57 protein-coding genes (2 of these 57 running past the window's edge) are annotated in these 56,446 nt (G+C 60.0%); 29 read left to right on the top strand and 28 right to left on the bottom strand.

The window, feature by feature from the left end:
• Positions 1-1,010, top strand: partial view of an aspartate kinase gene (locus LC094_RS17965; RefSeq protein WP_226554177.1) — the 3' portion only. It extends 226 nt beyond the left edge of the window; the window shows 1,010 of its 1,236 coding nt (coding positions 227-1,236); the start codon falls outside the window, past its left edge; it ends in the stop codon at positions 1,008-1,010.
• Positions 1,011-1,083: 73 nt separating this feature from the next.
• Positions 1,084-1,449: a DUF4260 domain-containing protein gene (locus tag LC094_RS17960; protein WP_226554176.1), complete on the top strand. Its 366-nt coding sequence runs from the start codon at positions 1,084-1,086 to the stop codon at positions 1,447-1,449.
• An 8-nt stretch (positions 1,450-1,457) separates the two neighbouring features.
• Here the strand turns inward: LC094_RS17960 and bla are convergent, their stop codons facing one another.
• Both bla and LC094_RS17950 read right to left on the bottom strand, forming a co-directional pair.
• Positions 1,458-2,321, bottom strand: a complete 864-nt coding sequence (bla, locus tag LC094_RS17955; protein ID WP_226554175.1) for a class A beta-lactamase — start codon at positions 2,319-2,321, stop codon at positions 1,458-1,460.
• 37 nt (positions 2,322-2,358) lie between these two features.
• Positions 2,359-3,066, bottom strand: a complete 708-nt coding sequence (locus tag LC094_RS17950) for a C40 family peptidase (RefSeq protein ID WP_226554174.1) — start codon at positions 3,064-3,066, stop codon at positions 2,359-2,361.
• A gap of 407 nt (positions 3,067-3,473) precedes the next feature.
• Between LC094_RS17950 and ptsP the strand changes: the two genes are divergently transcribed.
• Positions 3,474-5,726 (top strand): phosphoenolpyruvate--protein phosphotransferase, encoded by a 2,253-nt coding sequence (ptsP, locus tag LC094_RS17945; protein ID WP_226554226.1) that lies wholly within the window; start codon positions 3,474-3,476, stop codon positions 5,724-5,726.
• 28 nt (positions 5,727-5,754) lie between these two features.
• Here ptsP and LC094_RS17940 read toward each other — a convergent pair whose 3' ends face one another.
• Entirely contained in the window at positions 5,755-6,522 is a 768-nt protein-coding gene (locus LC094_RS17940; protein WP_226554173.1) for an EcsC family protein, read from the bottom strand.
• 16 nt (positions 6,523-6,538) lie between these two features.
• On the bottom strand, positions 6,539-7,030 hold the full coding sequence (locus LC094_RS17935; RefSeq protein WP_226554172.1) for a GNAT family N-acetyltransferase: 492 nt from the start codon (positions 7,028-7,030) through the stop codon (positions 6,539-6,541).
• 117 nt (positions 7,031-7,147) lie between these two features.
• On the opposite strand from LC094_RS17935, the gene LC094_RS17930 reads away from it, so the two are divergent.
• A complete protein-coding gene (locus tag LC094_RS17930) occupies positions 7,148-7,732 on the top strand; it encodes a flavin reductase family protein (protein ID WP_226554171.1) in 585 nt (194 codons plus the stop codon).
• A gap of 31 nt (positions 7,733-7,763) precedes the next feature.
• Here LC094_RS17930 and LC094_RS17925 read toward each other — a convergent pair whose 3' ends face one another.
• The 4 genes from LC094_RS17925 to LC094_RS17910 all read right to left on the bottom strand — a co-directional run bounded on the left by LC094_RS17925 (position 7,764) and on the right by LC094_RS17910 (position 11,910).
• Positions 7,764-8,384 carry a YdeI/OmpD-associated family protein gene (locus LC094_RS17925; protein WP_226554170.1) on the bottom strand — a complete coding sequence of 207 codons (621 nt, stop codon included), beginning with the start codon at positions 8,382-8,384 and terminating at the stop codon, positions 7,764-7,766.
• A gap of 47 nt (positions 8,385-8,431) precedes the next feature.
• Positions 8,432-10,042, bottom strand: a complete 1,611-nt coding sequence (locus LC094_RS17920) for a SulP family inorganic anion transporter (RefSeq protein WP_226554169.1) — start codon at positions 10,040-10,042, stop codon at positions 8,432-8,434.
• Between the two features lie 123 nt (positions 10,043-10,165).
• Complete coding sequence (locus LC094_RS17915) at positions 10,166-10,795, bottom strand: aminotransferase class IV family protein (RefSeq protein ID WP_226554168.1); 630 nt, start codon at positions 10,793-10,795, stop codon at positions 10,166-10,168.
• Complete coding sequence (locus tag LC094_RS17910; protein ID WP_226554167.1) at positions 10,792-11,910, bottom strand: aminodeoxychorismate synthase component I; 1,119 nt, start codon at positions 11,908-11,910, stop codon at positions 10,792-10,794. Before LC094_RS17910 ends, LC094_RS17915 begins: the two co-directional genes overlap by 4 nt.
• A 184-nt stretch (positions 11,911-12,094) precedes the next feature.
• On the opposite strand from LC094_RS17910, the gene LC094_RS17905 reads away from it, so the two are divergent.
• The 3 genes from LC094_RS17905 to LC094_RS17895 are packed head-to-tail and all read left to right on the top strand — an operon-like array spanning position 12,095 to position 13,914.
• Positions 12,095-12,979 (top strand): S-methyl-5'-thioadenosine phosphorylase, encoded by an 885-nt coding sequence (locus LC094_RS17905; RefSeq protein ID WP_226554166.1) that lies wholly within the window; start codon positions 12,095-12,097, stop codon positions 12,977-12,979.
• Between the two features lie 3 nt (positions 12,980-12,982).
• Positions 12,983-13,387 (top strand): hypothetical protein, encoded by a 405-nt coding sequence (locus tag LC094_RS17900; protein WP_226554165.1) that lies wholly within the window; start codon positions 12,983-12,985, stop codon positions 13,385-13,387.
• Positions 13,384-13,914: an adenine phosphoribosyltransferase gene (locus LC094_RS17895; protein ID WP_226554164.1), complete on the top strand. Its 531-nt coding sequence runs from the start codon at positions 13,384-13,386 to the stop codon at positions 13,912-13,914. The genes LC094_RS17900 and LC094_RS17895 overlap by 4 nt, the downstream gene beginning before the upstream one ends.
• Positions 13,915-14,209: 295 nt before the next feature.
• On the opposite strand, the gene LC094_RS17890 is transcribed toward LC094_RS17895, so the two are convergent.
• From LC094_RS17890 to coxB, 13 genes are all read right to left on the bottom strand, one after another.
• Positions 14,210-15,631, bottom strand: coding sequence for an FAD-binding oxidoreductase (locus tag LC094_RS17890; RefSeq protein ID WP_226554163.1), 1,422 nt, complete (start codon positions 15,629-15,631; stop codon positions 14,210-14,212).
• 44 nt (positions 15,632-15,675) lie between these two features.
• Positions 15,676-16,506, bottom strand: coding sequence for an MBL fold metallo-hydrolase (locus tag LC094_RS17885; protein ID WP_226554162.1), 831 nt, complete (start codon positions 16,504-16,506; stop codon positions 15,676-15,678).
• Positions 16,507-16,609: 103 nt separating this feature from the next.
• Complete coding sequence (locus LC094_RS17880) at positions 16,610-16,828, bottom strand: helix-turn-helix transcriptional regulator (protein WP_226554161.1); 219 nt, start codon at positions 16,826-16,828, stop codon at positions 16,610-16,612.
• The gene (locus tag LC094_RS17875; protein ID WP_226554160.1) at positions 16,825-17,217 is read right to left on the bottom strand and encodes a hypothetical protein; all 393 of its coding nucleotides are present in this window, start codon (positions 17,215-17,217) and stop codon (positions 16,825-16,827) included. Before LC094_RS17875 ends, LC094_RS17880 begins: the two co-directional genes overlap by 4 nt.
• Before the next feature lie 85 nt (positions 17,218-17,302).
• A complete protein-coding gene (locus LC094_RS17870) occupies positions 17,303-17,893 on the bottom strand; it encodes a GNAT family N-acetyltransferase (protein WP_226554159.1) in 591 nt (196 codons plus the stop codon).
• The gene (locus LC094_RS17865; RefSeq protein WP_226554158.1) at positions 17,893-19,152 is read right to left on the bottom strand and encodes a M16 family metallopeptidase; all 1,260 of its coding nucleotides are present in this window, start codon (positions 19,150-19,152) and stop codon (positions 17,893-17,895) included. The genes LC094_RS17870 and LC094_RS17865 overlap by 1 nt, the downstream gene beginning before the upstream one ends.
• Positions 19,149-20,531: a threonine synthase gene (gene thrC, locus LC094_RS17860; protein ID WP_226554157.1), complete on the bottom strand. Its 1,383-nt coding sequence runs from the start codon at positions 20,529-20,531 to the stop codon at positions 19,149-19,151. The genes LC094_RS17865 and thrC overlap by 4 nt, the downstream gene beginning before the upstream one ends.
• Before the next feature lie 12 nt (positions 20,532-20,543).
• Entirely contained in the window at positions 20,544-21,212 is a 669-nt protein-coding gene (locus LC094_RS17855) for an SURF1 family protein (RefSeq protein WP_226554156.1), read from the bottom strand.
• A 75-nt stretch (positions 21,213-21,287) separates the two neighbouring features.
• Positions 21,288-22,091 carry a cytochrome c oxidase subunit 3 gene (locus tag LC094_RS17850; protein ID WP_226554155.1) on the bottom strand — a complete coding sequence of 268 codons (804 nt, stop codon included), beginning with the start codon at positions 22,089-22,091 and terminating at the stop codon, positions 21,288-21,290.
• Between the two features lie 36 nt (positions 22,092-22,127).
• The gene (locus LC094_RS17845; RefSeq protein WP_226554154.1) at positions 22,128-22,709 is read right to left on the bottom strand and encodes a cytochrome c oxidase assembly protein; all 582 of its coding nucleotides are present in this window, start codon (positions 22,707-22,709) and stop codon (positions 22,128-22,130) included.
• Positions 22,709-22,870: a hypothetical protein gene (locus tag LC094_RS17840; protein ID WP_226554153.1), complete on the bottom strand. Its 162-nt coding sequence runs from the start codon at positions 22,868-22,870 to the stop codon at positions 22,709-22,711. The genes LC094_RS17845 and LC094_RS17840 overlap by 1 nt, the downstream gene beginning before the upstream one ends.
• A 1-nt stretch (position 22,871) precedes the next feature.
• Complete coding sequence (cyoE, locus tag LC094_RS17835) at positions 22,872-23,810, bottom strand: heme o synthase (RefSeq protein ID WP_226554152.1); 939 nt, start codon at positions 23,808-23,810, stop codon at positions 22,872-22,874.
• A 110-nt stretch (positions 23,811-23,920) separates the two neighbouring features.
• The gene (gene coxB, locus LC094_RS17830; protein WP_226554151.1) at positions 23,921-24,865 is read right to left on the bottom strand and encodes a cytochrome c oxidase subunit II; all 945 of its coding nucleotides are present in this window, start codon (positions 24,863-24,865) and stop codon (positions 23,921-23,923) included.
• A gap of 176 nt (positions 24,866-25,041) precedes the next feature.
• Between coxB and tldD the strand changes: the two genes are divergently transcribed.
• Together tldD and dprA are read left to right on the top strand one after the other, a co-directional pair.
• A complete protein-coding gene (gene tldD / locus LC094_RS17825; RefSeq protein WP_226554150.1) occupies positions 25,042-26,463 on the top strand; it encodes a metalloprotease TldD in 1,422 nt (473 codons plus the stop codon).
• Positions 26,464-26,677: 214 nt separating this feature from the next.
• Positions 26,678-27,856 (top strand): DNA-processing protein DprA, encoded by a 1,179-nt coding sequence (gene dprA / locus LC094_RS17820; protein WP_449727671.1) that lies wholly within the window; start codon positions 26,678-26,680, stop codon positions 27,854-27,856.
• Between the two features lie 24 nt (positions 27,857-27,880).
• Here the strand turns inward: dprA and LC094_RS17815 are convergent, their stop codons facing one another.
• On the bottom strand, positions 27,881-28,336 hold the full coding sequence (locus LC094_RS17815; RefSeq protein ID WP_226554148.1) for a hypothetical protein: 456 nt from the start codon (positions 28,334-28,336) through the stop codon (positions 27,881-27,883).
• 164 nt (positions 28,337-28,500) lie between these two features.
• Between LC094_RS17815 and topA the strand changes: the two genes are divergently transcribed.
• Entirely contained in the window at positions 28,501-31,140 is a 2,640-nt protein-coding gene (topA, locus tag LC094_RS17810; RefSeq protein ID WP_226554147.1) for a type I DNA topoisomerase, read from the top strand.
• A gap of 45 nt (positions 31,141-31,185) precedes the next feature.
• Here topA and LC094_RS17805 read toward each other — a convergent pair whose 3' ends face one another.
• Positions 31,186-32,085, bottom strand: coding sequence for an MBL fold metallo-hydrolase (locus tag LC094_RS17805; protein ID WP_226554146.1), 900 nt, complete (start codon positions 32,083-32,085; stop codon positions 31,186-31,188).
• Positions 32,086-32,326: 241 nt separating this feature from the next.
• Between LC094_RS17805 and LC094_RS17800 the strand changes: the two genes are divergently transcribed.
• The 6 genes from LC094_RS17800 to LC094_RS17775 all read left to right on the top strand — a co-directional run bounded on the left by LC094_RS17800 (position 32,327) and on the right by LC094_RS17775 (position 37,829).
• The gene (locus LC094_RS17800) at positions 32,327-33,031 is read left to right on the top strand and encodes a CoA transferase subunit A (RefSeq protein WP_226554145.1); all 705 of its coding nucleotides are present in this window, start codon (positions 32,327-32,329) and stop codon (positions 33,029-33,031) included.
• Positions 33,032-33,043: 12 nt separating this feature from the next.
• On the top strand, positions 33,044-34,096 hold the full coding sequence (locus LC094_RS17795) for a GSCFA domain-containing protein (RefSeq protein WP_226554144.1): 1,053 nt from the start codon (positions 33,044-33,046) through the stop codon (positions 34,094-34,096).
• The gene (locus tag LC094_RS17790) at positions 34,093-34,908 is read left to right on the top strand and encodes a hypothetical protein (protein ID WP_226554143.1); all 816 of its coding nucleotides are present in this window, start codon (positions 34,093-34,095) and stop codon (positions 34,906-34,908) included. Before LC094_RS17795 ends, LC094_RS17790 begins: the two co-directional genes overlap by 4 nt.
• Before the next feature lie 31 nt (positions 34,909-34,939).
• Entirely contained in the window at positions 34,940-35,569 is a 630-nt protein-coding gene (locus tag LC094_RS17785) for a 3-oxoacid CoA-transferase subunit B (RefSeq protein WP_226554142.1), read from the top strand.
• A 198-nt stretch (positions 35,570-35,767) separates the two neighbouring features.
• Positions 35,768-37,081 carry an FAD-binding protein gene (locus LC094_RS17780; protein WP_226554141.1) on the top strand — a complete coding sequence of 438 codons (1,314 nt, stop codon included), beginning with the start codon at positions 35,768-35,770 and terminating at the stop codon, positions 37,079-37,081.
• 1 nt (position 37,082) lies between these two features.
• Positions 37,083-37,829, top strand: a complete 747-nt coding sequence (locus LC094_RS17775) for an SDR family oxidoreductase (protein WP_226554140.1) — start codon at positions 37,083-37,085, stop codon at positions 37,827-37,829.
• 48 nt (positions 37,830-37,877) lie between these two features.
• Here LC094_RS17775 and LC094_RS17770 read toward each other — a convergent pair whose 3' ends face one another.
• On the bottom strand, positions 37,878-38,717 hold the full coding sequence (locus tag LC094_RS17770) for a lytic transglycosylase domain-containing protein (protein ID WP_226554139.1): 840 nt from the start codon (positions 38,715-38,717) through the stop codon (positions 37,878-37,880).
• A gap of 437 nt (positions 38,718-39,154) precedes the next feature.
• Between LC094_RS17770 and LC094_RS17765 the strand changes: the two genes are divergently transcribed.
• From LC094_RS17765 to LC094_RS17710, 12 genes are all read left to right on the top strand, one after another.
• A complete protein-coding gene (locus tag LC094_RS17765; protein WP_226554138.1) occupies positions 39,155-39,346 on the top strand; it encodes a Flp family type IVb pilin in 192 nt (63 codons plus the stop codon).
• 31 nt (positions 39,347-39,377) lie between these two features.
• Positions 39,378-39,569: a Flp family type IVb pilin gene (locus LC094_RS17760; protein WP_226554137.1), complete on the top strand. Its 192-nt coding sequence runs from the start codon at positions 39,378-39,380 to the stop codon at positions 39,567-39,569.
• A gap of 298 nt (positions 39,570-39,867) precedes the next feature.
• Positions 39,868-40,710, top strand: coding sequence for a Flp pilus assembly protein CpaB (cpaB, locus tag LC094_RS17755; protein ID WP_226554136.1), 843 nt, complete (start codon positions 39,868-39,870; stop codon positions 40,708-40,710).
• A 284-nt stretch (positions 40,711-40,994) separates the two neighbouring features.
• Entirely contained in the window at positions 40,995-42,404 is a 1,410-nt protein-coding gene (locus LC094_RS17750) for a type II and III secretion system protein family protein (protein ID WP_226554135.1), read from the top strand.
• A gap of 4 nt (positions 42,405-42,408) precedes the next feature.
• Positions 42,409-43,074: an OmpA family protein gene (locus LC094_RS17745; protein ID WP_226554134.1), complete on the top strand. Its 666-nt coding sequence runs from the start codon at positions 42,409-42,411 to the stop codon at positions 43,072-43,074.
• A gap of 276 nt (positions 43,075-43,350) precedes the next feature.
• Positions 43,351-44,604: an AAA family ATPase gene (locus LC094_RS17740; protein WP_226554133.1), complete on the top strand. Its 1,254-nt coding sequence runs from the start codon at positions 43,351-43,353 to the stop codon at positions 44,602-44,604.
• Positions 44,605-44,651: 47 nt separating this feature from the next.
• Positions 44,652-46,106 (top strand): CpaF family protein, encoded by a 1,455-nt coding sequence (locus LC094_RS17735; RefSeq protein WP_226554132.1) that lies wholly within the window; start codon positions 44,652-44,654, stop codon positions 46,104-46,106.
• Positions 46,107-46,121: 15 nt separating this feature from the next.
• A complete protein-coding gene (locus LC094_RS17730; RefSeq protein ID WP_226554131.1) occupies positions 46,122-47,093 on the top strand; it encodes a type II secretion system F family protein in 972 nt (323 codons plus the stop codon).
• 19 nt (positions 47,094-47,112) lie between these two features.
• Entirely contained in the window at positions 47,113-48,099 is a 987-nt protein-coding gene (locus LC094_RS17725) for a type II secretion system F family protein (protein ID WP_226554130.1), read from the top strand.
• A gap of 46 nt (positions 48,100-48,145) precedes the next feature.
• Positions 48,146-48,736 carry a tetratricopeptide repeat protein gene (locus LC094_RS17720; RefSeq protein WP_226554129.1) on the top strand — a complete coding sequence of 197 codons (591 nt, stop codon included), beginning with the start codon at positions 48,146-48,148 and terminating at the stop codon, positions 48,734-48,736.
• A 148-nt stretch (positions 48,737-48,884) separates the two neighbouring features.
• Positions 48,885-49,760 carry a tetratricopeptide repeat protein gene (locus LC094_RS17715; RefSeq protein WP_226554128.1) on the top strand — a complete coding sequence of 292 codons (876 nt, stop codon included), beginning with the start codon at positions 48,885-48,887 and terminating at the stop codon, positions 49,758-49,760.
• Positions 49,761-49,768: 8 nt separating this feature from the next.
• The gene (locus tag LC094_RS17710) at positions 49,769-50,269 is read left to right on the top strand and encodes an A24 family peptidase (protein ID WP_226554127.1); all 501 of its coding nucleotides are present in this window, start codon (positions 49,769-49,771) and stop codon (positions 50,267-50,269) included.
• Between the two features lie 132 nt (positions 50,270-50,401).
• Here LC094_RS17710 and LC094_RS17705 read toward each other — a convergent pair whose 3' ends face one another.
• The gene (locus tag LC094_RS17705; RefSeq protein ID WP_226554126.1) at positions 50,402-52,036 is read right to left on the bottom strand and encodes a hypothetical protein; all 1,635 of its coding nucleotides are present in this window, start codon (positions 52,034-52,036) and stop codon (positions 50,402-50,404) included.
• A gap of 275 nt (positions 52,037-52,311) precedes the next feature.
• Here LC094_RS17705 and LC094_RS17700 point away from each other — a divergent pair, with 275 nt between their 5' ends.
• The gene (locus tag LC094_RS17700; RefSeq protein WP_226554125.1) at positions 52,312-53,625 is read left to right on the top strand and encodes a P-loop NTPase family protein; all 1,314 of its coding nucleotides are present in this window, start codon (positions 52,312-52,314) and stop codon (positions 53,623-53,625) included.
• An 80-nt stretch (positions 53,626-53,705) separates the two neighbouring features.
• On the opposite strand, the gene LC094_RS17695 is transcribed toward LC094_RS17700, so the two are convergent.
• The 3 genes from LC094_RS17695 to tilS form a co-directional block, all read right to left on the bottom strand.
• Entirely contained in the window at positions 53,706-54,008 is a 303-nt protein-coding gene (locus LC094_RS17695) for a chorismate mutase (RefSeq protein ID WP_226554124.1), read from the bottom strand.
• A 126-nt stretch (positions 54,009-54,134) separates the two neighbouring features.
• Positions 54,135-56,090: an ATP-dependent zinc metalloprotease FtsH gene (gene ftsH, locus LC094_RS17690; RefSeq protein WP_226554123.1), complete on the bottom strand. Its 1,956-nt coding sequence runs from the start codon at positions 56,088-56,090 to the stop codon at positions 54,135-54,137.
• Between the two features lie 56 nt (positions 56,091-56,146).
• Positions 56,147-56,446, bottom strand: the 3' portion of a protein-coding gene (gene tilS, locus LC094_RS17685; protein ID WP_226554122.1) for a tRNA lysidine(34) synthetase TilS. The gene runs 960 nt beyond the window's last position; the window shows 300 of its 1,260 coding nt (coding positions 961-1,260); its start codon lies beyond the right edge, outside the window; the stop codon is at positions 56,147-56,149.

The following is a 56,446-nucleotide window of genomic DNA, read 5'->3' as shown; positions in this document are numbered from 1 at the left end:
TGACCGCAGGCCTCATGGCTCTGACGCTTCAGGAAATGGACGTGCCCGCACGCAGCTGGCAGGGCTGGCAAGTGCCGCTCAAGACCAACTCCGCGCATGGCGCCGCCCGGATCGAAGAGATCCCGCCGGAGAACATCCTCGCCAAATTTGGCGAAGGCATGAAAGTCGCGGTCGTGGCGGGTTTCCAAGGCATTTCGCCCGAGGGCCGCATCACCACGCTGGGCCGGGGTGGTTCTGACACCACCGCCGTCGCCTTTGCCGCCGCCTTTGAGGCCGAGCGTTGCGACATCTACACCGATGTGGACGGGGTCTACACCACCGACCCGCGGATCGAGAGCAAAGCCCAGAAGCTCGACAAGATCGCTTTCGAAGAAATGTTAGAACTGGCGTCTTTGGGTGCGAAAGTGCTTCAGACCCGGTCGGTCGAACTGGCGATGCGTTACGGCGTGCGCCTGCGCGTCCTGTCGTCTTTCGAGGAATATGACCCCAATGCCGGCACGTTGATCTGTGCCGAGGAGGATATCGTGGAAAACAAACCAGTCTCGGGCATTGCCGCCTCCCGCGAAGAAGCCAAAATGACCCTCGTGTCGGTCGCTGACCGCCCCGGCATCGCCGCCGCCATTTTCGGCCCGCTGGCCGAGGCGGGCGTGAATGTCGACATGATCATTCAGAACATCTCCGAAGAGGGTCGCACCGACATGACCTTCTCCTGCCCCGTCGATCAGGTGAACCGCGCCAAAGCGGCTCTGGACGCGGCGAAGGACCGTGGTGCCTTCAACTTTGGCGAGCTGATCTCCGACACGGATGTGGCGAAAATTTCGCTCGTCGGCATCGGCATGCGCTCGCAATCGGGTGTCGCCGCCAAGATGTTCAAAGTGCTCTCCGACGAAGGCATCAACATCAAGGTCATCGCCACCTCCGAGATCAAAATCTCCGTTCTGGTCGACCGCAAATACACAGAGCTGGCCGTTCAGGCCCTGCACGATGCGTTCGAGTTGAACGCCGCCTGAGCCAAGGCTTCACTGCAAGACATAGACCCCCGCGCTCTGCGGGGGTTTTCTTTTGTGCAAAGGAGGACGTCGAATGATCCTTTGGCAACGCCTTGAGGGCGCATTGATTTTTGCGATCTGCCTCACCCTGCTCTGGACCATGGGCGCGTCCCTGCCCCTATGGGCCATGGTGCTTGTGTTTTTCGCCCCCGACCTGTCGTTTGCAGGCTATGCCTTCGGCCCGCGCGCCGGCGCCATCGCCTACAATCTCACGCATCTCTATGCCTCCGGCGCAGCTATCGCGCTTTTCGGCTGGCTTGGCGAGGCACCTGTCTCCACGGCGCTTGGGCTCGTATGGATCGCCCATGCCGGCTTTGATCGCGCCCTTGGGTACGGTTTGAAATCCGCGCAGGGCTTTGAGTTCACCCACCTCGGACGGATCGGAAAGACCAAAGCCTGAATCCTCCCTCAGAGCACCTTGGCCAAAGCGACCTCCGCGATGCCGCGCATGGCATCAACCGCCGCGCGGGCCTGACCTTTTTCGGTGTCGATGTAGACACTCATGACAAAGGGCGTGCCCTCCGGGGACCAAAGCGCGGCGATGTCATTGGCGGCTCCATTGGGCGTTGTCCCCGGTTTATTGGCGACCACCCAGTCGCTTGGGACCGCCGCCCTGATCCGGTTTTTCGCATTTTGTTCGTTGCGCATCCAATCGACCAGATGTGCGCGGGATCCATCCGACAGAATACCTCTCGGCATCGTCATCCGCCGCACATTCTGCGTCATGGCCAGAGGCGTCGTCGTGTCCCGCTCATCGCCCGGAATACTGGAGTTCAGCGCCATTTCGATCCGGTCCAACCGGCTTGTCGGATCGCCCATATCGCGGAAAAACTGCGTCACGGCAGCAGGCCCACCCACACGCGCCAGCAACAGGTTTGCCGCCGTATTGTCGCTATATTCCACCGCCGCCTGACACAGGCTGCGGATGTCGAGCTTGCCTGCGTCAGCGTGACGTTTGGTCACCGGCGAGGTCGGCAAAAGCTCTGACGCGCGAAACGTCAACTGTTCGTCCAGATCGAGCGCCCCACGATCCGCCTCACGCAGGCACAATGCGGCCAACGAGGCTTTGAATGTCGAACACATGGCAAAGCGTTCTGCGCCGCGACGTTGATACATCTGCCCCGTCGCGAGGTTCTGAACACAGACCCCGATCCGCGCCGTCAGAGCCCGCTCCTGCGCCTGCATATATGTGTCTGCAACGTCCTGAGCGCGCGCCATTTCAGCCCCAAAAGGCAAGATCGCCGCACCAAGCATGAAGTCTCTGCGTTTCATCTAAACTCTCCCTAGATCTTTTGGCTGAACAAAAAAGTTATTCAGGCAAGGGGTAAAGGCGTTCGAGGCCAGAGGCCCCCTGAATGCCCGCCGTGGTCACAATGGCCGTCCCCTTCAGCACATCCCAACAGGCATCGCGGCTGACGACATAGGTGCAATAGGGATGCTCCTGCCAACCGGTCAGGAAAGCGGCCTCAAGCTCCGGATGGCCCTGCGCCAACTCCGCGAGCCTCACAGGCGCCCCCAACGCGACACCTGCCCCCAAAGCCGCCAGATAGACCAGTTCCGCACCGTAATATGTCTCCCCGCCCATAAGGCGGAACCGATCCGCCCCCTGACCATAGGCCACGAGAAGCGCATTGTAGGAGATGGGGCTATCGCCTTGCCCCCAGTCGGCCATGTCTTGCAGGCGATAGACCGCATAGTCCGACGCACTGAGCCCCCTGACGAAGTTCGCAAGCATCGCTTCGGTCACGCCCTCTTCCGCATCGACATAGACGACATGCGGCCCACCGCTCCCGGCGCGCACAATCGCCACCGAACCGAACTCCGTCTGCGTGGCCTCAGCGATCAAATCATCCATAGGGTCCAGCCCGGAGCGAAAAATCAAATCCCCGGCGCGCCAGTCCCAAGCCGCCTCTTCGGCAAAGGCAGGCACGGCCAGCCCGCTGCATGAGACACAGAGCGAAATCTGCGTGTAGCGGTGCAATTTGCGCCTGAAAGATCGTGACCATGACTGTGTCATGGCTTTTGCCCGCCCCACCTTATTTCCCATTTCACCCACCTGCCTGTTGCGCTCTCACGACGTCTTGCCCGCAGGCTACGCAGATGCCGGGCCCTTAGCCAGAGCCCGCAAAGCGGCTCGGCGACTTTCGGCGCAACTCATCAGCAAGATGAAAGCATACCCGAATATTTTGTGATCACAGACGCCTGACGGAGTCGCAAAAACACCGACCAAGACGCACACGCAGCACGAATTTTCTGCACCTGCATCCACAAGTTGCGGATTTTTCTGCACTTTTTCCACGCATTTTCCACGCAAATTTTGGCCGAGCCGCCGTCGCGCGGTTGATTTTTCTGGGCAAAAGCCACATCTGTGCTCTAAAGAATTTGACGCCCATCATGAAGGCGCAAAACAAGACCGACGGGGACATGGTGCATAATCTGGAAAGCGAAAGCCGGAAGCTTTTGGGCCGGCTCAGGGACACGCTGGCCGAGGACAGTGCCGGTCAGGCACGTCTCGACCGCATCACCCATCTGATCGCCGACAGCATGCAGACCGAGGTCTGTTCGATCTATCTTTTCCGCGACGCCGACACGCTGGAGCTTTGCGCCACCGAAGGTCTCAAACCCGAAGCCGTGCACAAGACCCGGATGCGCATCGGCGAGGGCCTCGTGGGCCGGGTTGCGCGCACCCGCCTCATGGTCAACGCCGCCGACGCGCCCTCTGAGCGTGGCTTTCGCTATATGCCCGAAACCGGCGAGGAATTGTTCTCCAGCTTTCTGGGCCTGCCGATCCAGCGCCTCGGTGAAATCCTCGGCGTTCTGGTCGTGCAATCGAAAGAGGCCCGCGCCTTTACCGAGGACGAGGTCTATGCCCTCGAAGTGGTCGCCATGGTGTTGGCCGAAATGACAGAACTGGGCGCTTTCATCGGTGATGAAGGCGGCATGGCCGCGCTTCACCAGCATCCGGTGATGTTCCGCGGCGCGACGGGCCAGGAAGGTGTCGCCGAGGGCAATGTCTACCTGCACGAGCCGCGCGTCGTCGTCACCAACCCGGTGGCCGATGACCCTGATGTGGAAAAGGACCGCCTGCGCAAGGCGGTGGACGAGTTGCGCATTTCCGTCGACAGCATGTTGGCCGCCGTCGAACCCGGCGAGAAAGATCAGCGCGAGGTGCTTGAGGCCTACCGGATGTTCGCCAATTCCCGCGGCTGGATGCGCCGGATGGAAGAGGACATCGACCGGGGCCTCTCCGCCGAGGCCGCCGTCGAAAAGGAACAGGGCGCGGCCCGCACGCGACTGGCACAAGTGCCCGACCCCTATATGCGCGAGCGCCTGCACGATCTCGACGATCTGTCGAACCGGCTGCTGCGCATTCTGACCGGCCAAGGCAATGAGACCGGCGCCGAGATGCCCGAGAACCCGATCCTCGTCGCCCGCAACATCGGCCCCGGCGAGTTGCTGGATTATGGCAAGGACCTCAAAGGCATCGTTTTGGAACAAGGCTCCGTCGGCTCGCATGCCGCCGTGGTGGCCCGCGCCTGGGCGATTCCTCTGGTCATTCACGCCGAGGGCATCACGACAGAGGCGCTGAACGGCAACGCCATTCTGGTCGATGGCGATCAGGGCGTGGTGCATTTGCGGCCAGAAGATACGGTCGCCGCCGCCTTCCGCGACAAGATCGCGATGCAAGCCGAGGCGCAGCAACGCTACGCCGGTCTGGTGGGCCTGCCCGCCGAGACGCTCTGTGGTCGGCACATCAACATGCATATGAACGCCGGTCTGATGGCGGATCTGCCGTCGCTGGCCTCCTCAGGCGCCGAGGGCGTGGGCCTGTTCCGCACCGAATTGCAGTTCCTGATCCGCAACAAGGTGCCGCGCCGGGGCGAGCTGGCCTCGCTCTACGCCCGCGTCATGGATGCGGCACGCGGCAAACGTGTGGTGTTCCGCACCCTCGACATCGGCTCCGACAAGGTGCTGCCCTATATGAAGCCGCAGGACGAGCCGAACCCCGCGATGGGGTGGCGCGCGATCCGTGTGGGGCTTGATAAACGCGGCGTCATGCGGATGCAGCTTCAGGCGCTCATCCGTGCCGCTTCGGGCCGACCTTTGACGATCATGTTCCCCTTTGTGGCGCAGTTCGACGAATACCGTCAGGCGCGGGCGATTCTGGAGGATGTGCTCGAGTCCGAGCAAAAGCTGGGCTACGTGCCGCCGTCGTCGGTCGAGATTGGCGCAATGTTGGAGACCCCCTCTCTGGCCTTCGCGCCCGATCTGTTTTTCCAACAGACCGATTTCATTTCCATCGGCGGCAACGACCTCAAACAGTTCTTTTTCGCCGCTGACCGCGAAAACGAGCGGGTGCGCCGGCGCTATGACACGCTGAATTATTCCTTCCTGAGCTTCATCCGTCAGATCGTTGAACGCTGCGATAAATTCGACACGCCGGTGTCCTTTTGTGGCGAGGATGCCGGGCGGCCTTTGGAGGCGGTCGCTCTGGCCGCGATGGGTGTGCGCACGCTGTCGATGCGCCCGGCTTCGATCGGCCCGGTGAAGGCGATGTTGCGCCGGCTCGACCTCGACGAGGTGGCGCGTGTGATTGATCAGTCCGCCGATGCCGGGGCGCAATCCGTGCGGGACGATCTGAGTGCCTATCTGGTCAAACAGGGGTTTATGCTCTGATCCAAAGACGGCGCGCGACAGGACCGCCTCAGCGCGCCATTTCCGCCCGCAGCAAGTCTTTCAACTCTTCGAAGGACAGATCGCTGTCCTCGGCCATGCGGAGCATGCCGAAACTCACATGCGCCATGTCCTGATAATAGGCGGTATAGGCGTAATTCGTCGCAGCCCCCACTACGGCGCCCAGCACCGGCACGGTCTGTGCCGCCAGTTTTTGCCCCAAAACCACCGAGAGACGCGGCGCGACCTTGGCAATAATCCCGTTCAGCGTGGCCCCCGTCAGCGTGGTGCGCGCGGCGATAAACCCGAGATCGGCCCCATCGTCCTCTTCCAAAGGCCCGGCGGCGGCAAAAACTTGAATACAGGCCTTGCGCACATCGTCGCGGGAGGGATCAAAGCCGTGATCTTCGGCAACGCCTTGGATCGCGTGGAGCAGCACGGTCGTGGTGACCGGCAATTCCGCCAGAGCGGTCGGCAGCCCGCCAATGCCACCCACAGCCCCCAGCCCCGAGGTCACCGCGCGCGACATCCAAGTGCCGCCTTTGACCGAGCGCCGCCCACGCGCAGCCCCCTCAAACGCCAGTTCCAGCGCAGAGAGCGTCGCGCCCTCAAGTTGATTTCTGATTTTGTCAGGCAATTTGCCGAACAGCCCGTCCGCCGTGCCGCCAACAATATTGAGCAATTGCATGCCGGGATGGTTCGCACGTTTCAGACGCCGCGCCAGCGCGCGGATCGCCTCCGGCGTCGGAGCTTGCAACACGGCATGTGCGCCATCGGTGAGGGTCGGCAATTTTTCCATGCCTTAACAGATGGGGTCAGTCGTCCTTGTGGACAAGCCCCTCGACCCCGTCCCAAGCACCGGGACGCAGAGCCACACCCAAAACCCGCTCCGGGTTCGTGGGCGGCGGCATTTCGACATGGTCGAGCTTTTCAAAGCCAAAACGAGAATAATAGGGCGCGTCGCCGACCAACATCACCCGCTGCCAGCCGAGCCGCACGGCCTCGGCCATCGACTCGTTCATCAGCAAGCCGCCAAGGCCCTCGCCCTGACGGGTGTGGTGCACCGCGATGGGCCCCAACAAGAGCGCACGATGCTCGCCCGCGCCGATGCGAATGGGCCAATAGCGGATCGCGGCGGCCAGAACGCCATGCTCATCGCGGGCCAAAAGACAGAGATCCGTGACCTTTTCGACCCCATCGCGCAGACGATAGGAGGACAAAAGCTCCCGCCCTGGCGCAAAACAAGTGTCATAGAGGGCTTCCACCTCCCAAAGATCGGCCGGTGTCTCTGTCTCGATCTGATACACGCTTATCCCTTTCTCAGCGCACAGATTTTGCGCGCGGATTTGGCTCGGATTTCTGCTATCACAGCCCTAAATGGTGAGCAACGCGAAGAAAACGCGAGACAGAGGACATAGCCCAAGATGTATTACCGCCCCAGCGATGGTCACAACCTGCCGCATAACCCGTTCAACGCCATCGTGTCGCCGCGCCCCATCGGCTGGATTTCGACACGCGCCTCATCCGGACATGAAAACCTCGCGCCCTACTCGTTTTTCAACGCGGTCGCCTATGTGCCGCCGCAGGTGATGTTTGCCTCGATCGGCTCGAAAGACACGCTGCGCAATCTGCGTGAGACCGGCGAGTTTTGCGTCAACCTGGTGGGCGCCGACCAGATCGCGGTGATGAATGCCTCCTCTGCCGCGCTTGAGTTCGAGGAAGACGAGTTCACCCAATCCGGCGCGCTGCGTGCGCCCTGTCGCGAGATTGCCTGTTCGCGGGTCGAGGATGCGCCGGCCTCCTTGGAATGCAAGATGACCCAGATCGTTCAGCTCGCAGGCAAGGACAATCACGTGGTCTTTGGCGAAGTCGTCGGCATCCACATCCGCCCCGACCTGATCGTGGACGGGCGGTTCGATGTGGTGAAAGCCCGCATGCTGTCGCGTCTGGGGTATCGCGATTACGCCGAGGTCACGGAAGTGTTTGAACTGACGCGTCCGAATGACTGACGCCATTTAAGTCTTTCGTCGCGTGCGGTGTTCAGCGCTCGGTCGCGCCCTTCCCCATGAGGATTTTGGGACGAAATTTCTCGATTCTGGCAACCCGGGTTGCTGGCTGTTTCGCGCCATTTAGATTGAGCGCGTAGCTGCGCTGGCGGCCCGGCGTGAGCGCGTAGAAGGCCGTTGACAGCTCGGGATCATCGGCCAGGGCCTCAATCAACTCAGGCGGCAACTCTATGTCGCGTGTCTCGACCTTCGGCTTAATCCCCTGCTGTGCATACTCCATCGCCTCAGCGAGATAGCTGCGCAGCTGCGGCTCCAAGCTCAAAACCTCTTCTGCGCTTTGAAAACTGATGATGTCGGGATGCTGTGAATTTTTGCCCGTCTTTTGCAAAAGACCTTTGGGGTCTTTGAGCAAAGTGGCGTTGAAAAAGGTCAGCCTCACATCCCCGCGAAACGCGCCTAGAATGACGATATTTCGTCCCGCATGCATATAGCACGGATGCCCCCATTTGGCGGTCTCAGACAGACCCGCCTCATCGCAGATACGCCGAAGTTGGGACAGTGCACCAGCCCACGCCTGAACAGAGCAGTCTGATGTCTCGAACCGCGCGCAGCGCCCACAGCCTTTGGTGAAGAATTCGTCGGGGTCGGTGATCATGGGATAACCTAGCACGAAAAAGGGGCCATGTGGCCCCTTTTGAATTCTTAATGCCCAGCGCCCAGAACTCCGGTGCGCACGACATAATCGGTAGCGATTTGGTAATCCGGATCATCGTCGCTATCGACCATCAGGTGACCGGCGTTGGACAGAAGCCGGTGACAATCGCGGCTCAGGTGTCGCAGTTGGATTTCCTTGCCCAGCGCTTCGTATTTCGCAGCGAGGCTTTCGATGGCGTTGAGCGCAGATTGGTCGGCAACGCGGCTGTCGGCGAAATCGACGATCACCATGGAGGGGTCGTTGGCCGGATCGAAGAGCTCGGAAAAGCCCTCGGCGGAGCCAAAGAACAGCGGGCCCTGGATTTGGTAGACCTTCGCACCCTCGGGGGACTCGTAAGTTTTGGCATGAATACGCGAGGCGTTTTGCCAGGCATAGGCCAGTGCGGAAACGATCACCCCCACGACCACGGCGACCGCGAGGTCTTCGAGCACGGTAACGACGGTCACGAGCACGATGACGAAAGCATCAACCCGCGGCACTTTCAGCATCACGTTGAAGGAGTTCCACGCGAAGGTGCCGATCACCACCATGAACATCACGCCGACAAGTGCGGCCAGCGGGATTTGTTCGATGAGCGGTGAGGCCACCACGATGAACAGGAGCAAAAACAACGCCGCCGTGATGCCCGCCAGACGGGTGCGCCCGCCGGATTTCACGTTGATCATCGACTGGCCGATCATAGCGCAGCCGCCCATGGAGCCGAAGAAGCCGGAGATCACATTGCCTGCGCCCTGCGCCAGACATTCTTGCGAGACACCACCGCGCTCACCCTTGATCTCACCCACGAGGTTGAGCGTCAGAAGGCTCTCAATGAGGCCCACAGCCGCGCCAATGAGCGCGTAGGGCAGGATGATTTTCATCGTGGCGAGAAAGCTCTCCATGTTCTCGAACATCGGCACGGACGGGATGTGGAAGGTCGGCAAACCGCCCTTGATCTGCGCCATATCACCCACGCGCGGCACATCGATGCCAAAGGCAATCACCACCACGGCGGTGATCAGAATGCCCGCCAGCGGCGCCGGGATGATATTGGTCACCTTTGGCAGGAAATGCACCACGGCCATGGTCAGACCGACCAGAGCCAGCATGATGATGAGCGGCATGCCGGTCATGTAGCTGTCAGAACCGGGCACCTTGAACTGGGTGAGCTGGGCGAGAAAGATCACGATGGCCAGCCCGTTCACGAACCCCAACATCACCGGATGCGGCACGAGGCGGATGAACTTGCCGAGGCGGAAAATCCCCGCAAGGATTTGCAAGATGCCCATGAGGACGACGGTGGCGAAGAGATATTCAACACCATGTTCGATCACGAGGGCCACAAAGACCACGGCGATGGCGCCGGTCGCGCCAGAGATCATCCCCGGACGCCCACCGAAGACGGCGGTCACCAACCCCATGATGAACGCGGCGTAAAGCCCCACGAGCGGGTGAACATGGGCGACGAAAGCAAAAGCCACAGCTTCGGGCACCAGCGCCAAGGCCACGGTGAGGCCCGAAAGCACATCGGTTTTCGCCTGCGCAGGCGTCAGTTTGGTCGATGTGGTTCCGGAAATAGACAGGTTCTTCGCGAAAGACGCGAGTGCGGATTGGATCACGGGAGGCTCCCAGATGTCAGGAAATGCGTTTGGCTCCTCTTAGCGCGATTGTCGCAGATGCGCAAAGTCAGGAGCCGTGCCTCTCACCACAAAGAGTGGCTTGACCGCAACAGATTTGGCGTCTCACCCGACCAATTGCGCAGGAATGAGGCCCCGAAGAGAATTTCCGACCCAGAGACGCTCCGCCGCGCGCAGGTCTGCCTCGGTCAACACCGCCTCTTTCACACGGCCCTCGGCCAGCAGCTCTTCGCGCAGCACTCCCGGCAGGAGGCCAGAGGACACGGCGGGGGTCAGCATGTCGCCGTCCCGCTCCAGAAACACATTGGTGATCGTGCCTTCGCAAATCTCGCCCCGCGTGTTCAGGAACAAAAGCTCGTCGAGACCCTCGGGCAAGGCGGCGCGGGCTTGGTCGTAGAGGCTGCGCTCGGTCGTTTTCACCACAAGCCACGGGTCCGCAGGATCAAGGCGGGTCTCATGCAGATGCACGAGAAACAGAGGTTTGGACGGCGCGAGCGGCGCGTCTTGCAGCTCAAGCCCCCCCTCCCGATCCAGCGTCATACGCATCCGACGCGGGGTATCGGCGTCAAACTCCGCCATCAAGCGCTCGGCCTGCACCGGATCGAACGCCACATCCAACTGCGCCGCCGTGCGCGCCATCCGCGCGAGGTGTCGCGGCCCCCGCGTCATGCCTTGCTCCGGCAAATAACCGAAGGTCTCGATGATGCGGAACGGATCGCTCATGACATCACTCATGACAAAGCCTCCAAATCGGCAAAGCGAGATTTCAGCAGCGCCTCGTCATATTCCGACTGCGCCTCGCTGTCATAGACCACACCGCCGCCAACATGCAGCCGCGCGCGGCCTTGCGCCATCTCCAGCGTGCGGATCGCCACGTTGAAGGACGACCGCCCATCCGGCGCGGCCCAGCCGATAGACCCGCAATAATGCCCGCGTGGCCCGGCCTCCAGTTCGTGAATGATCTGCATCGCGCGAATCTTCGGTGCGCCGGTGACAGAGCCGCATGGAAACAGCGCGCAGAAACGATCATAGAGGCCAATCTCGGGCAACAACCGTGCGGTCACGGTCGAGGTCATCTGATGCACGGTGGCGTAGCTTTCGATCTCGAACAGTTTGGGCACTTTGACCGATCCCACCTCGGAGACCCGCGACAGGTCATTGCGCAGGAGATCGACGATCATCAGATTCTCGGCCTGATTTTTCTCAGACGCGGCCAACCACTCTTTCGACGCAATATCTTCCTCCGGCGTTGCGCCACGCGGCACGGTGCCTTTCATCGGGCGCACGGTGATGCCGCCCGCCCCGTCGGTCTCGTAGAACAGCTCCGGCGAGCGCGACAAGACTGCCGTGCCATCCGGCCGCTCGATCAGGGCGCCGTGGCCCACAGGCTGGCGGGCCTTGAGCCGATCATACAGCGCGCGCGGCGGAAGATCGGAGGTGAGCGTCAGCGGGAAGGTCAGGTTCGCCTGATAAATGTCCCCCGCACGGATGTAATGCGCCACGGCGGCAAAGGCCTCCGCATAGCGCGGCGCATCCCAAATGGGCTGTTTTTCGGTCTGGCCATCGTTTGAGAAAGGCCGTGCGCTCAAAGCTTCGGGCGCTTCGTAAATCCCGACCTCCAACAACGGCACATCACGCGTCTCGGGCAACAAAGGCAAAAGCCGCGGTTCGAAGCAATAGCCCAGCTCATAGGAAAACGCGCCCGCGATCCAATACCCCTCGGCAAGAGCCGTCTCAAGCCGGGCAAAGGCCTCCGCGACCTCGCCCGGGGTACGGGCAAAGACCGTCTCTTTCGGCTTTTGGAACAGGCTGCCGCTCTGCAACGGCCCGGTGTCAAATTCGATCCGCATCTCATCCCCGGCGTGTTCGGACGCGCAGCGTTCTACGGTGCGAGAGCCCGCCTTGGCAAGTCTGCTCAGGCCGCCTGTCGCACATCTCCTGAGCCACCCTCCTCAGTTCTTTTCCGAATTGCCTCTTGCGCGCCGCATTGCAGCGCCGCAAGGTTGGCCCGAACAGGCGAGCAAGGAGGCGGATATGACAGGACAACAGCGTGTGATCGGCGTGATGGGCGGCTCCGGCGTCTATGAGATCGACGGGCTGAAAGATGCCGCATGGCAGAGGGTTGAAACGCCTTGGGGCGACCCGTCTGATGCACTCCTGTCCGGCACATTGGACGGCGTCAACATGGTTTTCCTGCCCCGCCACGGACGTGGCCATGTGCACTCGCCTTCGACCGTCAACTACCGCGCCAATATCGACGCGATGAAACAGATGGGGGTCACGGACCTGTTTTCCGTCTCCGCCGTGGGATCGTTCCGCGAAGAGATGGCGCCGGGCGATTTCGTCATCATTGATCAGTTCATCGACCGGACATTTGCACGGGAAAAGAGCTTTTTCGGCACCGGCTGCGTCGCACATGTCTCGGTCGCGCATCCCGTCTGTGAGCGGCTGTCGGGAATTGCCTATGAGGCCGCGCGTACGACCGGCGTGACGGTGCATAAAGGCGGCACCTATCTCGCCATGGAAGGCCCGCAATTTTCCTCTATGGCCGAAAGCAAAATGTACCGCGAGAGCTGGGGCTGTGATGTGATCGGCATGACCAATATGCCGGAGGCGAAACTCGCGCGCGAGGCAGAGATTTGCTACGCCTCCATCGCCATGGTCACCGATTACGACAGCTGGCACCCGGATCACGGCGCGGTGCAGATCACCGATATTCTCGCCACGCTGAAGGCCAACACCGCACATGCGAAATCCCTCGTTGCGGCGCTTCCGGGGCTTTTGGGGGGCGTCTATGCCCCCTGCGAACATGGCTGCGACCGGGCGCTGGACTACGCAATCATGACCGCGCCAGACAAACGCGACCCTTTGATGATTGAAAAACTTTCGACCGTCGCGGGGCGGGTTTTGGGAGGGTAAAAGATGCCAGATTTTGTCGCTATGTCACCGACAGATGAACCATTTTCAGCATATCCGGATGAAGCCCTAAGCATACGCATACCTCACCTTAAGAAAGGCCACCAAATTCCAACTCTGGGAGACTACATCACAGTATTGCATGAAAACGAAGGCCTTACGGGTGAGGGTATCGTTGCGCATTCCGCCGAAATGGAAAATTATATTGATATAACCTTCTCCGCATGGGAACAGTATGAAGCACCTCTAATGCAGAGAAGTGTTTTGCCTGATACGAAGGGAATGCCCCGGCCATTACCGAATGATATTTACCATTTTCTCGGTGCCCGACGCACACGTAAAACACATCAGATATCACATGAATATATGTCTGACTTAAGAAATGCTCAGAGTCGGATTAGAAGACCATGAAAACCGTTAAGGATTACATCCGCACCATCGTCGATTTCCCGCATGAAGGCATTCTGTTTCGCGATGTCACCACGCTCTTTGCCGACCCGCGCGGCATGCGGCTTGCGATTGACCAGCTGCTCGATCCCTATGTGGGCCTGCAAATCGACAAGGTGGTGGGGCTTGAGGCACGCGGGTTTATCCTTGGCGGCGCCATCGCGCATCAGCTCTCGATCGGCTTCGTGCCGATTCGCAAAAAGGGAAAACTGCCGGGCGCTGTGATCTCCGAAGAGTATAAACTCGAGTATGGCGAGGCCGTGGTCGAGGTGCATGACGATGCGATCCAGCCCGGCGAGAAAATCCTCGTGGTCGACGATCTTTTGGCCACTGGCGGCACGGCAGAGGCCGGGATCAAGCTGGTCGAGCGGCTGGGGGGCGAGATCGTGGGCTGTGCGTTTATTATCGACCTGCCGGAACTGGGCGGGCACAAGCGGCTGGCCAATCTGGGCTATGACATTCATACCCTTTGTGAATTCGAGGGGTTATGACACATATTTTTGCAAGACCCCCGGAAACTATCCGGTGCGGCGTGAACGCTTTGGTAACGACTCGCACGTAAATCTGTGCATGTCTCGCGGAGCCGAGACGCTGTTTGCACCACATGTGAGCAATCACATTTCGCGCCCTGATCGCCCCCCGGTCAGGGCGCTTTTCGTTTCCCAACCGCGTCATGAGAGTCTTTCGACAGAGGAAAAGCCGCGCAGCTTGCGAGAGATCACGCCCCTTTCCTCCGCGTTAACCTGAATGAGATTAACCTTAACGCAATTATTTTTTCAGCGCGTCTCAGCCCAGTTGATGCCGCAAAACCGCGCCCGGGTTCATGATGCCCTTGGGATCGAGCGCCGCCTTGATTGCCCGCATCGCGGAGAGTTTTCCCGGATCGCCGTAGTGCTCCAAATCCTCGGCCTTGAGCCGCCCGACGCCGTGTTCCGCGGAAAACGACCCGTCATACTCCGCGACAAGATCATGCACGACACGTTTGACCTCAAACCGGATGTTTTCATACTCGGAACGGTCGCGTCCCTTTGCCGGAAAGACATTATAATGCAGGTTGCCGTCGCCCAGATGGCCAAAGGCATTCACCCGCACATCGCCCAGTTGCGACAGTCGCGCGATGCCCTCAGGAATGAAGTCGGCGATGCGCGACAGCGGGATGGAAATGTCATGCGACGAGATCGACCCGATGCGTTTGTTGCCCTCGGGGATGGTCTCTCGCAGCGTCCAGAAGTCCTGCCGCTGCGCCTCGCTTTGGGCGATGACGCCATCACTGACTAGCCCCGCCTCGAAGCCGCGCTCAAACAGAGTGGCGAGCATGGCCTCCGGGTCCGAGGCGCCCGACACGCCGAGGTCAATCAGCACGCACCATTCGGGATGATCCGCGAAGGGCTGGCGAATATCGGGGACGGTCTCAGATAGGAAATCCAATCCCATGCCAGAGATCAGTTCGAAGGCCGAAATGCCCTCCCCCGCGATGCCCTGCGCCATGTTCAAAAGCTCAAGGGCTGCGGCCGGGGACGGCACGATGAGGATCGCGGCGGCGTTATGTTCCGGCTGTGGGAAGAGGCGCAGGCTGGCCGCCGTGATCACGCCCAAAGTGCCTTCTGCCCCGATCAACAGGTTGCGGATGTCATAGCCTGTGTTGTCCTTGCGCAGGCGTTTGAGGCCGTGAAAAATCTGGCCGTCTGGCAAGACCGCCTCGATCCCCAGACACAGCTCACGCGCATTGCCATAGCGCAAGACATTGAGCCCGCCCGCATTGGTCGACAGGTTGCCGCCGATGCGACAGGTGCCTTCGGCCCCCAGAGAAAGAGGAAACAGACGCCCGGCCTCAGAGGCTGCGGATTGGATGTCGGCGAGGATCGCGCCGGCTTCCGCGACGATGACGTTTTCCTGCGGGTAGACCCCTCGGATTTTGGTCATTTTTCCCAGAGACAGGATCACCGGCGCGGGGCCGTCATGAGCGATTTGGCCCAGCACCAATCCGGTGCCGCCGCCCAGAGGCACAATGCCGACGGAGGCCTCATAGCAGGCCCGCACGATGGTCGAGACCTCTTCGACCGTCGCGGGGCAGGCGATCACCGCCGCCTGACCATGATAGCGCCCGCGCGGGTCTTCCAACTCGCCGTCACGGCGCGCCCGCAGGGTGCCGGGCGGCAAGGCGGCCTCAAGAGAGGCAAGAAAGTCGGGCGTCGCAGGCTGGGTCATGTGAGGCTCCTTTGCCTCAGATGTAGCCCCTGCCCCCCCAGGTCTCAATCGGAAAGAAACTGAGGCTCCAACACCATGATCGTCGGCTGCCCCGGCAAACGGTCGAGCGAGACCAAAAGCTCGGAGCCGTGGGTTTCGACCACCGCAAAGTCGTCGCCCATCCCCGAGAGGAAATCATTCAAACCATAGCGCGAAAAATAATGCATCGGAATAACGATGGAGGAGCGAAACCGCTCGACAATGCGCATCATCACCTCGCGCGGCACAGTGTAGCCGCCGTCGACCGGCGCCATGACCACGTCGAGACGCCCAATGGCGGCATATTGTTCTTCGGTGGGTTCGTGATGCAAATGGCCCAGATGGCCGATGCAGAGACCGCCCGCCTCGAAGATGAAGATCGAATTGCCATTGGGCTCACGGCTATCCCCGAGACGAATGTCGGTCGGCACATTGCGGATGCGCATGGCACCGAGATCGACGTCGTGTTCAGCCCCTTCGCCATAGGCGCCCCAGCCCTCGAGAATATGCGCGACATCGCCGTGGACGTTATTGGTGTAATGGCTGGAATGGGCTTGGTTCATCGTCACCACATCGGGCGCCCAGAGCGTGTTGCCGATATAGCCGTTGTAATCTGTGACCACCGACACGTCTCCCGCCTCGATGGCAAACATCGCATGGTCGATGAAATGGAGGCGCACGGTGTCCTGTGGCACTGGCGCGCCGACAGAGACCTGCCACAGCCGCTCGGGAGCCGTGTCGCTGGCGAGAGAGCGACAATGGCTTGGGATGCGCTCGGCCTCTTGGGCCTGAGCCATGGTCGAGGTGATAGAAAAGGCGAGGCTGAGAAAAAGAGGCTGGCAAAATGTCTTTCGCATGCGTGTCTCCCGATCAAAATCAGGAACAGGCTAGGCCCGAATCCCCCCGCGCCCCTCATCACAGAACCGTGTGGATGGTCACGGCAAAGCGATCTGACCCTTGTCAGCCGTCCTCAGGCAATTGGAACAAATCCTCCACCGACACGCCGAGTCCTTTTGCCAGCCGCAAGGCCAAGACTGTCGAGGGCACAAAGACACCGTTCTCCACCGTGTTGATGGTCTTGCGGCTCACCTCGACCTGCGAGGCCAGCTCCATCTGCGTCAGCCCGACCCTCAGGCGATGCTCTTTCAGATGCACGATGAGCTGCGCGGGCGCCTTCATTTTCGAAGACCTGCGACCGCCATCCACGCCGAGGGCGCGCAGATGAGCAGGATGCCAAGCACCAAAAGCGCCCCTTTCAGACTTGTCTCAAAGTATTGTGTCAAAAAGAAAAAGAGCCAGAATCCGATGACAGCGCACCAATAGCCGAACTGATAGGCGCCGCGATGCGTTGCCACAGCCATTTCATCCCAGGCGGGTCGAATGCTGCGCGGTGAGATCACGGACACGATAAATTGCGAGAGGCCACCGAGAATGGCCAGCCCACCGAGCCAGAGGACAAGCTCTGACGAGATGGTGTTTGTAAAACCATAGAGGGCAAGCAGCCCAAGGCCAAAGGCGGTGACCAAGAGGTTTGCGGCGAGGCGCGTGGTGGCGAGCGGGTTCATCATCAGTTCTCCTGTAACCTTTGGGTTACATAAGAAGACTCAAAAGTAACCTCAAGGTGACATGGAGAAAATTTTGTGCAAAGGACGATCAGGCCTGCCCGATGGTGGTCGGCCCGCGCCGATCCGGGTGCAACGCGGAATAAAGCACATGGTTGCGCCAGCGGCCGTTGATCTGAAGATAGGCCTGCGCCACGCCTTCGTATTTGAACCCGGCCTTTTCCAAAGCCCCGCGCGAGGCCACGTTTTCCGGCAGGCACGCGGCCTCTATCCGGCTCAGGCGCATGCGGGCAAAGGCGTGATGGGTCACGGCAGCGATGGCCTCTTTCATATAGCCTTGGCGGGCATGACGCGCGCCGATCCAATAGCCGATGGTCCCCGCCTGCGCAGGGCCCCGACGGATATTGTCGAGCGTCAAGGCGCCCAAAAGCGCATCGTCTTCGCGGCGAAACAAGAAGACCGGCAGGCCACTGTCATTGCGAAAGCTGCGCTCCGCCCAGATCACACGATTGGTAAAAGCCTTGCGCGTCAGATGATCCGACGACCAAGTCGGTTCCCAAGGCTGCAAAAACTCCATGCTTTCCTGACGCAGAGACGCCCATGCGCGATAGTCCGAATGCTGAGGCAGACGAAGCGTCATGCGCTCCGTCTCGATCCGCACCTTCGGTCGTCGCGACAGCATCAGGCGGCGAACCTTTCGCGCAATTTATCCAGCTCAGGCGCGGCTTTGACCGGGCCGTAAAGCGCCATCGACGCCTTGCCCATGCCGGTTTTCACCAGAAACTCCCGCACATTCTCAAGCGTCACCGCGTCAATCCGCTCGACCGTCTCATGAAGCTCCGGAATGCGGCCCCAGATGCCCAGCATCCGCGCGTTGCGCTCGGACCGAGACGACGGGCTTTCCAGCCCCATCAACAGCCCCGCCTTGATCTGCGCGCGTGCACGGTCGACCTCGACCAACGTCATTTCAGACGCCGCACGTTTCATCTCGTCAATCGTGACCTCGGCCAATTCCGCGACCTGATCGCCGGAGGTGCCCGCGTAGATCGTGGTCAGCCCGGTGTCGGAATAGGCGCCGGATTGGGCATAGATCGTATAGCAAAGCCCGCGTCGTTCACGCAGTTCTTGGAAGAGCCGCGAAGACATGCCGCCGCCCAGAGCGGTGGTCGCGGTCTGGGCGATGTAGATGTCTTCGTCGCGATAGGCAGGGCCTTCGAACGCCAGCGTGAAATGTGCCTGTTCGAGTTTCTTGACCTTGCGAAATTCGCCGCCTTCAAACCGCGCCGGATCCGCATAATCGCGGCCATGCGGTTTGAGCCCGCCAAAAATCTCTTCGGCCTCGGCGACGATGCGGTCGTGGTCGATGTTGCCTGCGGCAGAGAGGATCATGCGCTCGGGGCTATAGTGCTCGTCGACAAAGCCCGCGAGATCGTCGCGGCTAAAATTGCGCACCCGTTCGGCGGGCCCCAAAATCGTCCGGCCAAGGGCCTGTTTCGGGTAGGTCGCCTCTTGCAGCCAATCGAAAATCACATCGTCGGGCGTATCCAGAGCCTGACCAATTTCCGATAGGATCACGCCGCGTTCCACCTCCAGCTCATGCGGATCGAAGATCGGGTTCAACACGATGTCGCCAATTACATCCAAGGCCAAAGACACATCGTCTTTCAGCACCCGCGCATAATAGGCCGTGGTTTCCCGCGTCGTATAGGCGTTCAGGTAACCACCAACGTTCTCAAGGACTTCCGCGATTTCGAGAGGCGTGCGGCGTTTCGTGCCTTTGAACGCCATATGTTCGAGGAAATGCGCGATGCCGTTCTGCTCGATCCGCTCATGGCGTCCGCCCGCCAGCACCCAAACCCCAATCGACGCGCTTTGCATCGAGGGTTGAAGTTCGGTGACGATCCGAAAACCGTTGGACAGAGTGTGGATACGTGGGCTCAAGCAAGGCGCTCCTTGATCAGGGTTTTAAGACCATCTAGGTCGTTCGGCACCACCGTAAACCGCTCGTCGCGCTCAAACAGATCGGCCATATGTTCGGGCAGCGCCGGGTGGATGCCACAAGCCGCCTCGACAGCCGCCGGGAATTTCGCAGGATGCGCGGTCGAGAGCGAGATCATCGGCACCTCGGACAGATGCTCTTCGGCGACTTTCACCGCCACCGCCGTATGCGGGCAAATCACCTCGCCGGTGCGTTTGTGCATGTCGGTGATGGTGGCGGAGGTTTCCGCCTCGGACGCCCGACCCGACGCAAAGGTATCGCGCAGGCGATCCATCGCGCCTTGGGAGATTTTGAATTCGCCGGATTTAAATTCTTCCATGAGCTGCGCAATCGCAGCGCCTTCGCGGTCGTAGACATCGAAGAGCGCGCGCTCAAAGTTGGAACTCACCTGAATGTCCATCGACGGAGAGATCGACGGCACCACGCCTTCTTTGGTGCAGGCGCCGGTTTCCATCGTGCGGTGCAGAATGTCGTTCTGGTTCGTCGCGATCACCAGCTTGTCGATCGGCAGGCCCATGCGTTTCGCGATATAGCCCGCGAAAATGTCGCCAAAGTTGCCGGTCGGCACGGTGAAAGAGACCTTACGATGCGGCGCGCCCAGAGAGACGGCGGAGGTGAAGTAATATACGACCTGCGCCAGCACCCGCGCCCAGTTGATCGAATTCACAGCCGCCAGTTTGACGTGATCGCGAAACTCGATGTCGGCAAACATGTCCTTGAGCGCAGCTTGGCAATCGTCGAAATCGCCCTCGACGGCCAGCGCATGGACGTTGCTCTCAGAGGGCGTGGTCATCTGGCGACGCTGCACATCCGACACCCGGCCATGCGGGAAGAGGATGAAGACGTCGACGTTCGACAGCCCTTTGAAGGCCTCGATGGCGGCGGAGCCGGTATCGCCCGAGGTCGCGCCCACGATAGTCACATGTTCGCCACGCCGCGCCAGCGCCGCTTGGAACAGCTGGCCAATGAGCTGCATGGCAAAATCTTTGAACGCCAGCGTCGGCCCGTGGAACAGTTCGAGCAGGAAGTGGTTCGGGCCGAGTTGCACCAGAGGCGCGCGGGCGTCGTGGTTGAAGCCCTGATAGGCCTTTGCGATGATCTCTTTGAACTCGGCATCCGTAAAAGTCTCGCCGATGAAGGGCTTCATCACCGTGAACGCCGCCTCTTCGTAAGACATCCCCGCAAGCCCGGCGATCTCCGCCTCGCTCAGCGTCGGGATGCTCTCCGGCACATAAAGCCCACCATCGGAGGCAAGCCCCGTCAGCATGGCGTCTTCAAAGGTCAGGGTCGGCGCTTGGCCGCGGGTCGAGATATAACGCATGTCATCTGCTCTTTAGTCCGTTCGCGCCCTGATACGCCACAGAAGGAAAAGAGTCATCCCTAACCAGACAAGGCAGAGCGAAAACCATGTGATTGCATACTCGAGATGATCGTTCGGGATGCCCTCGATGCCCACTGGCATCGGCTCTATACCCTCCCCGGTACTATCGCGCGCCACGATCAACACGGGCTCTGTGCCGAGTGCCTCCGCCATCGCTGGAATATCACGCCCGAACCAGATGTTACGCCCCACATCGGGTGCAGGCGTCGAGCTGTTCATATCATCCGGCCAATGCAGGTTGCCGACCACCGTGACCTCGCCTTTGGGGCGCTGGACATCTTTCTCCATGTCCCGCACAAACCCACGATCGAGCAACACTCGCCGCCCGTCGTCCAACGTCATAGGTGCAATAATCAGGTATCCCGCGCCGATCTGTTTGCGCGAGACCAGCACATGAAGCTCACCGTCACCGATCTCCCCCGTCGCCACCACAGGCAGATATTTCATCGAGGGATCAATCGCTTTCGGCAAAGGCACCGGATCGGCGCCAATCTCCGCGCGGATCTCGGCCAGAACGCCCTCTTTCCACACAAGCCGCGAGAGTTGCCATGTGCCCAACCAGATCAGAATCGCGCAGCCCAAGACCCCGATCACGATGGGAAAAATCATCCGCTTGAACATAAAGCCTCCAAAGAAAAAGGGCGCGTCAACCGCGCCCTTCTATCGAGTTTCCTTAGTGCTGGAAATACTCAGGCCTTACTGGCCCCAGATATAGACCACCACAAACAGGAAGAGCCAGACGACGTCCACGAAGTGCCAGTACCACGCAGCCGCCTCAAACCCGATGTGATCGTCCGGGGTGAAGTCACCCTTCATCGAGCGCACAAGGCAGATCAGCAGAAAGATCGTGCCGATGATGACATGGAACCCGTGGAAACCCGTCGCCATGAAGAAAGAGCCGTAGAAGAAATCGCCACCGAAGGTCCAACCTTCATGCATGACAAGCTCATAATACTCATAGGCCTGAAACAGCGTGAACACCGCGCCAAAGCCCACACCGATGGCTAGACCGGCCACGAGGTCCTTGCGGATGTTGCCATGCACCAGCGCATGGTGCGCCCAGGTCACAGCGGCGCCGGAGCACAGAAGGATCAGCGTGTTGATCAGCGGCAGGTGAAACGCGTCGACCGGGATGATCTCCGGTTTGACATATTCAGTGCCCGCATAGGTGTACATCGGGTACAGCGTGTTCTTGAAAAACGCCCAGAACCAGGCTGCAAAGAACATGACTTCGGACATGATGAACATGATGAAGCCATAGCGCAGGCCGATCCGCACCACCGGCGTGTGATCGCCCGCCTTGTTTTCCTTGATCGTGTCCGACCACCAGCTCCACATCACGTAAAGCACGCCGACGAAACCGATCAGGAAGATGAACGGGTTGTCGTTGGCCATCCACATCACGGCGCCGAACAGCATGATAAAGGCGCCGACAGCCGCCATCAGCGGCCAGGGCGATGGCGGAAGGATGTGGTAATCGTGGTTCTTTTCATGCGCCATAGTGTGCGTCCCTCTCCCTTGGTGACCCGTTCGGGCTTAGTTCAAACTCGTGTCCGAAGATGTGCCCGCCTCCAATGCGGCATAGTCTTCGGGCAGGTCTGTTTCATGGAATGTATACGACAGCGTGATGCGGTGGATAAATTTCGCATCCCTGTCGGTGGTGATCTCAGGATCGACATAGAAGGTCACGGGCATCAACACGCGCTCCCCCGGTTTCAGCACCTGTTCGGTGAAACAGAAACAGTCGATCTTGGTGAAAAAGCCGCCGGCCTCGAAGGGCGCGACATTGTAGGACGCCGTGCCTGCAACCACGCGGTCGGTCGGATTGTAGGCCTCGTAAAACGCCAGCCCGGTTTCGCCGATCCGAACCTCCATCGTGTTTTCCACGGGTTTGAACTCCCATGGCATCGACTGATCGGTGTTGGCGTCAAAGCGGATCTTGATGGTCTCGTCCAGAATGGTGTCCGAGGCCCCCGCGGCCACGTTCGTGGTGCCGCCAAAGCCCGTGACCGCGCAGAACCAGCTGTAAAACGGCACCGAGGCCCAAGCCAGACCGCCCATGAGGACAACGACCCCCACAAGTTGGAACACAGTCTTTTTCGGGCTACGTCCGGCCATCAGTATCCAGCCTCCTGTGCCGCGATCGACGGGTCGAGAACGGTCACTTTGACCACGGTCAGACCGAGCAAAAGCACCACAAAGGCCCCCAGCGCCAGCCCAAGCCCCACATTGCGGGAGCGGCGGCGCGTGTGCATGTCGTGAAGTTTGGTGATCGCCATCTTAGAACGGGCCTCCAATACCAAAGGCAAAGAGCGCCTTATCGGCCATCAGAGCCATGAAATGCAGGAAAGTGTAGGCCAGCGACAGTTTGAAAAACGCGCGCTCGGCCTTGTAGTTATCCGCCTCGGCCTCTTCCTCATTGCGACGCCAAAGCACAACGGCCCCGCGCAGGAAGGCGGCGTTCATCACCACGGCGACGATCAGATAGCTCCAGCCCGCCAGAGGTGTGGCGAACATCGCGGCGGCAAAACCGGCCAAAAGGATGGTGTAGACGAGGATGTGATTGCGGGTCGCGCGTTTGCCGTGGGTCACGGTCAGCATCGGCACTTTCGCCTTGTCGTAATCGGCGTTCATGAACAGGGCGAGCGACCAGAAATGCGGCGGCGTCCACATGAAGATCAGCATGAACATCAGGACAGACGACAGGGTGATGTCGCCCGTGACAGCGGCCCAGCCGATCATCGGAGGCAGCGCGCCAGAGGCCCCGCCGATCACGATGTTCTGCGGCGTCGCGCGTTTGAGCCACATGGTGTAGACCACCGCATAGAAAAAGATCGTGAAGGCCAACAGAGCGGCGGCCACCCAGTTGGTCGCCAGATAGAGCATCACGACGGAAAAGGCCGAAAGCGTCAGACCAAAACCAAGCGCCTCACCACGGGTGACTTTCCCCGCCGGGATCGGGCGCGACTTGGTGCGCTTCATCACCATATCGATGTCGCTGTCATACCACATGTTCAGCGCGCCGGAGGCACCGCCGCCGATGGCGATGCAGAGAATGGCGAAGAAGCCGAGGAAGGGATGGATGCCACCCGGCGCCACGATCAGACCCGCAAAAGCGGTAAAGACGACCAGCGACATGACGCGCGGCTTCAACAAGGCGAAATAATCGCCAAAGCCCGCTTCATGGTTGTCATCCAATACGATCGTCGCGTCAGTCATCGCGTCACTTCCAGTTGTGCGTATGCCCCCAAGCGGACATTTCGTCTCTTCATGGGGGCGTGCGTGGGCAAAGAAAGGCGGGGCGGTTGATCCGCCCTCACCCGAAAAAGTCAGTCGGCAGAGGCCAGTCGGATGTTGCTCGGAGCGGCCTCATTGGCGGCGTAGAGCTCTTTGGCCTGAAGGAGCCAGGCGTCATACTCGTCCTGCTCCACCACCTGAACGGTGATCGGCATATAGGCGTGATCCTTGCCGCAAAGTTCCGAACATTGACCGAAGAAGGTGCCGGTTTTCTCCGCTTTGAACCAAAGCTCGGCCACACGGCCCGGAACGGCATCCTGTTTCACGCCAAAGGCCGGGATTGTCCAGCTGTGGATCACATCCGCGCCGGTCACACCCATCACAATCGTCTTACCAACCGGCACGACAACCTTGGTGTCGGTGGCCAGAAGGAACTGATCCTCAGTGTAGCCCGCTTTGACCAGTTTTGCACGCATCGCGTCGTTCAGCACATAGCTGCGACCGCCCGCGGCGATATCCTCATCGGTCATATTGGCCGGGTGGCCCAGAAGGTAGCTGTCAAAGGAAAAACCTTCGTCAACATATTCATAGCCCCAGAACCACTGATAGCCCGTCACCTTGATGTAGATGTCGCCATCCGGGATTTCCTGTTGCTTGAACAGCACCGGAAGCGAGAACGCCCCGATGACCACAAGGATCAGAATCGGCACGATGGTCCAGGCCACTTCGATCGGCGTGTTGTGGGTGAAGGTCGCGGGCGTCTTGTTGGCCTTGCGGTTGTAGCGCACGATCACCCAGAGGATGAGTGCCGCCACGAAGGCCACGATCACCGTGATGATCACCAAAAGCATGTGATCGAGACCTTGAAGGTCGCGGGCAAGCTCGGTCGCCGGGGCTTGAAAGCCCATTTTGCCGGGCTCAGGCGCGCCCAAAAGCTCGCCGTCCTGAGCCCAGGCGCCCGTCGCGGCGCTCAAGGCCCCGGACATAGTTGCAAAAAGAGTGGCCGCCCGAGCGGACCCGAAAGATTTTATGCGCATAGTCTCTTCCCTAGGTTGCAATCAGGGTTGGCTCCCCGACGGCTGCCCCGGTCTTCCGGGTGCATTTTCATTTGAGTCTGCCCTATCAAAAACCATATTAGGCGTGATGGGACAAGAATTCCCCATCTGTTTGAGCCACTTTTTTGATCTAGATCAAGTCCAAAGGGAGAAAATCTGTGAATTCGAGACGTTTTGACCCATTTACAAATGCGATCGAATTGGAAAGCTCCCTCGCGATCCTGCGCGACGCTGTCGCGGGCGCCGATGACGGCGAACTTTTCCTCGAGCGCCGCACCTCTGAGGGTCTGGTTTTGGACGACGGACGGATTCGCACCGCCTCCTATGACGCCTCCGAAGGATTCGGCCTGCGCGCCGTGCGTGGCGAGACGGCGGGTTACGCCCATTCGACCGAGATTTCCGAACAGGCCATCCGCCGCGCCGCCGAGACCGCCCGTCTCGCCGTGGGCGCGGGCGGCGGCACGCTGGCCGAGGCGCCGCGGGCCACGAATGTGCATCTTTATACCGACGAAAACCCGCTCGAAGGCGCGGCCTTTGACGTCAAGATCGACACATTGAAAGAGATCGACGACTACCTGCGGGCACTCGATTCGCGCGTGGTGCAGGTCACTGCCTCGCTCGCGGCCTCTCACCAAGAAGTCTATATCCTGCGCCCCGAAGGCGGGCTGACCTCCGACATCCGCCCGATGGCGCGGCTGTCGATTGCAGTCATCGTCGAACAGAACGGTCGTCGCGAAAGTGGCTCTGCGGGGGGTGGCGGGCGCTTTGGCCTCACGGGTCTCATCGCACCCGATCACTGGCAAGGCGTGGCGCGCGAGGCTCTGCGCATCGCCGTGGTGAACCTCGACGCCGTCCCTGCCCCTGCGGGCGTGATGGAGGTTGCTCTTGGACCGGGCTGGCCGGGCGTGTTGCTGCACGAAGCTGTCGGCCACGGGCTTGAGGGCGATTTCAACCGCAAGAAAACCTCCGCCTTCGCTGGCCTCATGGGCCAACAGGTCGCCGCCAAGGGCGTCACGGTGTTGGACGACGGCACCATCCCGGATCGGCGTGGGTCAATCTCGGTGGATGACGAGGGCACGCCGTCTGAGAAAACCACCCTCATCGAAGACGGCATCCTCGTCGGCTACATGCAGGACCGCCAGAACGCGCGACTTATGGGCGTGCCCCCCACCGGCAACGGGCGGCGCGAAAGCTATGCCCACGCGCCGATGCCGCGCATGACCAACACTTATATGTTGGGCGGCGATGCGGCGCCGGACGAGATCCTCGCCGATATGAAGAACGGCATCTATGCCGTGGGCTTTTCCGGCGGGCAGGTCGACATCACCAACGGCAAATTCGTCTTCAACTGCACCGAGGCTTACCGTGTCGAGAACGGTCGCATCGGCGCGCCAGTGAAGGGTGCGACCCTGATTGGCGACGGCGCCACCGCCATGAAACAGATTCGCGCGGTCGGCAATGACATGGCGCTCGATCCGGGCGTCGGCAATTGCGGCAAACAAGGACAATGGGTGCCGGTGGGTGTGGGTCAGCCGACCTTGCTGATCGGCGGGCTGACGGTTGGGGGCTCCGCAGCCTGAGCGCTGCAGAGTGCGATTCTGTCCAAGCCCCTCGCGCCCAAGCCTACGTTAACCTTTATGAACAAAGCGGCCCGATATGCGTCATTTCGGGCCGCTTTTGCGAAAACCGACGCACGTCCGGTAAATATTCCGGCAAAAAATCGTCTCGCACTTGGCTAAAATCCAATCTTTCCGATTTGTGGTAACACCTCATTAACCATTTTGCGCGATGGTGATGGGGCAAGAGACGGAGAGAGTTGGTTCATTGGAGTTCATCCCTTCCCACCACCCCCTCACCCCACCCCACACCGTGGAAGATAGGGCCAATTGGCTCCGGCTCTTGCGCTCCAGACGCGTTGGCGTCAGCACCTTTTACCGGCTTTTGAGTGAACATGGCGATGCGCAGACGGCCTTGGACGCCCTGCCCGCGATTGCGCGTCAGGCCGGTGTTTCCGACTATCAGATTTGCCCTCAGGGCGTGATCGACGCCGAGTTGCGCGCGGGCCGTAAACATGGCGCGCGGCTGATCCTGCGCTCCGATCCCGACTACCCGCCGCTTTTGGCCCTCATCGACGACGCCCCGCCCGCGATCTGGGTCAAGGGCGATCTGTCGCTGTTCGAACGCCCCACATTGGCCGTGGTCGGCGCTCGCAATGCGTCATCTTTGGGACATCGCTTTACCCGGACTTTGGCGCGAGAACTGGGCGAGGAAGGCTTTGCCATCGCCTCTGGCCTTGCACGCGGCATCGATGCCACCGCGCATGAGGCCGCTTTGGACACAGGCACCCTCGCCGTTCTCGCGGGCGGTCTCGATGAGATTTACCCGACGGAGAACACGGCGCTCTATCACAGCATCGCAGAGAGCGGTCTGTTGATCTCCGAGCAACCGTTCGGGATGAAGCCCTTCGCCCGGCATTTCCCGATGCGCAACCGCATAGTCTCCGGCCTGTCGCGCGCCACCATCGTGATTGAAGCCGCCGCGCGCTCGGGTTCATTGTTGACCGCTGGCAACGCGCTCGATCAGGGGCGCGAAGTCATGGCGGTGCCGGGACATCCCTTTGATGCGCGTTCTGCGGGCTGCAATATCCTGCTGCGTGACGGGGCGACGCTCATTCGCGGCGCGCGCGATGTCATGGACACGCTGGCCGCCGCCTCGCCTCTGGCGCAGACCGCGATGGAAACGCCACAGGACGCGATCCCCGTGCCCGAAGCCCCCGCCGAGATGCGCAGCCTCGCCGATCACGCCGCCCTTCATACCGAGATCCTCGCCCGTCTCGCAGGCGCGCCCCTGCCCGAGGACGACCTGATCCGCGATCTCGGCGTCACCGCAGACCGCGCCAGCGCGGAAATCCTCAGCCTCGAATTGGATGGTCGCATCGCCCGCAAACCCGGTGGGATGCTGGCGCTTGGATAGGGGATGAGGTCAGTTCAGCGGGCATCAGTTCAGCGGGCAATAGTCAAACAAAAGCTCCGGAAATACGGTACAATAGGGTTCGCTCGCGAACCAGACATCCGTCGCGCCAATGCTATGATCCACCACGGCCCATTGATCGCCCTCGCGGATCAGAAAAGCGATCACGTCAAGGCCTCCGACCTCTTCGAAATAGGACGCATCATCTCCCCAATAGCGCACCATGGGCACCTCGCGGATGTCGATCGTGCCACCGCCGGGACGCTGCGGCGCGAGGCTGGCAAAGGCCCGCTTCCCCGTGGAGCGCAATTCATAGACGACAAACTCCACCGGCGCGCCCAGCCGCCATTCGATCACAGGACGAACCGCATTCATGATCTGCGTGCGTTCAAGACTGCCACGCGCGGGTTCATGCCAGTCCTGAGCGACCACAGGAGGGGTCACGGCAAAGGACAAAACGACAGAGAAAAAGAGGGCACGCATGGAAAACTCCGCAACTTGGAACACTGGGGCAATTCATCGCAACTCTTTCGAAAACCCATGCTCATTGGAACAATAATCTGTGCAGTCCATTGACATTTCTCATAGCCTGCCCCCATTTTCCGCCGCCATAGGCCCCAGTCACCCGAGAATCTTAAGGACCCTCTATGCCAGTTGTTGTTGTCGAATCCCCCGCCAAGGCCAAAACGATCAACAAGTACCTCGGCAAGGATTACACGGTGCTGGCCTCCTACGGGCACGTGCGCGATCTGCCGCCCAAAGATGGCTCTGTCGACACCGACAACGATTTCGACATGACCTGGGAGATCGGCGCCGACAGCCGCAAACACGTCAAGGCCATCGCGGATGCATTGAAAGACGATGACGAACTGATCCTCGCGACCGACCCTGATCGCGAAGGCGAAGCCATCTCGTGGCACTTGCAAGAGGCGCTGACCAAACGCCGGGCGATCAAGAAATCGACCGCCGTGTCGCGCGTGACCTTCAATGCCATCACCAAGCCCGCCATTTTGGAAGCGATGAAAAGCCCGCGCCAAGTGGACGTGCCGCTGGTCGACGCCTATCTGGCGCGCCGGGCGCTGGATTATCTCGTGGGTTTCAACCTTTCGCCGGTTCTGTGGCGCAAACTGCCGGGCGCGCGCTCGGCGGGCCGTGTGCAATCTGTGTGCCTGCGCCTGATCGTCGAACGCGAGATGGAGATCGAGGCCTTTAATCCGCAGGAATACTGGTCGGTGAAGGCGATGCTCGAGACGCCGCGCGGCCAGAATTTCGAAGCGCGCCTGACGCAGCTTTCCGGAAAAAAACTCGATAAATTCGATTTGAAAGACCGGATGAGCGCCGAAATGGCCGTTCAGGCCGTGTCCTCGCGTGCGCTCAAAGTTGCCTCCGTGGAGGCCAAACCCGGCTCCCGCAACCCATCGGCGCCCTTCATGACCTCGACGCTTCAGCAAGAGGCCAGCCGCAAGTTCGGCATGGGCGCGCGTCAGACCATGAACGCGGCGCAGCGGCTCTACGAGGCCGGTCTGATCACCTATATGCGGACCGACGGCATCGACATGGCGCCCGAGGCCGTGGCCCAAGCACGCGACGCGATCAAGGATCGCTATGGCGACAAATATGTCCCCTCCTCGCCGCGCATTTACAAAAACAAAGCGAAGAACGCGCAGGAAGCCCACGAATGTATCCGCCCGACGGATATGTTCGCCGCCCCCGACAAGGTGAACCTGACGGATAGCGACCAGCGCAAACTCTACGACCTGATCTGGAAGCGCACGATTGCGTGCCAGATGGAAGGCGCGAAACTCGAACGCACCACAGTCGACATCATGTCGGACGACCAGGAGGTCGTGCTGCGCGCCACCGGTCAGGTCGTGGTCTTCGACGGCTTCATGGCGGTTTACACCGAGGGCCGCGACGATGTGGATGAGGACGACGAAGGCCGCCTGCCGCAGATCATGCAGGGCGAGGCTCTGAAAAAAGTCGCAGGCGCGCTGAAAGCCGAAGCCGCGGAGAAAGAGGCCGTGTTGGGCGCGGAAGACGCCGTTCTGGGGCTTCAACACCACACCAACCCGCCGCCGCGCTACACCGAGGCAACCTTGGTGAAACGGATGGAAGAGCTCGGCATCGGGCGTCCGTCCACCTACGCCTCAGTGCTCTCGACCATCGTGGACCGCGAATATGTCCGCAAGGAACAGAACCGCCTGATCCCCGAGGACAAGGGCCGGATCGTCACGATCTTCCTGATGAATTTCTTCCGCAAATATGTGGGCTATGAGTTCACCGCCAATTTGGAGGAAGAACTCGACGAAATTTCGGCAGGCGATCTCGATTACAAAGAGGTTCTGGCGAAATTCTGGCGCGATTTCCATGCGGCCATCGCTGAGACCTCTGACCTGCGCATCTCCGAAGTGCTTGATAAACTTGACGAAGCTTTGGCTCCGCAGCTTTATCCGCCGCGCGAAGACGGCTCTGACCCGCGCGTCTGCCCGAAATGCGGGCAAGGCTCTCTGCACCTTAAAACCTCGCGCACCGGCGGTTTTGTCGGCTGTTCGAACTACCCCGAGTGCACCTACACGCGCCCGATTGCGGGCGAAGGCGCCGAGGGTGACGAGCGGCTTTTGGGCGAGGATGCCGGCGATGAGATCTGGCTCAAGGCCGGGCGTTTCGGACCCTATGTGCAGCGCGGAGAACCAACGCCGGAGAACAAGAAACCGCCGCGGGCCTCCCTGCCGAAAGGCTGGTCGAAGGACGACATGGACCTTGAAAAAGCGCTCACGCTTCTGTCCCTGCCCCGCGAGATCGGCGAGCACCCGGATGGCGGCATGATCAAGGCCAATTTTGGCCGCTTCGGACCGTACCTCATGCACCAGTTGCCAGATGAGGCGAAGCCGGTTTACGCCAATCTCAAGGACCCGAACGACGTATTCGAATGCGGTATGAACCGCGCGGTCGAGCTGATCACCGACAAGCGCAACAACCCGGGTCGCGGACGTTCTGCGGCGGCAAAACCGCTCAAAGAGCTGGGTGATCACCCCGATGGAGGTCCGGTGCAGGTGATGGAAGGCCGCTATGGTCCCTATGTGAAATGGGAAAAGGTCAACGCGACGCTGCCGAAAGACGTCAAGCCCGAAGACCTGACCATGGATCAGGCGGTCGAGCTGATTGCAGAAAAGGCGGCGAAGAGCGGCAAGAAAGCCCCCGCCAAGAAAAAGGCGGCCCCGAAGAAAGCGGCGGCCAAAAAACCGGCCGCAAAGAAAGCTCCGGCGAAGAAGAAAGCCGCTGAATAATACGCTGAAGAATACAAGGGCGCTCCGAGAGGCGCCCTTTTCATGTTAGAGCTTAGGCGCGAACCGGTTGACCGGAATGGAAAACACCGCGCGGCCCTTGTCATCCGGATCCGGCAAACGCCCACCCCGGATGTTGACCTGAAGCGCGTAAAGCATTCGTCCCGGCAGAGGCAGGGTCGCATCCCGCGCGTCCCGGGTTTCGATGAACGCCTCTTTCGAAATCCCGTCTTTGACATGAATGTTCGACGCCTTGTGTTCGGCCACCGTGGCCATACAGGCCTCCTCCCGCCCGCCTTTTCTATAGTCATGCCCGACAAAAATACGCGTCTCTCCCGGCAGGGCGAGAATGGTCTGCAAACTGTCCCACAGCTCCGCAGACGAGCCGCCCGGGAAGTCGGCGCGCGCGGTGCCGCTGTCGGGCACCATGAAAGTGTCATGGGCAAAAACCGCATCGCTGATCACGTAGGACACCGAGGCCAGCGTGTGACCTGTGGAGAGGATAACCTGCGCCGTCAAAGCGCCGATGCCGAATGTGTCTCCCGGCTCGAACAGGCGCTGCCAATACTCGGGGCGGTTTTTGAGGCTGTCATCGGCGTAAAGGTCGGCCCAAATGTTTTGCACCTCCAGAACCTTCTTGCCGATCGCCTGCGGCGCCTTAAATCGTTCGGCAAGATAGGGCGCGGCGGAGAAATGATCGGCATGGGGGTGGGTGTCGAGCACCCAGACGACATTGAGCCCCTGCTCTGTCACATAGCTTGCGATCTCATCGGCGCTCGTGGTCCAAGTGGCGCCGGAGGCCGGGTCGAAATCCAGCACCGGATCGATGATCGCCGCCGCTTTCGTGACCGGGTCGATGACGACATATTGCCAGGAGCCGCTGGCCTCTTCGTAGAAGGCGGCGACATCCGGGCTTCCGGGGCGGTTTGACGCGGGGAAAAACTGCATAGGGTGTCCTTTGTGCATTATTCATATTCTCAATAATGAATATGATGTACCCCACTGGACAATCAAGTCCGATAAAAACAATAAATTATTATAGCTCACCCCAGCTTTTCTTATCCCTGATGTCCGCATTGCGAACAAAATTTGCAAATAACGAACGTATTATTTTGCAACGCAGCAATCAATTGACTTGCCCCCCCGTAACCCGGTTAATCAGGCAAACGCCATTCACGGGAGGACGAAGATGAGTAAGGTGTACGGGTCGGCCAAAGAGGCCCTCGACGGGATTTTGAAAGACGGCATGCTGATCGCCGCGGGCGGGTTTGGCCTTTGTGGTATCCCTGAGCTGTTGATCGACGCCATTGTCGAGAGCGGGGTCAAGGACCTGACGGTGGCCTCAAACAACGCAGGCGTCGATGGCTTTGGCCTCGGCAAGCTGTTGGAAACCCGCCAGATCAAGAAAATGATGTCCTCCTACGTGGGCGAGAACGCGGAATTCATGCGCCAGTATCTCTCCGGCGAGCTGGAGCTGGAATTCAACCCGCAGGGCACACTGGCCGAACGCATGCGCGCAGGCGGTGCTGGCATTCCGGGGTTCTACACCAAGACGGGCGTCGGCACGGTCATCGCCGAGGGCAAAGACCACAAAGAGTTCAACGGTGAAACCTACATCATGGAAGAGGGCATTTTTGCCGATATTTCCATCGTAAAAGCCTGGAAAGCGGATGAGACCGGCAATGCGATCTTCCGCAAGACCGCGCGCAATTTCAATCCGCCAGCGGCGATGTGCGGCAAGATCTGCATCATGGAAGTCGAAGAGATTGTGCCCACCGGCTCGCTCGACCCGGACCACATCCACATGCCCGGCGTCTATGTGCACCGCCTGATTCAGGGCGAGCATGAAAAGCGCATCGAACAGCGCACCACGCGGCCCCGTCCGGCGGCGTAACGCGACACGATCTTGGGCAGCCCCTATGACACCCTCCCGGCCTCCGCCTTTTGGCGGAGCGGCGTCGCCGAAGCAGAGCCTTCGGCGATCAAGGGGCTGTACCTGCCGAAATTTCCGATCACCCGCGAGACCAAAATCATGACCGCGGGCAGTTGCTTTGCCCAGCATGTCCACCGCGCTCTGGTGGCCCGCAATTGGGCAGTGATCGACACGGAAACCCCCGTGGCCCCGATTGCCCGCGAGGTGCTCAATCGCTTTGGCTACGGGCTTTACTCCGCGCGCTACGGCAATATCTACACCGCGCGTCAGATGCTTCAGCTTTTGCGCGAGGCCTTGGGCGAATTCACCCCGGCCGAGCCGATCTGGACGCGCGAAGGCCGCTATGTCGATGCCCAGCGCCCCAATGTCGAACCCGAGGGGCTCGAGCGTCCCGAGCATGTGCGACAGGCCCGTCGGGTGCATCTGCGCCGGGTTCTTCGGGCCGTGAAAGAGGCGGAGGTTTTCGTCTTCACCCTCGGGCTGACCGAGGTCTGGCGTCATCGCGACAGCGGCACGGTCTACCCGACCGCGCCCGGCACGCTCGCCGGGGACTATGACCCGGAGCACTACGAATTCCACAACTTCACCCTGCCCGAGCTGCGCAAGGATCTCGAACAGCTTCGGACCCTGCTCGTGCTGCTCCGCCCCGGGATCAGGATGGTTTTGACCGTCTCGCCCGTGCCCTTGACCGCCACGGCCTCGGGCAAACATGTGATGGTGTCGACGGGCTATTCCAAAGCCGTGCTGCGTGCCGCCGCCGGAGAACTTGCAGACAGCTATGGCGATGTCGATTACTTCCCCTCCTATGAGCTGATCACGAACCCCGCGGCCCAAGGCCGGTTTTACAAGGACAACCTGCGCTCCGTCACCGACGAAGGCGTGGCCGCCGCCATGAGCATGTTCTTTCAGGCTCATGACCCGAAGGGCGCGGCCTATGTGGCCGCCAACACCGCCGCGCAAGGCGACGAGGACGAAGACGATGACCTGGTCTGCGAAGAGGCCCTGATCGAGGCGGCGCGCTCATGACGGACAAAAGGGGCGAGCAAAAGGTTCTCATCGTCGGCTCCTCGCATACCGGCGCATTCTACACCGCGCGCGAGCGGATCAAGACGGGCTTCCCCGGTCTTGAGGTCAGCTATTTCGGCATGCCGGGGCGGATTTTCAGCGAAGCCCTGTTCGAGAATGGCATTTTGCGTGCGGCAGATGCCAAGGCCCGCAAACTCGCCTGGATGGACCGTCCTGAGATTGATTTTGCGCCCTTTTCCCTGATCATTCAGGTCGGCGAACGTTTCACGCTCAATCATGTGATGCGGCTCATGGCGTTTCACGATGTGCTCGAAGAAGCGGAGCGCAGCGGGCGGGCGCCGATCTCCAGTGCAGCGCTCACGGCCTTTCTGACCAGCATGGTGCAATCGCGCGTCGATCACATCGTGGACCGTTTCGGGGCCGACGACCGCTACTGCATCCTGCCCGCGCCCTACCCTCTGGCGCGTTCGACCACGCCGGGTCCGAAACATGAATACGGCCTCACCGCGCTCTCACAACGTGGCTTCGCCGATCAGTGGATGACGCGCTATGAGGCGATCATCACGACGCGGATGCAGGCGGCGGGTCTCGATGTTTTTCTACAACCGCATGAGACGCGCGCCGGGCAATTCATGACGCAAGACCGCTATGCCCGCCCCGGCACCGACATCACCGCGCCCGAAGGGCAGGTGGATCATCGGCATATGAATTCAGACTACGGATGGCAGGTGTTCTGCGCCCTCGCAGAGCATCGTCTTGGACTGACACCGGAGGGCGACGCCCTCTCGACCCAACAGAAAATGACAGGATGACCGAACAGACGTTCGGCAAAGGAGGATAGTAATGGCTTGGGACCGCAATCAAATGGCCGCACGCGCGGCGCAGGAGTTGGAAGACGGCACCTATGTGAACCTCGGGATCGGCATCCCGACCTTGGTGCCGAACTTTATCCCGGAAGGCGTTTCCGTGACGCTTCAGTCGGAGAACGGCATGCTCGGCATGGGGCCGTTTCCCTATGAAGGCGACGAGGACCCGGACCTGATCAACGCGGGCAAGCAAACGATCACGGAGCTTCCGAACACGGCCTATTTCGACAGTTCTTTCAGCTTCGGCATGATCCGCGGCGGCAAGATCGCCATGGCGATCCTCGGCGCGATGGAGGTCGATGAGAAGGGCGATCTGGCGAACTGGATGATCCCCGGCAAGCTGGTGAAAGGCATGGGCGGCGCGATGGATTTGGTCGCGGGCGTGGGCCGTGTGGTGGTGGTGATGGATCACACCAACAAACATGGTGAAAGCAAGCTTTTGAAGGCCTGCACCCTGCCTTTGACCGGTCAGGGCGTGGTGGATCGGGTGATCACCAATCTGGGCGTGCTGGATGTGGTCGAGGGCGGCCTCAAGATCGTCGAGCTGGCCGATGGGGTCACCGAAGACGAGCTTCGCGCGGCGACCGAGGCGACGATTGTGGGCTGAGCGCCTACCTGAGTATTTTCACTGCACTGAAGACGGAACGCGGCTCAGAGATGGGTCGCGTTTTTCTCTGCCTTGATTGTTCAAAAAACAGAAACAGCATCATATTGTCGCCCCAATTGTTTTTTAAACCTCCGAGCAATCACAAGGCCTTTCTCTTAGAAAAGGTCAGAGCAGACACCGTCATCCACAGGATTTCCGATGACTTGGAACACAGTTACTTACGCCGGCTGGGGTCGGGCGCGCAGCGCCACGGGCCAGATCGCCCGCCCGGAACGCCAATCTTCTTTGCTGCGTGACATCGCGGGCTTCGCCGCGCCCGCCTTTGGGATGCGGCGCTCTTATGGCGATGTCGCATTGAATGACGGCGGCCGCGCCTATGACATGACCCGACTGGACCGCGTGGTGTCCTTCGACGCCGAGACCGGCATCGTCGAGGTCGAGGCCGGGATGCCGATCGGGGACTTGGGCCGCGCTTTTGCCGCCCAGGGATGGATTCCCCCGGTGATGCCCGGCACGGGCTTTGCCACGGTCGGCGGCTGTATCGCCAATGACGTGCATGGCAAAAACCACCATGTGAAAGGCTCCTTTGGCCAGCATGTGACCGAGATCACTCTGCTGCAAGGTGCCGAGGTGAAAACCATCACGCCCAAAAGCGGCGCGATCTGGAAAGCCACCGTTGGCGGCCTTGGCCAGACCGGGGTGATCGCCAAGGCCAAGCTTCAACTCATGCCCTGCAAAGGCGACATGATGGTGCTGACCGAGCGACGGATCGACAACCTCGATGCATTCCTCGCCGCCTTCGACGAGAGCAAAACGGATTACACCGTCGGCTGGATCGACGCGACGGCGACCGGTGCACATCTGGGCCGTGGGATTCTGGAAGAGGGCGAGATCACCTCCGGCATCAACACCAGTAAGGAGGGCGCCAAGGCGGTGCCCTTCAACGCCCCCGGCTGGGCGCTGTCGGCGCCAGTGGTGCGGGTGTTCAACGAGCTCTATTTCCGCCGCGTGCCCGCGAAGGGCCGCACCTCGGTCAAACCGATCACAGAGCCGTTCTTTCCGCTCGATGCGATCCACGACTGGAACCGGCTCTACGGCAAACGCGGGTTTAACCAATTCCAATGCGTGGTGCCGCCCGAGCGCGTCGATGTGCTGCGTCTGATGCTGGAAAAAATCGGCGCGTCGCATCTCGCCTCGCCTCTGGCGGTACTCAAAAAGATGGGGCCGGGTCGTGGCGGCTATATGTCTTTCCCGATGGAGGGCTACACGCTGGCCGTCGATTTCCCGAACAAGAACGGCTCAGAAGATCTGATCAAAGAGCTGACCGATATGGCGCAGGACGCGGGCGGGCGGATTTATTTCGCCAAGGACGGCGTGGCCGACGCCGCGCAGGTGGCGGGCATGTATCCCGAACAGGACAAATGGCAGAGCGCGGTGGAAAAAGCCGATCCGGAGGGCGCGATGATGACCGATCTGGTACGACGCCTGAATCTGCGCGCAAAGGAGAGTTGAGATGACACAGACAGCACAGACCTGGATCATCCTCGGCGCGACCTCTTCGATGGCGCGTGCCATGGCGCGGCGGCTGGCGAAAGAGGGCGCTATGCTGATCCTTTGCGGTCGCGACATGGAGGACCTCACGGCCTCCGCCGAAGATTGCAAAGCACGTGGAGCATGTGAGGCCGTCGCCATGCGCTTCGATGCGCGCGACAGCACAACCTTCGCCACCATCATCGACCACGCGGCCCTGAACGAGGGCGCGATCAACTGCGCCGTCTTCGTTGGCTCCATGCCGGAGCAATCCGCAATTGACGCCGATCCGAGCCTGATCGGAGGCGTCGTGCAGGACAGCCATGTCGGCCCGGCGACCTTCCTGTCGATGTTGGCCCCGCATATGGAAGATCGCGGCCAAGGCACCGTCGTAGGCGTCGGATCGGTCGCCGGGGATCGTGGCCGGATTGGAAACTATGTCTACGGTTCAGCCAAAGCGGGATTCGCGACTTACCTGTCGGGTCTGCGCAATCGCCTGACGCGCGCAGGCGGTCATGTGGTGACCGTGAAACCGGGCTTTGTCGATACGGCGATGACCTGGGGCATCGAAGGCATGTTCCTCGTCGCCTCCCCCGATGCGGTGGCGAAAGACATCCTGCGCGCGGTGGCGAAGAAAAAGAACGTGATCTACACGCCGTTTTTCTGGCGCTACATCATGTTGATCATCCGGCACATCCCGGAATTCATCTTCAAGAAAATGTCGATCTAAACGCCTGTTGAGATCAGGGGCCCCACAGGAGCCCCTTTGGGCCCCTTTTCAGTTGGACGCCCGCACCGCGTTGGTGGCAAAGACGCAGCCGTCTGAATAAAGCTCCGGCTGGGTCACACAGAGGCGCTTTGTCACCTGCCAAGCGGCCAACACCTTGGGCACATAGGCACGCGTTTCCGCATAGGGCGGCGGACCGCCCGCGGATTTCACCGCGTTTTCCCCCGCATTATACCCCGCAAGCGCCAGCGCCACATCGCCGTTGAACTCTTTCAACAGCCAATCGAGATAAGCGATGCCGCCCTTGATGTTCTGATCGGGGTCCGTGGCGTCGACGCCAAAACGCTCTGCCGTCGCCGGAATGAGCTGCATGAGACCCTGCGCCCCTGCCCCGCTGAGCGCCGCCTCATCGCCCGAGGATTCGACCGCGATCACCGCAAGCGCCAAGGCCGGGCTGACCTGCGTTCCGATGGAGTTCAGCAAGAGCGACGGACCGTAGCGATTGGCCAGATCGGTGACATGCTGAAACGACGGGGTAGGAATCATCTTTTTCGTATCGAGATCGAGCGCCGCCAAAGCCGCCCCGAACCGCGACGCCTCGGCCCCCGCCAGATCATGCGGCACGGCGGTCCAATACCAGTCCATCAGATCTTGCGGCGCGGGCACCTCGGCGGCTTGGGCCACAGGCGGGGCTTTGAGGGTTTTGGGGCCGGGACGGATTTGCACATTGATCAGATTGCCTGCGCCCCCTGTCGGCACGCCAAGACGCTTGGTGCGCACCTCAGGCCAGGGCGGCGGCACCTGTGCCTCTGCGGTGGCGGAGGGCGTGGCCTCCTGGCCCTGATCCTGCGCAAAAACAGGCGCGACAGAGGCCATGGCGAGTAAACTCACAGAGAAAACAATCGGAGACAGCGCCCCGGATCGAAACTTTTGAATCATACGCAACTGCTCTCATGACAGGCCTGTTGGTCGGCCTTTTCAGTGTAATTGCATCCAGTTTCGCAAAAATCACCACGTTTTGCGAGTGATTTAGAGAGATTCAGAATAAATCAAAGGCCCGCATTAACCGTTTTTCCACTTGAAAAGCATTTTCTCAAAAAATAGTTAAAATTTTTTATGATTTAAAATCATACACTTAATAAATTATGACCCGGATTTCTTCGCGTTTCCAAAAACGTACCAATGCTGCCCAACTCTCGCCCCAGTTCGGGGGCCATATAGGCTCATCGAAAGCGCAACGGAGCGATACAGCCAAGGGAAACGGCAAGTGCTCCAAACGCTAAGACGTGGAAAAACTGAGCTGAAACATATCCTCGGAGGGTAAACTAATGAAATTCTTCAATCTCGCAAATCGCTTCAAACGTGACGAAGACGGCGCCGTGACCGTTGACTGGGTTGTGCTGACCTCTGCCATCGTCGGCCTCGCCATTGCCGTTCTGGCCTCCGTTTCCAGCGGCACCACTGCCCTCGGCGACAAAATCTCCGCCGATCTGATGTCCCGCACTGTGGTCACCTACTAATCCCACTGTATTCCAAATTCGGAGTAGACTGATGAAATTCTTCAAACTCGCAAATCGCTTCAAACGTGACGAAGACGGCGCTGTGACCGTTGACTGGGTCGTGCTCACTGCTGCCGTCGTCGGCCTTGGCATTGCCGTTCTGACCACCGTGTCCAACGGCACCACCGCACTCGGCGACAAAATCTCCGCCGATCTGATGTCCCGCACGGTGGTCACCTACTAATCTCTGCGCGGTCCACACGGACCGAGCAAGATACAAAAACCGCGTCTTCACTGGGAGGCGCGGTTTTCCTGTGGTGAAGGCTGCGTTTGAAAACGCCACCTGTGCCATCGCGGCAGAGCATATCGGCCCATCTCGACAGATCGAGAACAGCCCGCGCAAATCGGGGGGTTTGTTCCGGAATATGCAAAAATTCATGCCAGCGCCGCCTTGGCACCACCGAAATGCCTTATTTGACTGAAAAGTTAAGAGTGTATCGCGAGGGGAGAAATCTGTCCTCCGCAAGAAAGGGACGACTGTTATGCGTATCATTTTCGGATTGGTCCTCGTCATCGGGGTCGCACTGGCGGGATTTGCCGTTCATATGACGCGGGGCTACCTGTCGACATATCAGGCAGAGCTTGACCGGGAGAAGGCCATGCGCTCCTCTTCCGTCCAGACCGAAGAAATTTACGTTGCCCTCGAACAACTGACCTATGGCGAACCGATCCTGCCGGAAAAGGTGAAAAAAGTGCTTTGGCCGGTGGACGCCATCCCCGCCCAGCCCTTTATGACCGAAGAACAGCTTTTCCCGGAAGGCCCCGACGTGCTGCGCGCTGCTCTGCGCACCATCGAGCCGATGGAGCCGCTCATGGGCGCGAAAGTCACACGTCCGGGTGAAAAGGCCGGTGTTGCGGCTCGCCTGTCTAAGGGCATGCGTGCCTTTGCCATCCGAGTGGACGTCAGCTCAGGCGTTTCGGGCCTGTTGCGCCCCGGCGACCGTGTCGATGTCTATTGGACCGGCCGTCTGCCGAACGCCGCGAGCGAAACCACAAAGCTGATCCAATCCTCCATGCCGCTGGTCGCCGTCGACCAATCCGCCGACGAAGAACGCCAGACCACCGTGATCGCCCGCACCGTGACCGTCGAGGCGACCCCGACAGAAGTCGCCGCCCTGGCCACGGCGCAAAGCACCGGGCGCCTGTCCCTGGCGCTGGTCGGACGCGATGACGACACAGTCGTGGCCGGTGTCGAGATCGACAAGAACACGCTTTTGGGCATCGAAGAGCAGGAATATGTCGAGGCGCCAAGCGAAGAAGTCTGCACGATCCGCACCCGCAAGGGCGGCGAGATAATCGTGACCCAGATCCCCTGCGCAGACTAAAAAACCGGCAAAACCGTCCCTGCCGGGATTCGAATTTACACTGTTTGCGCCAAACCTGCATCGGGTTTGGCGCATTCGTTTTTTATGAATTCACATCAAAGACTTGGCCCAAACCATTCACCATCCCGAACAAAGCCAGTCATTTTGACCTTGTGACTTATCCACATCACAAACAACGCCCAAGAGATTGATTATTGCAAAAAAAGTTAATTTACCGCATGTTCGAAGACAATTGGACCGTCAGAGTCCGTTCTTGAGGCGTGGTCGATCAGAGGCAGGATCACATGAAAATGTTGAATATGTTCAAGGCCGCCCTCGTCGGGTGTGCCCTAATCGGTGCAGCACCCCATGGGGCGTTTGCAGACAAACTCCGTGTTATGACCGGGTCTCCTTCGGGCGTTCTGAACGTTCCGATGAACCGCGCCGTGGTGGTCGAAAGCGACGAACCCTTCGCAGAGATCTCGGTCGCCAACGCAGAGATTGCGGATATTTCCACCCTGTCGGATCGCACGATCTACGTCCTGGGCCGCACCCCCGGCCTGACGACGATCACGCTTTTGGCGCCGAACGGCTCGCTGATCACCAACGTTCAAGTGCAGGTCACCCCGGATGTGACCGAGTTCAAGGAACGCCTGCGTCAGATCATGCCGAACGAAACGATCGAGGTGCGCACCGCCAATGACGGCATCGTGCTGTCGGGCGTTATTTCCTCGGTCACCATGATGGAACGCGCTGTCGAACTCGCCGAGCGCTATGCGCCGGGTCGCGTGTCCAACCTGTTGAACATCGGCGGCACCCAGCAGGTGATGCTGAAAGTGCGTTTCGCCGAAATGACGCGTTCTGTGTCCAAGAACCTGTCTTCCTCCATCGGCATCGCCAGCACGAATGTTGCCGGGTCCAGCGGCACTTGGCTGAGCGCAAACAACTCTGCCGCGGCGATTGCGCAAAACGGCGGCGTCACGGTGAGCGAGGGAACTCTCGGCGCACTGAACATCGGCGGATCAATCGGCAACACCCAGCTTTCTGTCCTGCTTGAAGCCATGGAAGAAAAAGGCCTCGTCCGTACGTTGGCCGAGCCGAATCTGACGGCACTGTCCGGCCAACAGGCCAAATTCCTCGCCGGTGGCGAATATCCGATCCCGGTGTCCAGCGAGGACGGCATTTACATCGACTTCAAACCCTTCGGTGTGGAACTTGAGTTCGTGCCCCGCGTGGTCAATGGCGATCAGATCAACCTTGAAATGCGCGCCGCCGTTTCCGGGATCGACTCGACCGTCAACTACTCGGTAGATGGCTTTACGCTGAACTCGTTCAAACGTCGTGAAACCTCCACCACAGTCGAGCTGCGTGATGGCCAGAGCTTTGCCATCGCGGGCCTCTTGCAGGACGACTTCGAAGATCTCGTCGGTCAGGTGCCGTGGTTGGGCGACATCCCGGTTCTGGGGGCACTGTTCCGCTCCACCGATTATTCGCGCCGTCAATCCGAGCTGGTGATCATCGTCACCCCGCATCTGGTGACGCCGACCAACGGTCTGGCTCTGGCCCTGCCGACGGATCGCGTCAAAATCCCGACCGAGAGCGATTTGTTCCTCTTTGGCAAAACCTTTGGCGGTACCTCCGCGCCGCAATCCGGCAGCGCTGCCGAAGTTGCGAAACAGGACTTCTCCGGGTCCTATGGCTATGTGATGGAGTAAGGACATGCGGGATACTTTGAAACTGACCCTCGCCGCCTCTGCCCTTTTGGCGCTTGGCGCGTGCTCCGATCAACCGGCAGGCTCTTCTTGGTTCCAAGAGGCCGGCGGCTATCTCGACAGCGGCACTTTCGGCAATGCGACCATGAACAACACGTTGGTTCAGACCGGTCAGCTGAGCTACGTGATCGACCTGAACGAACGCTTTGCCTCGCAGGTTCCGGCCACCGTGAATTTTGAATTCAACTCCGCGGTGCTCGATGGCGTGGCACGAGATGCGATCCGCAAACAGGCGCATTTCATGGCGCAATTCCCCGAAGTCCGCTTCCGCGTCTACGGCCACACCGATCTCGTCGGCTCGCCCGCCTATAACAAATCGCTCGGCCTGCGCCGCGCAAAAGCCGTCGTCGCCGAACTGGCCCGCAACGGCATTTCGCGCTCGCGTCTCGAGGCGATGGTCTCCTACGGCGAAACCCAGCCGCTCATCGTGACCCAGGACCCGGAACGCAAAAACCGCCGCACGGTCACCGAAGTCTCGGGCTTCGTCGAAAACTCGAACCTCGTGATGGACAGCCGTTACGCCGAGATCATTCACCGCGAATATATCGAAAGCGCCACGGCCCCGTCCGATCTGGTCGATTTCGGCAGCCGTGAGATCAACCCGGGCGACTAAAGAGTTTCTCGACACAGCACTCAATATGAACAATGGGGCCAAACCTGCGCGGGTTTGGCCCCATTCGCGTTCATATCGTCCCAGATTAGCGAATTATTACGCGATTTCGGCCCTATTGTTGCCCCAGTTGCCCGGCACCTTACCCCCAATGGGAGCAGTATGTCCGACCTGTGAGTCGGGCAGACGCGCCAGGGGAAATGGGGTGTTGGGTCTTTATCTTTCAAAGACTTGGCGAAAAATGGATCCTGGCGTTCGAGTAAAAGGACGCTTTGAGCAATGACGAGTGAAGCTCTATTGCAAAACGACCCGGCCCCGCTGGTTGCCTGTACGATCAGCCGGGACGTACAGAATTTCGATCTTCTGATCGAGGATATGGAGAGCGAACTGGGCGAAGCCTGGGGCGATCTTTCCTTTGAAGATGCGCGACAATTTTTCCGGCAACCGGAGAGCGGCGGTCTGAAATTCGTGGCCATTGCCCTCGATCAGGAAGACGAAAGCCTTTTGGCGATGATCGCCGACCTGATCAAATCGGCCAAGGTTCAGGGCATCAAGGTGATCCTGATCGCCGACGAGGTCTCGCCGATGGCGCTGCACCAGCTTTTGCAACTGGGCGCTGAGGATTTCATCCCCTACCCGCTTCCGGAGCAGGCACTCCACGATGCGATCGAGCGGCTGAACGCCCCGCGCAAAGTGCCCGCGGTCGATTTCATCGAGGCCTCCTTGCCCGTCCCCGCAAAACACGGCGGCGCAAACGGGATTATCCTGCCTGTCCACTCCATCGCCGGCGGCACCGGGGCCACGACGATTGCCGTGAACCTCGCTTGGGAATTGGCCACGATCGAAAAGAAAGGTCCGCAGCCGCGCGTGCTTCTGATCGATCTCAACCTGCAATTCGGTTCGGTCTCGACCTATCTCGATCTCCCGCGTCGCGAGGCCGTCTATGAATTGCTGTCCTCGACCGAAAGCATGGACGACGATGTGTTCAAGGGCGCCTTGATGAATTTCAACGACAAGCTGTCGGTGCTGACCGCGCCGACGGAGGTCTTGCCGCTCGACTTCATCGAACCCGTCGATGTCGAGCGCCTGCTCGACAAGGCGCGGGCGCATTTCGACTATGTGATCGTCGATATGCCGACGACGCTGGTGGCCTGGACCGAGACCGTTCTGACCGCGGCAGAATTCTATTTCGCGCCCATCGAGCTCGATCTGCGCTCGGCGCAGAACATTCTGCGCCTGCGCAATGCGCTGCGGGCCGAGGAACTGCCGTTCGAAAAGATGCGCTTCCTGTTGAACCGTGCGCCCAAAGGGATGGACCTCTCGGCCAAGGCGCGGATCAAACGCATGGCGGAAAACCTCGAGATTGCCATCGAGGTGCAATTCCCCGACGGCGGTCGCCCAGTGCGCGAGGCCTGCGATCAGGGCATGCCTTTGGGGCTTGAAGCCACGAAAAACCCGCTGCGCAAGGAGATCCACAAACTGGCCGCCTCCTTGCACGCCCGCCAGACCGAACAGCTTGAGGCCGCACAATAAGGTCCCGCAAGGTCCCGCCTCGGTGGGCCAAATGAGGTAAGAGACAGATGTTTTCGCGATATAAGAAGTCAGAGACCCAAAAGGCGGCGCCCGTCGCGGCGACGGCCGCGCCAAGTGCTCAGGCGAACCCTGAGCCCAAGGCCGCAAAGCCCGTCAAAGCTGCGGCGCCCGCACAGAAACCGACCAGCCGCGCGGCCCAGCCGACGCCGATGGACAAGGAACGCCGCCGCAAGGAGCGTCTCAGCGAAATCAAAGTGGAGATGCACAAGCGTCTTCTCGAAGACCTCAACCTCTCAGCCCTTGAAACCGCTGCGGAAAAGGACCTCAGATCCGAGATTTCCGACATCACCGCCGAGTTTCTGGCCGATCAGGGGCTGGTGCTCAACCGCGATGAACGGATCACCCTGAACCAGGACCTCTACGATGAGGTGCGTGGTCTCGGGCCCCTTGAGCCGCTTTTGAAAGACGAAAGCGTCAACGATATTCTGGTCAACGGCCCGCAACAGATTTTCGTCGAACGCGCCGGTAAACTCGAACTGTCCGACATCACCTTTAAAGACGAAAAGCACCTCTTGCGGATCATCGACAAGATCGTCTCCGCCGTGGGCCGACGCGTCGATGAATCGAACCCCTACGTTGACGCCCGTCTCAAGGACGGGTCGCGTTTCAACGCCATGGTGCCGCCCGTCGCGGTGGACGGTTCGCTCGTCTCCATTCGTAAGTTCAAAAAGGAAAAGCTCGGGATCGACGATCTCGTCCGCTTCGGCGCCTTCACCGAAGAAATGGCCGCCTATCTTCAGGCCGCCGTCTCCACCCGTCTCAATGTGATTGTGTCGGGCGGTACGGGCTCCGGGAAAACCACGACGCTGAACGCGCTGTCTTCCTTTATCGACAATGACGAACGCATCCTCACGATCGAGGATACGGCGGAACTTCAGCTGCAACAGACCCACGTCGGTCGAATGGAAAGCCGACCCGCCAACGTCGAGGGCAAAGGCGCCGTGACCCAGCGCGACTGTTTGCGCAACGCGCTTCGGATGCGTCCGGACCGGATCATCGTGGGGGAAACCCGTGGTGAAGAGGTGATCGACATGTTGCAGGCCATGAACACCGGCCACGACGGGTCGATGACCACGATTCACGCCAACTCCGCGCGCGATGGCGTGTCGCGTCTGGAAAACATGATCGCCATGGCCGGGATCGAGATGCCTTTGAAAGCCGTGCGCTCGCAAATCTCCTCGGCTGTGAACCTGATCGTGCAGGCTTCGCGTCTGCAAGACGGTTCGCGCCGCATGGTTTCGATCACCGAGGTAACCGGCATGGAAGGCGATGTGATTTCGATGCAGGAAGTCTTTCGCTTCCAACGCACCGGGCTGACGCCTGACAATAAAATCATCGGTCATTTCACCGCGACCGGCGTGCGGAGCCATTATTCCGAACGCTTCCGCATGTGGGGTTACGATTTGCCGCCGTCGCTCTTCGAGCCGACAAACCCGCGTTAAGAGAGGACGACGATCATGGTCATTTCTATGGAACCCGTCATTTACATCGTGATTTTCGTCGCGGTGCTTGCCTTGGTCGAAGGCATTTACCTGACGGTGTTCGGCAAGTCGATCTCGCTGAATTCGCGGGTCAACCGCCGTTACGAGCTTTTGGAAAAGGGCACGGGCGACCGCGAAGAGGTGCTCAACCAGCTCCGCAAGGAGATGAGCCAACACCTCAAATCGCGCAAGGTCCCGCTCTATTCCGTACTGGCTGAAAAGGCGCAAAAGGCCAATATCGCCTTCTCCCCGCTACAGCTTTTGCTGGTGATGGGGCTGTTGGGCATGGTCGCCTTTGTCGGTCTCTCGATTGGCACCGCCGCCTCGATGCCGATCCGTGTGGTGGTCTCCATCGCCATGGGCATCGGCGCGGTTTACGTCTGGATTCAGACCAAGGCCAAGAAACGCCTCGCGCTTATCGAGGAACAGCTCCCTGATGCGGTCGAATTGATGGTGCGCAGCCTGCGCGTCGGCCACCCGTTCTCCAACGCGCTCAACATCGTCGCCAAGGAGGTCCCCGACCCTCTCGGCACCGAAATGGGCGTCATCGCGGATGAAAGCGCCTATGGTCGCGACGTGGGCGAAGCTCTCAAAGACATGGCCGAACGGCTCGACATGCAGGATTTGCGCTTCCTCGCGGTGGCCGTGGCGATCCAACAGCAATCGGGCGGCAACCTCGCCGAGGTGCTCGACGGTCTGTCGAAAGTGATCCGCTCGCGCTTCAAACTGTTCCGCCGGGTCAAGGCGATCACCGCCGAGGCAAAATGGTCCGGCAACTTCCTGTCTGGCTTCCCGCTTTTGGCGCTTTTGGCGATCTCGCTGGCGAAACCCGATTATTACGACACGGTCAAAGGCACGCCGGCCTTCATTCCCGCCTGTCTGGTCGTCGGCGGCTTCCTCGTTGCGAATCTCTTCGTGATGAAAAGCCTCGTGAACATCAAGGTCTGAGACGGAAAGGACACCGATCATGCAAGAGCTGTTTTCTTCCATCCTGGGCGAACAACTTGGCCCCTTCGGCCCGCTGATCCTGATGGGCACATTGGGCGCCGTGTTGATCCTCTTCACCCTGCCGGTGCTTTTGAAAAAGAAACGCGACCCGATGGATCGCCTGCGCGAACAAACCCAGTCGACCAAGGCTACCGCCAAGGGAAAATCCCCGGCCAAGCTGCGTTACGACAACAAGAAAGGCGCCAAGCTCGAGAAATATTCCGCCTTCCTCGAGCCCCAGAACGAAGAAGAATACTCCGCCGCCCAGCTCAAGATGATTCAGGCGGGGTATCGGACGAAAAACGCCGTGCGCATGTTCCACTTTGCGCAATTCGCGATGGGTCTGAGTGCGCTGGGGTTTGGTCTGATCTATGCGCTGATGAAATCCTCCGAACAGGAAATGACCCCGAAATCCCTGTTCCTGACCGTGCTTCTGCCCGCGACGATCGGGTATATGTTGCCGAAATACTGGGTCACGCGTCGGGTCGAGACCCGCAAGGAAGAGATCATCAACGGCTTCCCGGACGCGCTCGATTTGATGCTCGTCTGCGTCGAGGCCGGGCAATCTCTGGATCAGGCCATCATCCGCGTTTCGAAAGAAATCCGCTCCGGCTTTCCGGCGCTGGCCGATGAGTTCGAAATCGTCTCCTATGAGATCAAGGCCGGCAAGGACAAATCCATCGTGCTCAAGGACATGGCCGAACGCTGTGGCGTGCCCGATGTGGCCTCTTTCGTCACCGTTCTGATCCAGTCGCAGCAATTCGGCACCTCGATCGCCGACGCGCTTCGGATTTATGCTGCAGAAATGCGAGATAAACGCGTGATGCGCGCCGAAGAGGCTGCAAACAAGTTGCCTACCAAGATGACCCTTGCCACAATGATGCTGACCGTGCCGCCGCTTCTGATCATTCTGATCGGCCCGTCGGTGTATGACATCTACATCATGCTCGGTGAGAACAGCTTCTGATCTTCGGATCATCGGCCTCACCGGCGAGACAACAGCAAGGGACATCATGTCTCCACGATTTTCGCGCGCGGCCTTCGGGCCCGCGCCTTACGTCTTTCTCATGGGCCTCTCTCTTCTGGCCGCCTGCCAGGACGGCGGGCTGAAACCGCTTCGCGATACCGGGGCCTATGCCCCCGCGGGCGTCGATGCCTCTGAGCGATCCGTCGACGGCCTCATCGTCGGTCACAGGTTGATGGCGGCTGGCGAATATGAGCTTGCGCTCAAGGCCTATTACCGCGCCGCCGCGCATCATGGCATGACGGTCGACACGCTTTCCGCCATCGGCTCTGCCAAGCTTCGCCTCGGGCGATTGGGACAGGCCGAAGCGGACCTGCGCCGCGCCGTCGAACTTGACGACACTTTCGTGCCCGCCTGGAACAATCTGGGGGTCATTTTGATGGAGCAGAACGAGTTTGGCGAAGCTGAACGGGTGTTCCGCACCGCCTTCGCGCTCGACAGTGGCCAATCTGCCGAAATTCGCGAGAATTTGCGCTTGGCACTCGCTAAACTCGAAAATCCTGAGTATAGTGAGCCCTACGAGAGCAATTTCACCTTGGTGCGACGCGGGACGGGAGAATATCTGATCCTTGCGCGCTGAGACGGCCAGAGACCCGAAAACGGGCCGGACGTCAAAAACAAGGCGAGACCAGAGATGAGGCAAACCGGGTCAAAAGGCGCAAAGCCACGAGGATCAATCCTCAGACGCCCGAGCAGACAAGAGGTGGCAGGCACCCATGACCAACATCATGACCCCTATTTTCCTGCGCAAGCAGACCGTGATCACGCTCGCGCTGATGGGCACTGTCGCCCTTTCGGCATGTCAGAAACCCTTTGGCGGTGATGTCCGCCGGGCCGACACCTCTGTGAATGCCATCGATGGCACCGGGCTCTCGGACATCATGCTGAACGCCGCCGATCCGGCCGAAGCCGTGTCTTATTTCTCGCGCGCCGTTGGCGAAAACCCGGACCGCATAGACCTGCGCCGCGGTCTTGCGCAATCCTTGATCCGCGCAGGCCAAAACGACGCGGCCGTCTCCGCATGGAAAGCCGTTGTCGGCCATAAAGAGGCGACCAGTGACGACCGTGTGGACTATGCCGACGCGCTCATTCGCACCGGCGAATGGAAACAGGCCGAAGCGGAACTCGACAGCGTGCCGCCGACCCATGAAACCTACAAACGCTATCGCTTGGAGGCGATGATCGCCGACAGCAATCAGGAATGGAAAAACGCCGACAGTTTCTACCAGACCGCCGCGGGTCTGACCACGCGCCCCTCTGGCGTGCTCAACAACTGGGGCTATTCGAAACTGACGCGGGGCGAATATAAAGAGGCTGAAAAGCTGTTTGCCCAAGCGATCACCTACGATCCCTCGCTTTTCACCGCCAAAAACAACCTCATTCTGGCCCGTGGCGCGCAGGGCAAATACGACCTGCCGGTGATGGAAATGTCCCAGACCGAACGCGCTCAGCTCTTGTACACGCTGGGTCTTGCGGCCGTGAAAGCGGGCGATGTCGCCATCGGCAAGGGTCTGATCAAGGACGCGATCGACACCCATCCGCAGCATTTCGAAGCCGCCGTGCGCTCGCTCCGCGCGCTTGAGGCCAACGTCAGCAACGGCTGAGGAATACCATGATTTCCCTGTCTCCTCAGGCCGCGCTCTGGTTTCTTGTGCCGGTCGCCGTGGTGTCCTTTGTCGCGGCCTTCAATGATCTGAAACGCATGAAATTGCCCAATGCGGTCGTGATGGCCCTGGCCGCGATCTATGTGGTCATGGGGCCGTTTCTCTTGCCTTTCGATCAATATCTCTGGGGCTTTGCCCATGCGGCGGTGATGTATGTCGTGGCGCTTTTCGCCTATGCCTATCTGGGCGTCGGCGCAGGCGACGGCAAATTCGCGGTCGCCATGTCGATGTTCATCCCTTTCTCCGACTTGGGGGCCGTCCTAATGCTGTTTGCGGCCTTTCTTTTGGGCGCTTTCGTGGCGCATCGCATCGCCCGCGCCATTCCCGCCATTCGTCGCGCAACGCCGGATTGGGTGTCCTGGGAACACAAGAAATTTCCGATGGGTCTGGCCCTGACGGGCACGATGGTGACCTATCTGGTGCTGGCGGCAGTGATCAGGGCGCTCTGAGAAAAGCGCATATGCGCCCCACGCTCTCGTCTGGCGTTAACCTTAATCTGATTAACCTTAACGCCAGATCAAACGCCAAAGGAGCAGAGATAGCCACTCCCTAAAGGTTGGGCGGAAGGCAGGGCGAAGCCCTCACTCCTTCACAATCGGATAGACCAGCATCATCGGATCACGCAGCGGCGGGCGCAGGGTCAGCCCGGCCTGCTCAATCGCTTCCAAAGCATGGCGCTGGGTCGAGACATCAATCGGACAGGTCGGGACGATGATGGCATCGGCATGCTCAATCCCCGGCACCCCGGAATAATACCACGGCGCCCCCCCTTCGAGCGGCGCGAAACCACCCAAAATCCAGATGCCCGAGGCAATATCGGCCACGAAAAACTCGCTCTCGGGCGGGAAGTTGAACGGCGGCTGTTTCAAACGGTCCGCCATATAGCTATGGAGCGCCACTTCGCCGGCCTGAAGCGTACAGCGCGGCAGCGTCTCGCCCAGAAACGTCACCGCCTCAAAGCGTTCGTTTTCGATAACATAGGGGGCAAGCTCGGGATACCGATCCACCATCGCCTCGCGCCCCAAGACCATGCTCGTGCGGTCGGATTTGACGAAAATATCCGGGATCTCGGAGCGCGTCGCGAATTGCGGCACATAGTCGTCGGCCTTCACCGCGAAAAGTCGGAAGGGGCTTGTGACGATGTTCTGCAACGAGGGTGCGATCAGAGCAAAGGCCACCAGCGCCAGAGCAGAGACCGCGTTGCGCGCATCGGCGTTGAACAGCACGCGCTGGCCCCGCATGGGCCGCTGCGCCATGAGCAACAGGCACAAAAGGATCAGCCAGGTCGGATCATTGCCGAAATTCTGATAGGTCACATAGATGAACCCCGGCGCGAGGAGCAAAAGCAAGAGCCCCGCCATGGCCTGCCCCGACTGACGCAGGACGATCACCGAGAGGATCAAACTCAGGCTTCCAATTAGGAACCGCGGCGCATTCATCACTTCGATCAGCGACATCCCCGGCGCGGCACGCGTGCCCGAGCGCGTGACGGTCAAGAGATCGTTGATATAGGCCGGAAAGAAATCGACGCCGTAAACCGCAACCATGACACCGGCCACCACCAGCCCCGTCGCGATCCCCGCCACAAGGCTGCGCATCGCGCCACGCATGAGGAACCCGAGCGCCACAGGCAAGACGAAGGCCACGAAATACGTCGGCTTGATCAAGGCCAGAACCGCCAGCAACAGCCCCGCGATGACACCATCGAGACGCGGCGCCTTGCGGCCCTCGAGAGGCGGCAGAACAGCGAGCAAAATCACGATGAAAGATGCCGCCCAAGCCCAGCGGTTGTAATACATCGACACAGAAATCGCGGTGACATTTTCACCATGCACAAGCGCCAGAACAAGTGCCATGATCACCGCACCAAAGACCCAGGCCGACAGCCCCCTGAGACGTGACACCGCCACCCAAAGCACCATCGGCGCCAGAAGCACGGCGATCAGCACCTGCGCCGCGATAAAGGCCATGCCCATGCCGAGCCCCGCCTTGGCAAAGGCCAAAATCGGCAAAAAGGCCAAAATCCCGATGGGCGTGGAAAAATCGAGATGCGGCACCTGCCTGTCCAGCATGCGCAACAGAATCTCAATCATATGCGCCGCATCGCCTTCGTGCCGGTCGAGATAGAGCCCGGATTTCGCCAAAGCGAATCCCCCGAACACACAGATCAAAACCGCGAGAAATGCCGCATATTTCCCGGCCGAAATTCTTGTCATACTGCCTGCCTCATGCATCGCGCGTTCACTTCCGGGTATAAGGTGTTTCGACACCTCAATCACACCCCGAATTCCGCCGAAAAGCTGCTCATAGCGATGGCGGATCGCTTTCGTTCATTTTTGCGAAAGATTATGGCCAAACACTGGGTTTTGCAAAGGCAGCGTCGAAAACCCTGCCGAAAATCTTGGCTTTGGCGCCGGGGATTCGTACACTCGCGCAAAAGAGACACCGCGTCGCCCCATGAGGCACGCAAGGCGCATAGAGAGAGCAGAGCATGAACATGGAAGTCACCCCCAATGTGATCGCGCCGGTCCAGCCGCGGCGGGCGGAAGAGACGGGTCTGTCGCCCGTGATGATGCGCGACATCGTGTTGAAAACGATGTTCCGCACCAACCTCGAACAGGTCTCGCGCCTGTCTCAGGTGCTGGCTTTGCCGATCTCCGTGACGCAGGATCTGGTCGACAGAGCCCGCGAACAGGGCATGGTCGAAGCCACGGGGACGATGCACGCGGGCGCGGGCTCAGAGATGGGGTTTCGCCTCTCGGACACCGGCAAAGCGCGCGCCTTGGACGCGCTCAGCCAGTCGGAATATTACGGCGCCATGCCGATCCCGCTTGAGAAATACGCCGAACAGGTCAAACGCCAATCCGTGCGCAACATGAAGGTGACGCGCGATGCCTTGCTGGGCGCGATGGGGCATCTGATCCTGCCGCCCGATCTGTTGGACCAGCTCGGGCCTGCGGTGGGCGCCGGGCGCTCGATTCTGATGTACGGGCCGCCGGGGAACGGGAAATCCTCGATCTCCAACGGCATTCGCGATGCCTTGGGCGATCTGATCTATGTGCCGCGCGCGATTGAGTACAACGGCTCAGTGATCACGGTCTATGACCCCTTGATGCATGTAAAACGCGAAGATGCGGATGACGATGCGAACGCGCTGCGCAAAACCGCGAACCGCTTTGATCGGCGCTATGTGCGCTGTGAGCGGCCTTCGGTGGTGACCGGGGGCGAACTGTCGCTCGACATGCTCGATCTGGTCTATAACCCGACCGCGCGGACCTATCAGGCGCCCTTGCAGCTCAAATCCACCGGCGGGATTTTCATCGTCGACGACCTTGGTCGACAAGAAGAACCGCCGCAGAAACTGGTGAACCGTTGGATTGTGCCGCTCGAAGAGAGCAAGGATATTCTGGCGCTTCAATCGGGCGAAAAATTCGAAGTGCCTTTCGACACGCTGGTGATTTTCTCGACCAACTTCCACCCGAACAAGATCTTCGATACCGCCGCTTTGCGCCGGATTTTCTACAAGATCAAGATCGACGGGCCGGATCAGGCGGGGTTCCTGAAAATCTTCGCCATGGTCGCGCGCAAGAAAAAGATGCCCTTGGATGAGGCCTCTTTGGTCTATCTGTTGAAAGAGAAATACCCGACCATCGACAATGTCTACGCCAACTATCAGCCGGTCTTCTTGATCGATCAGATGATCTCGATCTGCGAATTCGAGGACATCCCCTATCAGATGACGCCCGAACTGGTGGACCGCGCCTGGGCCAACATGTTCGTCGAAGAAAGCGAATTCGCGCATTGATGTCGCGCAGCGCTGAAAACACAAACGCCCCTGTTACGGGGCGTTTGTTGAGTATTTAACCCAAAGAAAAAGTCTCGCGGTTAGGCACTCGGCCCTAACACACGTTCTTCGCGGGCGATCATGGCATCGACCATCAAGGCCCACATCTGACGTGCCAGAGCCGGTTCGAACCCGGCCTTTTCGGCCTCCGCCTCGACCTTGTCCAAAACATCCTTCACACGATCTTCAATGCGCGCCGGAAGCCCCTCCCCCGGCTTCAACTCCGCCGCACGATCCACATGCGCCTGACGCAGCGCCAAAAGCGCCAGAAGGTCACGGTCGATCTGGTCGATCTGCACCCGCAAATCGGCCATGGTGGAAATCTCTTTGGGCGGTTTGAGCATGGGAAGGTCCTTTTTCTTGGGCTTTATCACGTGCATGCCGCGCAGAAAAGATGCGGGCGGTTTCAATGGCCACAAGGAAAAACCGCGCCTCAATCAGAGACGCGGTTTTCTCATGTGTCAGAGCACTCAAGCGGTGGGTTCCGGCTCCATGCCACCATCGCTTTTCGGCTTTTTCCTGGTCTTCGGAATGGCGGTCACAGAGGGTGCATCCTCGCCCTTGCCGGAGGCGCCACCGTCGCCGTCTTCGCCCGGTTGAGGCGGATTGCCTGCGATCACGCGTTTGATTTCGTCGCCGGTGAGGGTTTCATATTCCAGAAGCCCCAGAGCCAGACGTTCGAATTCCTCGGCATTCTCGGAAATGATCCGGTAAGCCTCGGCATAGCCTTCGTCGATGAAGCGTTTCACCTCTTCCTCGATCAACTCTTTGGTGTGCGCCGAAACGGAGAAGCCCGCGGTGTTGCCGGAGTAGCCTTCGGCGGCCTCGGCGTAGTCGACGTTGCCGACCTTGTCCGACATGCCGTAGCGCATCACCATGGCGCGCGCCAATTGCGAGGCCTGCTGGATGTCGCCGACCGGACCGGAGGAGACTTCGTCTTCGCCGTATTTGAAAATCTCGGCGGCTTTCCCGGCCATGGTCATCGCGATGCGCTGACGCGCCTCGTCCTTGAACATCTGCAACTTGTCCATCTCAGGCAGGCTCATCACCATGCCCAAAGCCCCACCGCGCGGGATGATCGTCGCCTTATAGACCGGATCGCATTTCGGCAGTTTCAGCCCCACGATGGCGTGGCCCGCTTCGTGATAGGCGGTCTTTTCCTTTTGCTCGTCGGTCAAGACCATGGAGCGGCGCTCGGCGCCCATCATGACCTTGTCCTTGGCCTGTTCGAAATCGTCCATCGTCACCTGACGACGCCCGATCCGTGCGGCCATCAAGGCGGCTTCGTTCACGAGGTTTGCGAGATCCGCGCCAGAGAAGCCCGGCGTGCCGCGCGCGATCACGCGCAGGTCGACGTTCGGGCCCAGCGGCACTTTGCGCGCGTGGACGTTGAGGATTTTCTCGCGGCCTTTGATGTCCGGGTTCGGCACGGTGACCTGACGGTCGAACCGGCCCGGACGCAGGAGCGCGGGGTCCAACACGTCGCGGCGGTTGGTCGCGGCCACGATGATGATGCCTTCGTTGGCCTCAAAGCCGTCCATCTCGACCAGCAGCTGGTTGAGCGTCTGTTCGCGCTCGTCGTTGCCGCCACCGTAACCGGCGCCACGGGCACGACCCACGGCGTCGATCTCGTCGATAAAGAGGATACAGGGTGCATTCTTTTTGGCCTGCTCGAACATGTCGCGCACGCGGCTTGCGCCGACGCCCACGAACATCTCGACAAAATCAGAGCCGGAAATGGTGAAGAACGGCACGCCCGCTTCGCCCGCAATGGCCCGCGCCAAAAGCGTCTTACCCGTGCCCGGAGGGCCAACCAGCAAAGCGCCTTTCGGGATTTTACCCCCCAGAGCCGAGAACTTCTGCGGGTTGCGCAGGAATTCGACGATCTCTTCGAGCTCTTCCTTGGCCTCATCAATGCCCGCGACATCGTCAAAGGTCACGCGGCCTTGTTTCTCGGTCAGGAGTTTTGCGCGCGATTTGCCAAAGCCCATCGCACCGCCTTTGCCGCCGCCCTGCATCCGGTTCATGAAATAAATCCACACACCGATGATCAGGAAGATCGGCAGGAAGGACAGAACGAAGGGCATGATGCCGCTTTCTTCCTGCGGCTCGCCTTTGACCTGCACGCCCTCTTCCAAAAGCTGGGACACGAGGCTGTCGTCGCCCGGGTTGATCGTGTATTTGCGCCGGTTGTCAGCACCGGTGAAATACACCCGCTCACCATCGATATCGACAGAGGTGACGGTGCCGTCATCCACTTTCGACATGAATTCGGAATAGGGGACGACTTCCGACGACATCGTGTTCTGATTGCCGCCCAGCACCTGAAACAGGGCCAGAACGAGCATCAAAAGCACGAGCCAGAAGGCGAGATTACGTGCGTTGCCCAAGGGGATCTCCTCGAAATAATCTGGGGTCGCACCCATGATGCATATCACGGGCGCGAAGCTTACCCCTTAAAATAGGCATCCCGGCCCCAAGTTCAATGCGATAAAAGCGATGTATAGAAACCACCTTTCGGGTGGATTAACCGCGCCCGCGCGGCGCCATGGCCCGCAAGCGGCGCCGAAATCAACGTGTTGCCGTCGAAGACCGCAGGAGAGGCCCCCAATGTTTCGCGAGGCGGCGCATCTTTGGGCCGTTCGCCCAGTTGCAAAAGCCCGTCTTCGCCCAAGGCGCGGACAATGAAGTCCTTGTTTTCAAAGCCTTCCACCACCCATCGCCCATCCCAGACCGCCCCCGGCAAAGCCACGGCACCCGCCACGGCGGCATGTTCACGGGT

Origin of the sequence: Celeribacter naphthalenivorans (genome assembly GCF_020524585.1) — a bacterium.
In the GTDB taxonomy this organism is placed as follows: domain Bacteria; phylum Pseudomonadota; class Alphaproteobacteria; order Rhodobacterales; family Rhodobacteraceae; genus Celeribacter; species Celeribacter naphthalenivorans.
This window is presented reverse-complemented; position numbering and strand designations above follow the sequence as displayed.

Bases quoted from the DNA above. Each gene is read 5' to 3' on its own strand.
- LC094_RS17905 (WP_226554166.1), top strand. From the start codon at position 12,095: ATGACAGGACAACAGCGTGTGATCGGCGTGATGGGCGGCTCCGGCGTC.
- thrC (WP_226554157.1), bottom strand. From the start codon at position 20,531: ATGCGTTATATCTCGACCCGCGGCCAAGCGCCGACCCTGACCTTTGAA.
- LC094_RS17925 (WP_226554170.1), bottom strand. From the start codon at position 8,384: ATGATCACCGACCCCGACGAATTCTTCACCAAAGGCTGTGGGCGCTGC.
- LC094_RS17815 (WP_226554148.1), bottom strand. From the start codon at position 28,336: ATGCGTGCCCTCTTTTTCTCTGTCGTTTTGTCCTTTGCCGTGACCCCT.
- LC094_RS17710 (WP_226554127.1), top strand. From the start codon at position 49,769: ATGATTTCCCTGTCTCCTCAGGCCGCGCTCTGGTTTCTTGTGCCGGTC.
- LC094_RS17890 (WP_226554163.1), bottom strand. From the start codon at position 15,631: ATGACCCAGCCTGCGACGCCCGACTTTCTTGCCTCTCTTGAGGCCGCC.
- LC094_RS17760 (WP_226554137.1), top strand. From the start codon at position 39,378: ATGAAATTCTTCAAACTCGCAAATCGCTTCAAACGTGACGAAGACGGC.
- LC094_RS17720 (WP_226554129.1), top strand. From the start codon at position 48,146: ATGTCTCCACGATTTTCGCGCGCGGCCTTCGGGCCCGCGCCTTACGTC.
- LC094_RS17840 (WP_226554153.1), bottom strand. From the start codon at position 22,870: ATGGCGATCACCAAACTTCACGACATGCACACGCGCCGCCGCTCCCGC.
- LC094_RS17705 (WP_226554126.1), bottom strand. From the start codon at position 52,036: ATGACAAGAATTTCGGCCGGGAAATATGCGGCATTTCTCGCGGTTTTG.
- LC094_RS17695 (WP_226554124.1), bottom strand. From the start codon at position 54,008: ATGCTCAAACCGCCCAAAGAGATTTCCACCATGGCCGATTTGCGGGTG.
- LC094_RS17790 (WP_226554143.1), top strand. From the start codon at position 34,093: ATGACGGACAAAAGGGGCGAGCAAAAGGTTCTCATCGTCGGCTCCTCG.
- LC094_RS17930 (WP_226554171.1), top strand. From the start codon at position 7,148: ATGTATTACCGCCCCAGCGATGGTCACAACCTGCCGCATAACCCGTTC.
- cyoE (WP_226554152.1), bottom strand. From the start codon at position 23,810: ATGACTGACGCGACGATCGTATTGGATGACAACCATGAAGCGGGCTTT.
- coxB (WP_226554151.1), bottom strand. From the start codon at position 24,865: ATGCGCATAAAATCTTTCGGGTCCGCTCGGGCGGCCACTCTTTTTGCA.
- LC094_RS17805 (WP_226554146.1), bottom strand. From the start codon at position 32,085: ATGCAGTTTTTCCCCGCGTCAAACCGCCCCGGAAGCCCGGATGTCGCC.
- ftsH (WP_226554123.1), bottom strand. From the start codon at position 56,090: ATGGGTGCGACCCCAGATTATTTCGAGGAGATCCCCTTGGGCAACGCA.
- LC094_RS17850 (WP_226554155.1), bottom strand. From the start codon at position 22,091: ATGGCGCATGAAAAGAACCACGATTACCACATCCTTCCGCCATCGCCC.
- LC094_RS17875 (WP_226554160.1), bottom strand. From the start codon at position 17,217: ATGATGAACCCGCTCGCCACCACGCGCCTCGCCGCAAACCTCTTGGTC.
- LC094_RS17715 (WP_226554128.1), top strand. From the start codon at position 48,885: ATGACCCCTATTTTCCTGCGCAAGCAGACCGTGATCACGCTCGCGCTG.
- cpaB (WP_226554136.1), top strand. From the start codon at position 39,868: ATGCGTATCATTTTCGGATTGGTCCTCGTCATCGGGGTCGCACTGGCG.
- LC094_RS17845 (WP_226554154.1), bottom strand. From the start codon at position 22,709: ATGGCCGGACGTAGCCCGAAAAAGACTGTGTTCCAACTTGTGGGGGTC.
- LC094_RS17895 (WP_226554164.1), top strand. From the start codon at position 13,384: ATGAAAACCGTTAAGGATTACATCCGCACCATCGTCGATTTCCCGCAT.
- LC094_RS17880 (WP_226554161.1), bottom strand. From the start codon at position 16,828: ATGAAGGCGCCCGCGCAGCTCATCGTGCATCTGAAAGAGCATCGCCTG.
- LC094_RS17735 (WP_226554132.1), top strand. From the start codon at position 44,652: ATGTTTTCGCGATATAAGAAGTCAGAGACCCAAAAGGCGGCGCCCGTC.
- LC094_RS17730 (WP_226554131.1), top strand. From the start codon at position 46,122: ATGGTCATTTCTATGGAACCCGTCATTTACATCGTGATTTTCGTCGCG.
- LC094_RS17765 (WP_226554138.1), top strand. From the start codon at position 39,155: ATGAAATTCTTCAATCTCGCAAATCGCTTCAAACGTGACGAAGACGGC.
- LC094_RS17870 (WP_226554159.1), bottom strand. From the start codon at position 17,893: ATGCTGTCGCGACGACCGAAGGTGCGGATCGAGACGGAGCGCATGACG.
- bla (WP_226554175.1), bottom strand. From the start codon at position 2,321: ATGAAACGCAGAGACTTCATGCTTGGTGCGGCGATCTTGCCTTTTGGG.
- topA (WP_226554147.1), top strand. From the start codon at position 28,501: ATGCCAGTTGTTGTTGTCGAATCCCCCGCCAAGGCCAAAACGATCAAC.
- LC094_RS17785 (WP_226554142.1), top strand. From the start codon at position 34,940: ATGGCTTGGGACCGCAATCAAATGGCCGCACGCGCGGCGCAGGAGTTG.
- LC094_RS17950 (WP_226554174.1), bottom strand. From the start codon at position 3,066: ATGACACAGTCATGGTCACGATCTTTCAGGCGCAAATTGCACCGCTAC.
- LC094_RS17740 (WP_226554133.1), top strand. From the start codon at position 43,351: ATGACGAGTGAAGCTCTATTGCAAAACGACCCGGCCCCGCTGGTTGCC.
- LC094_RS17910 (WP_226554167.1), bottom strand. From the start codon at position 11,910: ATGCGGATCGAATTTGACACCGGGCCGTTGCAGAGCGGCAGCCTGTTC.
- LC094_RS17800 (WP_226554145.1), top strand. From the start codon at position 32,327: ATGAGTAAGGTGTACGGGTCGGCCAAAGAGGCCCTCGACGGGATTTTG.
- LC094_RS17855 (WP_226554156.1), bottom strand. From the start codon at position 21,212: ATGTTCAAGCGGATGATTTTTCCCATCGTGATCGGGGTCTTGGGCTGC.
- ptsP (WP_226554226.1), top strand. From the start codon at position 3,474: ATGGTGCATAATCTGGAAAGCGAAAGCCGGAAGCTTTTGGGCCGGCTC.
- LC094_RS17700 (WP_226554125.1), top strand. From the start codon at position 52,312: ATGAACATGGAAGTCACCCCCAATGTGATCGCGCCGGTCCAGCCGCGG.
- LC094_RS17750 (WP_226554135.1), top strand. From the start codon at position 40,995: ATGAAAATGTTGAATATGTTCAAGGCCGCCCTCGTCGGGTGTGCCCTA.
- dprA (WP_449727671.1), top strand. From the start codon at position 26,678: ATGGGGCAAGAGACGGAGAGAGTTGGTTCATTGGAGTTCATCCCTTCC.
- LC094_RS17745 (WP_226554134.1), top strand. From the start codon at position 42,409: ATGCGGGATACTTTGAAACTGACCCTCGCCGCCTCTGCCCTTTTGGCG.
- LC094_RS17900 (WP_226554165.1), top strand. From the start codon at position 12,983: ATGCCAGATTTTGTCGCTATGTCACCGACAGATGAACCATTTTCAGCA.
- LC094_RS17915 (WP_226554168.1), bottom strand. From the start codon at position 10,795: ATGAGTGATGTCATGAGCGATCCGTTCCGCATCATCGAGACCTTCGGT.
- LC094_RS17940 (WP_226554173.1), bottom strand. From the start codon at position 6,522: ATGGAAAAATTGCCGACCCTCACCGATGGCGCACATGCCGTGTTGCAA.
- LC094_RS17780 (WP_226554141.1), top strand. From the start codon at position 35,768: ATGACTTGGAACACAGTTACTTACGCCGGCTGGGGTCGGGCGCGCAGC.
- LC094_RS17775 (WP_226554140.1), top strand. From the start codon at position 37,083: ATGACACAGACAGCACAGACCTGGATCATCCTCGGCGCGACCTCTTCG.
- LC094_RS17960 (WP_226554176.1), top strand. From the start codon at position 1,084: ATGATCCTTTGGCAACGCCTTGAGGGCGCATTGATTTTTGCGATCTGC.
- LC094_RS17885 (WP_226554162.1), bottom strand. From the start codon at position 16,506: ATGCGAAAGACATTTTGCCAGCCTCTTTTTCTCAGCCTCGCCTTTTCT.
- LC094_RS17725 (WP_226554130.1), top strand. From the start codon at position 47,113: ATGCAAGAGCTGTTTTCTTCCATCCTGGGCGAACAACTTGGCCCCTTC.